The following is a 57671-nucleotide window of genomic DNA, read 5'->3' as shown; positions in this document are numbered from 1 at the left end:
TTACCTATATCTATGCATCAGGAATTCCGTCTCATTCCAAAGCCTTTAACTCCTATCATATCATCAAATGTAAAGATGTCCTAGCCTGTAATCCATAAGTATATTTTAACATATCCGTACCCACTAATCTGCCTATTACCCAATAAACCTCACGCACCGATCCTGAATCTTCTCCACTACCTTTTATGTAAAATAGTCTCATTAATCAACCATTCTGCCCGCTTGGACAGGAATTAGTCTTCGATTTCGATGATCTTTATATGATTATGACATAGATATGCTACAAATTTACAAATCTTAAGATGAAAAGATAAATAACATAAACCTTTTTCCAATATAGTTTTAGTGAACCCTCAACTTAGCACCACATCATACCCTTGAAGGAGAAGTGTAAATGAAAAAAATCGTGTTAATGCTCCTGGTCTTTCTTATGGCATGTATTCCTTGGGTCACCGTTGTTGAAGCGGCAGAAATCAATCATGATCAGGTTGTCGGATTCCAGGAAGTCTCACCAGTCACCGTAATGCAACAAGCAGCCAAGCGTTTTCAGCCATTTTTGAAGGTCTATCATGGTTGTGTGCCTTTTCCCGCAGTGGATCAACAGGGCAATACCAGCGCTGGCTTGAATACGTCCGGGTCATCGAATGGGAACTGTAGCTCAAATACAGGGCAGATCTACTCCCGCTCCGCATGGCACAATGGGGTGTGGGCTATCATGTATTCGTGGTATTTCCCCAAAGACTCCCCTTCCTCTGGACTCGGCCATCGTCATGATTGGGAAGGAATCGTCGTGTGGGTCGATAATCCGGCAGCTGCCAATTCCAAAATCCTCTCTATCGCATATTCCGGTCACGGCCAGTTTACAAAAGTTACACCGAGCAATAACAATACACAAGGTAACCATCCGTTGATTTCCTATAATAGTACCTGGCCGCTGAACCATGAGCTCGGGGTCACCAACGCTGTTGGGGGAACACAACCATTAATCGGATGGGACGATCTGACTTCTGCCGCACGAAATGCACTCAACACGACAAACTTCGGTAGCGCCAACGTGCCTTTCAACGATAACAATTTTACCAACAATTTAAATAAGGCCTGGTTCAGATAAAAAAAATCCCCTTCAAGTGGCAGCTCACTTGAGGGGGATTTCGTTATGAAGTTATCGTAGTATCCCGGATACCTGTATCACTTTTTCAACCAACCTCAAAATCCGATTTTTCTGCCTGCACGCAGCTGTTTATACCAGAAATAGACGGTGCAGCCTACACAATAACCCAGCAGTGCCGCGCTTGCAGCCGCGAGAAGCATGACGGAGAATACATAACCTGCGCCTACCCAACCAAGCGAGAACGAGATGAGTGCCAAAGACAGGAAGAGCACGGCCAGAATATTGTTGAATCGCTGTAGCTCCACCGCCTGCGCCTCTGTACCTTTACCAGTCAGCACGACTTTGCCAATCTGTACGAACAGATTAAATTTGCCACCGGAAGCCAGCCCCACCACCTGAATGATCCACAGCAAGCCCAGAACTACAATTGGATTGAACACAAACGAGAGCAAAACAAACAATACAATACCAACCTGATTTGCTTTCACATAGCGCATAGGTACTTCCCGCATCTGTATATCTCCTTATCCCCATTTTATTAGTTGGTTTTATTGTAGTCGGTATTGGGTTAATGAGCAACACTTCATTTAAGGGGAGTAAAATCTCTTTTCAGCACATCCCAATGGGGAGTCGGGGTGCCTGTTGTCTTTTTCCAATCCGTGAATGCGTCACTTAACGCTTCGATTTCACCAAAAGCACCAGCTAAGAGTTTATGCATCGGAAGAAGACTATAGATTTTTAATAATAGATACAACGTGCGTTTATGTTTACGAATCAATCTGCCCTGAATCTCGGGTGTAACCGATATGCCCATTGCCTCCAGTACGCTAATACCCTCATCCATCGCCTCAATCATATGTTGGATTTGCTTTCTATTCCCGTCCAACTTGATCAACTCACGCTCCTCATTAAAGCTCACCGCATTAAGCATCAGAATGGGGATGATATGGCTTTTCAGCCAGGCATCAATATCGCTCAGAACATTTAACTTGTATTTCACATGTTGGAAAGCTTGATCCAGCAAAGGTTTAAAGCCTATTTCACCGTCCAGACTTCCAATTACCATTTGTCCGCTGCCTCCACCGACCGATAACATGCGGTCCTTTTCCCGCTTCCCTGCACTCACATGGAATCCAAACGCGACCTGTTTTGCTACCCTGCTGTTTTCCTCCAAAAAGTTTTGCATGCTTCGTGCATCTGCGTTGTTTCCCACAATCACAATATTGCTGCTCTGATTGTCTGCCAGGATAGGTAACACTGAAGGAAAATCGTTATATTTCATGACAACAAAAATCAGATCATATTGGTCATCCACTTCCAACGTTCTGGCTACCCGAACCTGATCAACTGTCGTTTTGAATTGAAAAATATGCCGGATGACGATTCCATCCTTCTCCAGCTCCTCTGCCCGCTTCCCTCTAGCCAGAATAGTAACATCATTCCCGCCACGTACCAGAACTTGTGCCAGTTGACTGCCCAAAACACCTGCACCATACACTAATATTTTCATTGGTTATCCCTCTATTTCATATTTTATCAATATTCGTTGCTTTATGAACATTTGTTGATAAAATAAGATTAACAAAGCACCTACTGTGCTTCAATCGTTAAAATATCTGTTTTTGTTGAATAATCAACGAATGATTCCTTATTGTTGAAAACCATCATAGGAGGGGCCATGGACAGACGAGTACTCAAGACACGAAAGGCGATAATTGAAGCTTTTGTGGGGTTACTGGAGGAACAGGAATTCGAGCAAATTACGATAAACGATATTGCAGATCGGGCTAATGTAAACCGAGGAACCATCTATTTGCATTACGCTGACAAGTTCGACCTGTTGGATCAATGCATTGAGACCTATTTGCAGCGGTTGTTGGATGCCTGTATGATCGAAAGCCCTACTACAACACCCGTTACGGCCAAGGATGCGCTGCTCCGAACCTTCAGTTATCTGGAACAGCATGCCTCTACCTATACCACACTTCTAACTAAAAAAGGTATTCCAGCGTTCCGTAGTAAGTTGATGACATTGTTGGTCCAGGGAGTGGAGGAACAGATGGATGCCTGTGGCATCCAGGAAGGTATGAAAAAAGAGATCACCATACAGTTTCTTGCTTCCGCTGCTGTGGGCCTCCTGGAGTGGTGGATTATGAACTCCATGCCTTATCCGGCCGAGGAGATCGTTGACCAATTAATAAATTTACTGGAGCTACATCTGCAATTGCACGCACCCATTAATGGATAGCCCAATCTCTTTCAAGTGATCTACAACAAACAAAAACCACGTCCTTCGACGTGGTTTGATTGTTTATGAAGCTATGGAGTTCAAATCAATTGATGCGACATTACTGCGAGCGATGCAATCACACACCTATGCCAAAGCAATCACTTCAAGAAGAAGCTTTAACTTCATTACATCTCTCCAGCAAAATCTGGATCTGACGCTCCAGCCACTGTCCAAGCAATGGATGTGGTAATAGTGTCTCACCGCTGTACACATAGTTCAGTTCTTGCAACCGACCCGGGATAACGTTCCTCGTGAAATAACCGGCACTCAAAAACAGCGGCGCCACAATGACTCGGTTCCCCCGCTCTTCGCTCCAGTACTTCACTTTGTCGTACACACTCTCCGGATTCAGCAATGCATAATCCGTATGGGCTACATCACTAACTTCCTGCACACGCTCTGCAAGGGAAGAAATTCCGGCTTCCCAACGCTCGCGAAAACCATCATGAATACTCCCATGGCCAACCAGCAGAATCGTTTCTTCCTCCGGTTGCTGCGACAGTAATCGGACTTTGTCCCACACCATCACGGCAATATCTGGATCGTTATCCACCGGATAACCGAAGTGAACCCGAGCCTTCACATCGAACGGTTCCAGATCCGTTTCGCGATCAGGTGTTTCCTTTGCACCAATGGCATATTCAATTTCATCCACATGTGTACTCCCGGACGAAACAAATAGAGGTACAACCAGAATATCGGTTACGCCTTGGGCTTCCAGTCGGTCGATACCGTCCTGGATCAGGCGTCCTTCCACAAGTTCAAGAAAACCGGCTTCAACCGGTAATGGAACAGGCAGATTCAACCGGGAGATCGCGTCATCGACGGATTCCACCCAGGTCTGCTCCTGTGAACCGTGACTGATGATGAGTACACCCGGCTTCTTCATGTTAGCGTCCCAGGCGTTCCAGCGTCATTTTATAACCATCATTACCGTAATTCAGGCAGCGTTTCACACGTGAAATTGTAGCTGTACTCGCACCTGTCTCTGCTTCAATCTGGTTATACGTATTGCCTTTACCCAACATACGAGCCACTTCCAGCCGCTGGGACATGGATTGGATCTCGTTAACTGTGCAGAGGTCATCAAAGAACACATAACACTCTTCAATATCTTTTAGCGTCAAAATAGCCTCGAATAGTTGTTCAATGCTTTTATCATTTAGCTTTTTCAGCTGCATTTCATCATCATCCCCTAGCGGTTACTGTGTACCTACATTGTACTCACCCTGAGTTGGTATTTCAAGCGTTACCGATTTCACGCACTACAGAATAAAAATACATGTTACCGCTTACAAAAGGTACTATTGTCCTCCCCTCGCGTACATCGGGCGAAATTTCCGCGCTTTTTCCCAGTTTTCACCTGTATATATCCGATTACTTATGTAGGATTTCAATCCTTCTAAATGTGACAATTTTGTGTCTAAACTGCATTTTACTCTTCGTGAACCTGCCATCTTACATGCGCCCAAATCCGCAAATATCCCGTTTTCCGGGATACCCGCCTACGCCGTCTCTCCGCGAATGACATACAGTATAACAAAAGGGAGTTCCACAAGGGTCTATGATGTACATCTGTCATGCAACTCATGGAACGCAATTCCGAAATCCAATAGAAGGAACGTGATTGTTCATGCCACAGCATTATTATCACCGCCAGCCAGCACCAGGGCAGCGTCCGTCTTCTCATGCTCATCGGCAGGCACATACTTCTGCCTATATGCCGCCCGGTGTGGTTCCGCGGTCTTTGAATGAAACCCAGATCCAACCGATGTATCCTGGAGTAGAGCCCCATTACCCGAGCTTCGGTGAAGTCGAAGCTTCTGCAGTCGTACCGTATGGGCAAGGTGCTCCAGGAGGGAACTTTTATGGAGGTGCAGCTCAGGTTCTTCCCCCAGCTCCGGTACCGGCGCCTGCTACTGGCAGTTCCGGCTTTTCATTAGCCAACATCGGTGAGTTAAAAGGAATGATCGACCGCTTCGGGGGTATTGATGGAATCATGACTGGAATAGGAAAAATGCAAAAGGTCGTCGGTGGGATCCAGCAGATGGCTCCGATGATGAAACTTGTTATGGGCATTCTGCCTTTTGGAAAAGGAAAAACGGATAGCAGCGCGGCCGATGCAGACTATGAAGAATATAAGCCGTCCCGCAAACGCAAAAACAAACGTCGGAACAAAGCAACGAATGTTCCACGTCGCCGTAATACGACTCCAACCCGTCGCAAATCCAATTCCACGAAGCGCCGTCCCAAAAGTCACAAAGGTTAAGAAGATTCAGGCACCCCCTTACAGAAGGCGGGTGCCTTAACACCGTCCATCCGTATACAAATAAATTTCAGGAACTTACGTTCTTATTTCTGTAATTTGAGGTATACTGGATAGTAACTAAAGGAGGCGGACCATGGAACTTATCAAAGATAAATACACTCCCGCATTAATCGATCGGACCGGCGAACAGATGCGTCAATTCTACCCGAAGCTGGATACACAGCAATTTCATGAATTGGTTTTCGCTGAAGGCTGGGAACAGTTGGAATTCAAAGCGCGCATTCGCAGAATCACATTGGCTTTGACCCAGGTACTGCCGGACAATTATGAGGAAGCATTACATATTATCGAACAAGCCGCCCCTACGATGAGAGGCGTTGAATATCTATTTGTACCGGATTTTATCGAAGTGAACGGACTTGACCCAGAGGATTACGAGTTATCCATGAAGTATCTGACCCTCTTCACACCTTATTCCAGCTCGGAGTTCGCGGTACGCCCGTTTATTGAACATTATCCAATCCAAACGATGAAACATATGATGGCGTGGGCAGAGAGCAACAACGAGCATATCCGCAGACTTGCCAGTGAGGGCAGCCGGCCACGTTTGCCATGGGGTGCGAAACTCCAGAACTTTATCACTGATCCAACACCTGTACTTCCGATTCTGCATGTATTGAAACAGGACGAGTCCCTCTATGTTCGCAAAAGTGTCGCCAATCATCTGAATGACATCTCCAAGGACCACCCTGAACTGGTTATGGATCTGGCCACGACATGGTACGGACAACATGTACACACAGACTGGATTGTCCGGCATGCCAGCAGGTCATTACTGAAGAAAGGACATAGCAAAGCACTGAGTCTTTTTGGTTATAACCAGCAGGATGCAATTCACATTGAGCAGCTTCAGCTTGCCCAGGATACGATCTCCATTGGCGAGGATCTTCACTTTTCGTTTGATGTCGTTAATGAGAGCGGCGAGTCACAGATGCTGCGAATTGAATATGAGATGGGTTATATGAAGGCCAACGGCAAGCAGGCTCCCAAACGATTCAAATGCTCCGATAAAATGTACCCGACAGGCAGAACCAAGGTAGCTACTAAACAATCGTTCAAAGTCATCACAACGAGAAAATATTATGCCGGTCTGCATACGCTTACCATTCTTGTGAATGGCAAAGAAGCAGCTACAACTTCTTTTGTTCTTGAAATGGAGTAAAAGGAAGTCATCATAAGTTATACACAGCTTGTTGAAGCGGAATAGTTATTCACATGTGGATACATTTTTTTTCAAAACTTCTAATAGAAGAATCAGAAAGGCCACCTGGCAAGCATCATCTCCCGACATTTATTACTGCCCGAGATCATGGCCCAGTGGCCTTCTTCATATGTAGTTCAAACTGCAATTCCCCTTACCCACCCTCACCGCTATCCAAAGACCTGCATATGGTCGTAACAATTAGAAAGATACACGATACATCCATGCTGCGCATTCTTGTAACAATATTGGGCTAAATGATGATATGGGTTAGACATGGCCCAGCGTCTACCAGGTTTCCAACTTCCCGTTGGTGGGTTATGCTCGCTTCATTTGGATAGGGTTACCGACGCAGTTTTATTCCTCGATTAAGTCTATGGTCCAGTTCTTCTCCTGAATTTTAAAATCCAGTTCCCGGTAGGATTTCGAAAGGCTATCCACTTTTTGTTGAATATCTGCTATGTTCACGGTTCGCTCATACTTCACTTCAGAACGACTGTACCGATCCTGGCGAATGGACGCATTCTGCAAAACCTCGTTAAACGATGCTCTTTCTTGCATGATTCCATCCCGCTCTGCAAGGGCATCTGCAAGCGTAACTCCAGCTGTGAAGTCAGTCTGTGCATTGGTCTTATTAATTTTCTTAACCAATACCGTCAGACTTCTGATCGTATTCTCTAGGTCGATCATAAGCAACTGCGGGTCCTCTGCTGGCTGTTCACCTTCCTGAACTTTAACTACGCGTTCCAGACGTTGCTTGAGCTGAGCTATCTTCTTCTGCTCATCTGCTCGCAGTACAAGAGCCTCTGCCAATCTCATCGTATCCCATCCTTCCACAATGATATGTATGGATAATTCATCCAGAATCTATTCACATGTCGTTATATTTTACCTGTGGATACACGTTATTACAAGTTTATGTTACTAACATCTGATTACACTGGTTCTCACTTAAACCAGCCCCGTTTTACAAACCAGGCCACCATGCTTCCGCCAAGCACAAACATCAACAGCAGCACCGCACCATACCCAAACTTCCATTGAAGCTCCGGCATATAGGCAAAGTTCATGCCATAAATACCCGCGATCAGTGTGAGCGGCATAAATACAGTCGTAATCACCGTGAGTGTCTTCATGATCTGATTCATCCGGTTGGAGTTCAGGGAAATATAACTGTCGCGCAGGTCAGCGGTCATCTCCCGATCGGCTTCAATCATATCCGTCAGCTTCAATAAATGGTCATAGATATCGGTAAAATAAGCCGTATGTTCGCCTGTTCGCTGCACATGCTGGGAATTGACCACCCGATAGAGCAGATCCCGCATCGGTACTACCGTTCGTCTGAGCTTCAGCAATCGAGTCCGCAGATCAAACACCTGGTTCATCAAGTCTTCAACTGACTCCTGTCCACCCCGGTTCTCCAGTTCGGCCAGTTCATCCTCAATCGCAAATAGAGACGGAAAATAATGATCGACCAGCTTGTCCATCACCGTATAGGCTGCTGCCACCGGACCTCGCGCCCAGATGGTTCGTTCATGTGCATGGTGCAACAAGCGTTCCCACGCTTCATCCACTTCCTCCAATACGCCATGATGAAAAGACACTAGGAAGTTTGATCCGAGAAACAAGTCAACCTCCTCGGCTTCCAGTGTGGACGGGTTCAGTGCATGTAGCACAAGAAACTGCAGATTATCATAATAATCGAGCTTGGGCCGCTGCAACACATGCAGACAGTCCTCAATAGCTAAAGGGTGAAAATGAAAATATGTATCCAGCAAACGGCTTTCCTCTTCCGTTGGCTGGTTAAAATCGGCCCATACCCAGGCGTAATCGTTCAGATCCAGCTGTGTAAGTGGTACGTTAACGGAGACTTGATGTTCTCGTGTAATGGCGAGTGTACGAATCATAAATTAGACCACGTCCTTGTCCTGTATCTTTACGTCATTGTACAACTTTAACCATAGGTACGTCTCCCACGTGTCCAAAATATCCACAGACGCATTCAAACTCGACAACAAAAAAAGCCAACCCTGTTGGCTTCTCTCATTTCCCTATCCACAGTTCCCTGTATCCACAGGAATATCTTCTTTTGGTTTATCATTCCACGGATGGCTATCCACATATCCAGCCTGTCCACACGTTCATGCACAGGCGTCTCTTGATTTTGGTTGTATAATTGTCCACATATCCCGATATTCACACAGTTATGAACAGATTGTCTGGTAACCCCGAATTCGTTCGGGATAACTTCTCTTTTTAGAAAATAATCCAGTAGAGCAATCCTGCCAGTCCCGCAGTAATCGGAATCGTAATGAACCACGTAATAATGATACGTCCAGCAAGTCCCCATTTCACAGCAGAGAAACGTTTCGCGGAACCCACACCCAGAATAGCTGAGGTGATCGCGTGCGTTGTACTAACTGGAAGGTGAAGCAACGTTGCTGTGAAAATAACGGAAGCAGCTGAAATATCCGCGGCAAAACCATTAATCGGTTCAATTTTAAAGATTTTGGTACCCATCGTTTTGATGATTTTCCAACCACCGATGGACGTACCCAGAGCCATCGCTGTTGCCGCTGAGATTTTAACCCACAGCGGAACATCCAGATTATCCTGTACACCTGCTGCAACTAGAGCAAAGGTGATAATCCCCATTGCTTTCTGTGCATCATTCGTACCATGCGTGAATGCTTGCAGTGCTGCCGTGAAAATCTGTACCGTACGGAAACCTTTGTTCACGTTATGCGGACTGCGTTTGGCGAAAATATATTTGAGAATCGTCATGACCACATAACCGATGGCAAATGCGATCAGAGGTGATAACAACAAACCTCCGACGATATCAATGAATCCGCTCCATTTCACTTTATCAGATCCTGCGCCAACGAGTACGGCACCTGCAAGGGCTCCAATAAGTGCATGTGAGGAAGAAGACGGAATACCGAACCACCATGTAACCAGGTTCCAGATAATCGCTGATATCAAGGTGACTATGACGACCTCTATCCCGTTATCCAGCGTGGTGGGGTCGGTCACACTCCCCCCAATCGTCTTCGCAACGCCTGTGAACATCATCGCACCGACAAAGTTCATCACCGCTGCCATAAGAATAGCTCGACGCGGCGTCAATGCTCGGGTTGAGACCGAAGTCGCAATGGCATTGGCCGTGTCGTGAAAACCGTTGATGAAGTCAAACGCCAGTGCAAGGAAGACGACTATACCCAATACCCAAATCGTTGTTTCCATTATTCTCTGGCTCCTTAAGAATTACGCATAATGATGGATTCAAGCACGTTCGCTACGTCTTCACAAGCATCCGTTGTTGTCTCAAGACGTTCGTAAATTTCCTTACGCTTGATCAGTTCAATCGGATCAGACACGGTAGCGAAGAGATGTTTGATACACATGCGCAGCACTTCGTCGCCTTGGTTTTCCAGATCATTCAAACGAATGGTATACTCACGGATCGCGAGCAATTTTTTCTGGGACAGCAGATGGATCGCCTTCTGAATTTCGTAAGCCGATTGGCGCAAAATTTCAGCAAACTGTATGACGAACTCATCATCTGGATCTGTCAGTTGGTACATATAGAAACGGGAAGCCGTTGCTTCGAGTCCGTCCAATACGTCATCAAGTGTTGTTGTCAGCTCCATAATATCATCACGTTCGATCGGCGTGATAAATGTTTTGTTGAGTTCTGTAATGATCGTATGCACGTAATCATCACATTTCGACTCGTACTTCTTCATTTCATTAGCAAAAAGAGTCACATCCTGAAGGTTGGAAACATGCTGGGAGAAATAATCTGCCGCTTGAACAACCGTATCTGCCATATTCTCCAGTGTCTCAAAAAATATATCCTTCTTCTTCTTAAGCTTCATAGCTCTATCCCCTTTACGAGAAAAATTGCCGACAACCGATGAAACATGAAATGACAACCTTTGATATCTTATCATATTTGTTTCATGGTTTGTACAAAAGGTGTGATCCTTTTTTATATTCTTATCACATTAATCTGAAATGAATCTTAATTATTTGGAATAATGGTAAATTCAAGTCAAGATTTTACACTGCGTTTACAATTCGACATCAAAATTCGAAATCGACACGATTCTACTTTTCACGCTAAGGACAAATATAATGCCTTTTCGACAACAAAATGAATATATGTTTCATTGTTTTCTTTCATTACATCCTTTTATTGCTGCGCAGCCAGCTTCACATGACTGGAAAATTCCGGTTGATTGGGAACAATGCTGATAAAGGTTTTACCCGGTACAAGAGCAACTTCACTGCCACCTTGAACAAACCGTATAATATCCCCCTGCTTCTTCACCCACTGCCCACGAATCATCTTGCCCTTCTGAAACAGCATGGCTTCCCCGCCCTGTTCCAAATTAACGGACAACCGACCTACACTATCGAGCACCTTGTGATCTGCACCTGCCACAATGATGTTCGCTGCGCCAAGTTGAGTCCCATTATCCAGATCCTGATCTGCCTTGCCATTCACCATTCTCATATATCGTCCGCTAACTTCATCATAATCATACGTCACCCGGTAACTATCCAATAAATAATGGATATCGAATTGCTTCACTGCCTCTCCGGCGGATGTCGCACCTTCTTCGTTATAGATGTATACGGGAGACTTGAAATCATGGCTGTAACCCTTAATATCTGACCCTTCTCTCAGCTTGTCCGCTGAAGTATACAGATTATGTGGGGCTTTACGATCCGAGGAACGCCAGAAGTAAGGTCCACCATTCGAGATTTCATCCATATGCTGTTTCTGCTGCCTTTGCAAAATGGAATACGCCTCCGGACTGCCTCCGGCGTGAACAAGTACCCCATCATAACTCTCGCCGAGCTCAATTAGATATGGACGTATACTGCGAACGGGTCCAACCGTCTCCGCACCGCCTTCACTCTGGAAGATGGCTATGAAACGGGTAATGCCTCCCTCAGCGAGAACTTCAAGAATGATATCGGCTGAACTTAGACCCGATTGGGGCCGAGCTGCGGGTGCATTATTAATCATTACGGCGAGTGGTCGACGCGTAATCGCTTCATCTACAGGCAGACCCGTCAGAGGTGCTGTATAGAGAGACGTGTTGGACTCCTCGACGTGTTCTTCTTGTACTGGTGCAGGTGTCGGTTCTGGCTGAACTGGCATCTGCGCCACCTCCTGGTTTTGGCAGGCAACAAGACTTAGTGAGAGAATAAACAGAGATGCAGCCGATGCTGCTTTGTTCCATTTAAAAAGCTTCAATAGAGGACCTCCTGAACGATATGGCCTGGTTCTAAGTTGTGATATATGTCTCATGTGGGCAACCATTTCACGTATTTCTTTCCATTTAATCACACCCCATCCGATTTGTCTGCGCCTAGAAGGCCTTGATACAGCTTGAAATTCACATTTGAAACAGCATATAGCTAGAAAAATATGTCCTAAATGTGAACTTCTCAAACCTTACTTAAAATTTGAACTAGATTGTGATTTTAATCACAAACAAAACAACTTTTGAACTATACAATAAAGACATCAAAGGTGATCACTTAGAAAAACAAAAACAACACACACTAGATTCCATGAAGGAGTGGTTCATATGTTCAGCACAAACCAATGGCTTAGAGAAAACAAAGTAGCAATGTGGATTTTGACAGTACTTCGGGTGTATATCGGTTATGATTGGATGACTCACGGATGGAGCAAATTGACTGGCGGATTCCAAGCTGGCGGGTTCTTGGCCGGTGCGGTAGAAAAAGCAACAGGTGATCATCCAGCAGTTCAAGCATGGTGGGCAACGTTCCTTGAGAAATTCGCAGTACCAAACGCAGGACTGTTCGACTTCGTTATCCCATTGGGTGAATTCCTTGTAGGTTTGGGTCTCATCCTCGGTTGCTTCACTACACTAGCAGCACTGATGGCTATGGTCATGAACTTCGCGTTCCTCTTCTCGGGAACAGTAAGCACGAATGCTCAACTGGTTGTAATGGAAATCTTCCTTGTCGTTGCTGGTGCAAATGCAGGTAAAATCGGTCTGGATCACTGGGTACTGCCTTACCTTCGCGGATTGTTCACTCGTAACAACAAAGGAAATCTTCCTAAAGACACACCAACGATTAGCCCTACTCAAAAAACAGCTTAAGCAATCATTCATAGAATTCTCGGCCCTGCTCCCAATCCCCCTGGAGAGCAGGGCTTTTTACTTTTCAAAATCAGCCTGAATGCCTGACTGACTTGCCCATCCACAGAAAATCGTATTATGATGAAATAAAGTTGAACTTCAAAGGAGTACACGATATGCCGACCCAGCGACGTCTCGAGACCGATGCGGACTTCCAGGAAGCCATGAATATGAAGTATAAGGTTCGAGTTTTTAAAGATAATCACCAGATTGACTCCGGTGGCATCATTATCCGTTTTGACAGCAACACCGTAGTGGTACAATCCAGTGTCAGTGAGCTCGCTTATCATTCGCGTACAGACTGTGAATTGTTCGAAATCCGCAAATAAAGATCTATTGCATGAATAAGTCCTCGTATTGAAAAAAGGTTACTGTAGCCCTTCAAGGGTGTACAGTAACCTTCTTTTGTTTATATATTGTAATTGTATGCATTAATACACGTTATGTTATCCGTACGAAACTGGCTTCAAGCACCATAATCAGGCTGTTGTCTGTTCCAAGTTACACGCCGTCTCCAAACTGCCAGCAGTTCAAACTGAGCGTTCCGTAAGGGTAAGACTGGAATAGACGCTTCGCTGATCGGGACATATCCGCTGTACCCATGGCGTAGAACAAAGGTGCAATGTGTTCTGTACCATACGACGGAACCGCCGTACGTGCATGAGGGGCTTTTTTCTCATATTGAAACAGTTCTCTTGTGTTCCACTGCTGCAAGCGCTCCCCAATCCAGTTATCAAATTCAACCGCCCACTCTTGCGGTTCATCCGTATTGCCCAGCAATCGCAAATTGTGAACCGTTCCACCGCTGCCAATGATTAACACATCATCATGACGTAGCTGTTCCAGCATTCGGCCAATATCATACTGTTCCTGCGGCGTACGCAGCGAGTCTACAGATACAGCAATCACAGGTATGTTAGCCTCGGGATACATATGGAGCAACGGTACCCATACGCCATGATCCAGCCCTCGGCCTCGAATCGGCTGATGTGCCAGATTGCTGCGGGTGAACAAAGCACATATCTCGTTCGCTAAATCTGGCTGCCCAGATGCAGGGTATTCCATCGTATACATCGTAGAAGGAAATCCGTAAAAATCATGCAAGGTCTGATGTGTATCATCCATCGTCACGGACGGCTTAGGACAATCCCAATGCGCCGTAAATACGACAATGGCTTTCGGAGCCGGCAGCCTGTCTCCAAGCTGGTTCAAGAAGTGAGTGTAGTCATTGCTCTCCACCGCCAGAGCGGGAGAACCATGCGCAATGAAAAGTGCGGGTAATGTCATTGCTGCCAACCTCCAGACACGGATAGAATGCTTACTCCTCTATTTTACCCTTAAGAAGGCGCTTTTCCAAGCTGACATCCCCAAACAGTTGTAATCCTGCCACTTATATCATCCAGTGCTGCCAATCCTGCTCGATCTTCTGACGTTCGCCCAGCCACTCTCTGGTACGCGTAATTAGCTGTTCCCGCTCTTTACCTGAAGAGAAGGTGTGATCGCCCTGGAAGATGATCTCCTTGTCACAGCGGCCCTCTTGGCGCATCCAGAATACCTTTTGATACAGGAATGCGTAGTCTACAGGAATAATCTCATCTGACGTGCCATGCACGACGAGTACATCTCCGCTAAACTTAACTGCTTCCTGGAATGGCTGTTGTTCAGCAAGAGACTCGAAGAACGTTGGTGTGAATTTGTATCCCAGATAATCAGCCGCACCCAGTTTCACGCCTTCATCGTATACTTCCCGTCCCGTAATCTTCACGATATCATTGAATGGATAACCCACGGAGGACCACATAACCAGGTTTTTGACACGTTTGTCACGTACAGCAGTTAGCAATGCAACGGCACCACCCAGACTATGACCAATCAGCGTAACACGCGTAGGATCTACATCACTGCAATTCACCGCGTAATCCAGCACCGAACGAGTCTGCAGCACCATGGACTCCAGTCCCTCCGCTCCGTACTCCCCACTGCTCTCTCCGCAACCGATATAATCGAAACGCAGGACCAGATAACCGTCTTCAGCCAGCTCCCGTGCAGTCTTTACAAACAAACGATCCACGCCGATCCGGCTACCAACGAAGCCGTGGCAGATGACCGCCAGAGGTACGCGCTGCTGACTCTTCTCCTCCTTGATATCTTTCACAACCGGATAATGAATCGTGGCTGTTAATTCTTCTTGTCCATGACGGATACTGATCTGACGTTCCATACCGATTTCCCCTTTCAACGCTTAGCCTGTTGAGCTTCATTTATTAAATATATATAATCCGATAAGTTTAGTGTGTATTAAGATGTTATTCATATATTATCATCCCGTACCCTGCAAGTCAACGTAAGTAAGAACCCTTTCTACGTCGACTACCAATCTACATTTTATCGGATAATAAGCAAAAAAAAATGAGCCACGCTGATGACAGCTGGCCCGGATATCGTTTGGAATTCAAACCAAGTGTTGCAGGATCGTTATTCGTAGCTTCTACGGAACATCTCGTGGGTCTCCACCCGTCCATTCCACTCATGCTCATGACCCGAATCACTATTGTCCCAGAAACTTCTTCCCTTCAAATTTCCATCTGTCAGTTCTTCTGCATACTCCGTATCCTCCAGGTTCTCTTCAAAGGATACAACTTCGTCCACGACTCCACGGGAGTTGCTGTTCAGTAGCAGCTTCCGCGTCAATTCTGTTTGTTTATCCATAACAAGCACACTCCAATCTTGGATTTCTGTTGGAAATGCTACTATTGTGATGGAATCGGCTGCTCTTTATGCATACTTCACACAATCGTTAGATCTGGGAGGCGTGAGGGTATTTTTTCACATGAACGGGGGAAAATAAACGAACAAACATAGGCAGCATATGCCTCGGAATCCTTCTGCCGAAAGGAATGAATTCATGGAACATCTACTGGAATGGATTCAACATCACGGTAAACTGGTGCTGTTATGCACCTGTGTTATACTGGCCTGTGTATGGATATGGGTCCACCATGAGCAGCTTTTTTATAAGGAATGACTTTGCGAAACGAGAGCCCTTCCCGTATACTAAAATACCGTCAGGGTCTTCAGTCAATTGGAAGATCAGAACGTGTGTAGACAGGGGGAGCAATCATTGGGGATTTCCTATAAGAAGCTTAAAGAAATACAGAATCGGCAAATAACTGAGATGAGTCGAATGACACCTGAACATGTGAAACTGTATGACGAGATCAGCACAATTGCGCGTCATGCGCCAGCGGACGAGAGAACACAAGAAGAGTGGATACTCTCCGCAGGAAAAGCGATCGTACAGGCTCAGCGGGATAACAAATCCGCTCGCGAGTTATACGGACCTGATCTGGAACAAGACATCCATGCACAGCTCGGGATTACAAATACAGCACCGGAGAAGACGGCTGCCGTTGAGGTGGGTAAATCCAGCCCAACCCGTGGTAATAGTTCAACAGCTTCATCGAAAAAGAATGCCAACGCTGTAGAACCACAGCCAACTGAGAATCCAGAGCCTGTGAAACGGACACCAAAGTGGTATGCCATGATCGCTTGGGCGGCTTTGTCTTTTGTCATGTTGATTCAAGGATGTGTGGGATTGTTCGTGGGTTGGACTGGCGGAGATACGGAGCCGTTCCAACACATCAGTCTGTTCTCTCTGATCGTTGCGGCAGTTGGCGGTATCGCATTGGTGGAGATGCTTCGCCGTCTTGCTGAACGACCGGACGATGAAGGAGCGGACAAGAACACCGTACCTAAGGTTAACCTTAAGGGAATCATCATTTACATCGTCATCGTGGTCCTTGTGCTCTTTGTAGGGTATCCACTGCGTGATAAACTTCCGGTATTTGCACTGGCTCCGTGGGTGAGTGCAGTGATCGGAGTTGTGGGACTTGCAACGGTAAGGCCTTTATTTGGACAAAAGAAAACAGCATAACACGTATATAAGCGATTAAGGGGCTTCACGAATTCGTGAGGTCTTTTTCCATTTGGAGCTGGTTCCGATGTTTGATTCCTTTGCCCGGTGTCTCTCCAAACTCCCGCTTGAACATCCGGATAAAATAGTTCACTTCCATCCCTACGGTCTCTGCCGCCTCTCGCACACTTGCTCGTGGATGCTTGTCCATCCAGTCCGAAGCCTTCTGCAAACGTAATCGTTGCATATATTGATGCCCTGTCACGCCATAATGCTGGTGAAATAGTCGGTTGAGATGCTGCACCGAATAACCCACTGCGTCAGCAACATGCTTCAATAACAGATCGTCCTGATAGTGCGTATGCATCAATGCTACTGCTCGGATGAGTGCATCCTTGCTCGGATCGGTCTCCCGATTAGAGTGTTTTACAGCTAAGTCACGGGCCATCGATGATCCAACACCTCCAATACCGACATCAGATGGAATTTTCGATTGTGCTATATCTAAAATAAGCTGGTAGATAAGGGCTGATGTGTTCCACATCTCCGTTGCTCCTCGATCCAGCCCATGCCAGAGATTGGTCATCCGTGACCAGATGATTTCAAAACCAGAGATATGGCACGGCTCGTTCTGAAGCAAACCCGCGGATTGTAGTACCGATCCAGCCGATGTACCGCCAATACCGATATAACCCAGTTCCCCTTTGGATTTGGAATGAGGCACATACTCATGCGGAACCTCGGGTTCCACAATGAATAACTGCCCTGCTCCTATCGTCCATGTCCCTTTTCCCGTTATCTTGAACTGCCCTTCACCACCGCGTGACAAAAACAACTGATACACCGGAAATCCATCCGGTCTATGCAGAACTTTCTCTTCCTGTGTCCCCACACAATACAGGTACAGCGGCAACCGGGAATCCGGCAGGCCTGTCAAACGAAATGCAAGCATTCCATCATTCCTTTCGGCTCATAGGCTCCTACATAAGGTGAACTAAAGATATTTACACTGTCCGTTTCATGTAAATATTTAGTTCAATCTATATAGCCAACTTCCCTTTATTATCCATTATTTGTTCCCGATGTAACAATGGTCTTAGGAACCTTTTTGACAACAAGATTTTCAAAAAGCGAGTCTGAAATTCACGCCAGACGATTGTCGTTCATACATAATGAAAACACCCTTTCCGGATGGAAAGGGTGTTCGAGTTTGTTTCAGTGTAAATTTTTACATTCAGCCCTGTGGAGGTGTTTACCCCTCACTTGAGGCTGGTGGATTGGTAATAGACGTCTGCTCCTGTGTAGGCTGAGCTTTTTCAAGCTTGAATGTATCCGATGGGCCTGAAAGTGTATGTTTATTCGTTGTTGTATTTGCAGCAACTGAAAGAATATACACCTTATACTCGCCTCCTTCCACCAGATTGGCTCCAGTTGAATCTATAGCTGATTTCGTTAAAGTAACTTCAACCGCTGCAGGATTTCCAATTGGGTAGCTAGTGTTAGAGCTTGCTGTAGTAATATCCAAATTATCTGTTCCTTTAACAATAAAGATTCGGTATGCAGAAATCCCCGTTTCAGCAGTTGGTTTAGTAAAGGTAAGCTTATAACTCGCTTCGGTTACAGTACTTGTATTTTGAAGGCCTGTAATAGTAGCAGTTTGAACCACATTTGCTTGTGTAAAGATATTAAACTCATTGGAAGCAAGGGACAGATTGGAAGCACGTGATGTACTGTCCGAAACGGACAAGACAAACACTCTGTATTTCTGTCCAGCTACAAGGGCACTACCATTAATATCTCGATGTCCACCGTTTAGTACTACCGGACTGCCTGCATTGTTTTTGTTAATTTCAATAAAAGAATTAATTCCAAGAGCAGAACTTGTATTGAATCCACTCACTTGGTTAGCAGGCACAATCAGGATACGATAATTGGAGATATTGGTCTCGTTAGTTGCCTTATTGAAGGTTATTGTTACATCCGAAGGCGTTCCAGACTGTCCTTGATCTTTAACGGTTGCATTCACATTACTCGCCACTGCTACAGCGGAATTTGAAGTCAGTGTCACTATACCAGAGGTTGACGATATTGCATTCACTAAAGACGTGTTATTATTAACAGCCATCACGTACACTCGATAGCCTACATCATTACGGATCAAGTCACCATCCACTGATCTCGAACCATTAGACAAAGTAATCGTCTGGTTGCTTCCAGTTCTACTTACATACGTATAATTCGAGCTATTCACTGTATTGGCTACGTTCAGATTGAAGCTGCCTGCATTTGCATTTTTCACTACAAACACCCGATAATGATTCACATTTGTCTCATCTGCGGATTTAGTGAACGTCACACGCAGATCACGTCCATCTCCAGTATCCCCAATATCAGTTGCAACCACATTGCTCGGAGCTGTTACAGCCGCGTTTGCCGACAATGTAATCTGGGAAGAGTAACCAGACAAAGCATTTTGACTGGAGTTTCCGTTGTTGTTCACCGACAGAACGAATACCCGATAAGCAACATTATTGCTAATGGTATAACCATTGGTATCTACCGCATAGTTTGGAAGCGTAACGGACAGGTTACCACCCGTTTTGTTCACCTGCGTATAGTTGTTTGACGCATTAGCTGCGCTTAGTGTGAAGCTGCCCACATTAGCGGAACGAACTACATATACTCGGTAGGCAGAGATTCTGGATTCATCCGCAGCTTTGTTGAAAGAAACCCGCAGATCACGCCCATCACCGTAGTCACTAATATCCGCAACAGACAGGTTGCTAATAACTCCCGCGTTACCGGTCGTTGTCAGTCTCAGAGCTGTGGAGGAAGCTGACAGCGCATTGGTGTATCCATTTTGCTGATTGCCCACCGCCATCACAAAGATGCGATAATCTTGCAGATTCGTTACGTTATAACCACTTGTGTCCTTCATGGATGAAGGCAAAGTCGTTGTAATGTTGTTACCTGTTTTATTCACCGTATAGTACAGACTGGAGGACAGGTTACTCGCCGTTGTCAGATTAAAGCTGCTGGCAACCGAGTTGCGCACCACAAAGACGCGATAATTCGCCACCTTGGACTCATCTGATGAACGGTTGAAGCTCACCTGAATATCACGACCATCTCCATAATCCGAGTTATCCTTCACCTGCGTAATTACTGGAGAGGTTGCTGTGTTCACGGACAGCGTAAGTGAAGATGTTGCTGCGGACAGCTTGCTGTCTGTTGTTGTATCAGTGCTTACCGACAAGATGTAAACTACATATGCTGTACCGCTTTTGATCAATTCGCCGGACGTATCCCGTGTCGAAGAAGTCAGCTGGCTTTTCACTGCGGTACTGTTTCCTTTGTATATGATCGTTGAGTTGGCACTGGACACTTTGTTCGCTGCAGCCAGATTGAACGCAGAAGAATCCTTCGCTTTAACAACAAAAGCACGATAATACGTAATGTTCGATGTTGTGCTCGGCTGCGTGAAGTTAATCTCCAGATCGCGACCATCGCCATAGTCACTAATATCTGCGGCACGCAGACTTGTAACTGCCTGTACCGTGGATTTCACATTATTGAGCTTCAAGGCTTGGGAAGACCAGTTCAATGCATTTTTATAATTATTGCTGCTGTTACCAACAGTCAGTACATACAGGCGATACGTTTCATTGCTGTTAAGCAAATCCCCGTTTACGTCACGTGTCTGTGCATTAAGTGTCAGTTTCGGGTTGCTGCCATTTGGTGTAACAGATGTGTAGTTCGCAGAAGGTACGGCAGTTGCTGAGGACTCCGTGAAGCTATTCACATCGCGAGTTTTTACCAGCATAATCCGGTAAGCAGATACCGCCTTCTCTGAAGTTGGACGTGTGAAGCTCACGGTCAAGTCACGACCATCTCCGTTACTTCCGGATACCGAACCATAGATGTTCCATGCAGCATATTGTGTCTCATCTACTGGAGGTGTTGCTGTTGTCTTGATATCTACACGCTGATTGCGTGAGTTCCAGAATACTTTTTCTCCAAAAGCTTCACTGACAAAACGAATTGGAACCATCGTGTTGCCCTTAATCGTGTTCGCAGGTACATCCAGCGATATCGCTTCCCCGTTGATGTATGCCGTTTTGGAACCAAGTGTCAAAGTAACTTCCTGATCGTCGCGCGTTGCAACAATCGTTTTGGTTCTGTTCGTGTACTGTACCTTCGCATCCAATCCTTCAAAAATCGACCGCAGCGGAACCAGTACGCGTCCACCTTTCATGACAGGTGCCTGAGCAGATGATAACTCTGCATCATTAATATATATACTGATCCTCGCGGCTGCATCCATAACCGACGTTGGAAGTGCGGACATCAGCATGGCTGATACAGCCAGCGCTGACATTACCTTCTTCACTTGTTTTCCTCCCGCTTTCCTCATATCCCATATCCCCATTCTCGCATTTAGTTAACATCGAAATAGATTCGCTGTTCTTTTCATTAATTCCTGTATTTACCTATGCACAACTAAGACGTTCCGATCAGCTCAAAAGTTTCCAGTTGTACAAAAAATATTTTCTCAGAATTCTCCCTCTATCTTCCACCCTCCAAAAGTTAAAAATAACAGAAGAATTTGTCACCATTCCGCAACCACATCCTGCATCAATTAGGTTAATGTATAGTGACTAGTGAACAGCACCTATCATTTTCTCAACTACGGGAGGTTCATATCTATGACATCATCGTTCCAATCTGCCAAACGTAAAGGCATGCGCACCTTCATTACAGCCACCGCCATCCTCATGCTGCTCCAAACGGCTGTCGCTCCCTTATCCGGAGTCGCTGCTGCCGCTTCTTCCAGTACAGATACCAAAGTCACGACTGCCAGTTCAACAACGATATATAAAACATTTCAGTCCATGCTCTACAAAAAGAACGGCTTGCCTGCCGCGGATACTTATCTCGAATCTCATATCAATCAAGTCACCACTTATCATGCAACTCTGATGGTCTTACAGCTGGAGAATGCCCGCAACAAGGCGTTAACAGCCATGACGGACCGTCTACTGGTGCCTAATGTTCAGGACAAGATGATCAAAGCCTACAAGTGGAATGATAGCTTCACCCAACTGATGAGCCGCACCAACGACACCAGTCTGCGTGCGCTGCTCCAGCAGGCACGGGATAGCGGTTATCGCCTGGTTATGCTGGAAGGTTCCCTCTATCCGATCATGAATTATATGGCTTTTCAGAAATATATCTCGTACGTGAAACCAGACATCAAACAATACATTAATATTATGGCAGTTGAAACCAGCAACCTTGCCGCCGATGATGGTGCACTGGTCATTGGCTATCAGGAGATACTCAATCGCGCTTTGAATCAGGAACGATTCCTGAACGAATATCCGAAGTCCAATCGGGTACAACAGGTGAAGAACCTGATGAATAACTATACCTTGTATACCTTTTATGGCCTGAATAATACGCCTTTATTTGACTATGAAACGAACAAAATGACAGCCAATGCCCAGAAAGGTTACAAAGCTGTCTTACAACGTAACTCATCCGAAGACAGTGCCTTCCTGACCAAACTCGAAAAGTTCATGGATATCGTAACCGAAGCCAAATTCGAGAAAACCGCTGCTGTCGAGAAATGGCTAGAGCAGAATGTGCCGGTCAGCGACTACGCGAATTATTGAATTAATCTGCTCCCACGGTTAACACCCGGTTCAAATTCAGGCTAAATCCCAACAGATAACCACAACAAAAACCGCCACAGGATTCGCTCTGTGGCGGTTTTCTTCATGCTTTATCATCAGAACTAACTCAACCGGTCAGCTCCCTGCACTATTGAATCGGTTTGACCATATGATTATACTCATGTCCTGCGATGACAATCACATCGTCTTTGACATATCCCTGCCGTTCGTACAGCATTAGCGCACGGCCGTTGTCTCGTTCTACAATCAAAGATACCTGCGAGTGACCCAGATCTCTGCCCTGCTGCTCAAAAGCAGCCATCAGTGCCCGGCCGATACCCTGCCCCTGATATGCTTCACTTACCGAGAGAGTATCCAGATAATACTCCCCCGGACGGGTCTCTTTGACCAATGCATACTTCTCATCCCGGCTTCGTCCAGGTCGATCCAGAATCAGCTGGTCCAGACGATCTGCTTCTCCGCCATCATAGGCCACCAGAATCCCCGCGATCAGCCCATCCTGCTCCATCACTGTCACATGACGATAGCTAATCCGGTTGTTTTCCTGTACATAGAACTCCTGCAAAATCTGCATCGCCTTCTCATGATCCGCCTCACCCGCAAGCGCGTATGCAATGTCTCCTATCGCCTGATACAGCAAAGGAACAACCTGATCAGCATCTTCTATGCGTGCAGGTCTGATCAGAGGAGATGTTTCGTGGTGATCTGACGGCATACTGAAATGTTTCATCAGATTAACATGTTGAACAGATTTAGATTTTTGTTCAGTTCGGTATAGGCGATACCTTTGCGGTTCATACGTTCAATGAGCGGGTGGTAATCTTCCTTGTACATCAGCTCGATGCCCACCAAGGCAGGGCCATTTTCCTTATCATGCTTTTTCGTATATTCAAACCGGGTGATATCATCATTTTTCCCTAGAACTTCCTCCAGGAATTCACGTAAAGCTCCTGCACGCTGCGGGAAATTAACCATGAAATAATACTTCAGACCTTCATAGATCAGGGAACGTTCCTTGATCTCCTGCATCCGGTCGATATCGTTGTTACCGCCACTAATTACGCAGACCACCGTCTTGCCCACGATTTGCTCACGATACTGCTCCAGCGCCGCAACAGCCAAGGAACCGGCAGGCTCGACAACGATCGCATTTTCATTATATAGTTCCAGAATAGTTGTGCAGGCTTTGCCTTCCGGCACTTTCACAATGTCATCAAGTATACTATTGCAGATATCAAAGGTGAGATCACCAACCCGTTTCACCGCTGCACCATCCACGAATTTATCAATATCATCCAACGTCACAACCTGTTTGCGGAACATCGCCTCACTCATGGAAGCTGCCCCAAGTGGCTCAACTCCAATGATGCGTGTCTCTGGACTCACGGTCTTCATGTAGGTTCCCACGCCGGCTGCCAACCCTCCGCCACCAATCGTCACGAATACATAGTCGGCATTCTCATCGAGACTTTCCATGATTTCCATCGCTACCGTACCATTACCTGCAATAATCTTCGGTTGATCAAAAGGATGGATAAACGTCATGCCCTGTTCGTCACATGCACGCATTGCTTCTGCATAAGCGTCATCATACGTATCCCCGATCAGCACCACTTCAACGTTGCTGCCGCCAAAACGTCTCACTTGCTTCACCTTCTGGTTCGGTGTTGTACTCGGCATGAAGATTTTGCCGTTAATTCCAAGGGCATTACAGCTAAAAGCAACACCCTGAGCATGGTTGCCCGCACTTGCACAGACAATACCCTTCTCCATCTCAGCTGGTGTCAGACTGCGAATCATATTATAGGCACCCCGAATTTTGAACGAACGTACCACTTGAAGGTCTTCCCTTTTCAGATACACATTACAGTTATATTTGGCCGACAATACAGCATCCCGCTGTAACGGCGTTCTTACAATGACCTCACGCAGCACATGATGTGCGCGTACGATATCTTCCATGCCAACACTGGCACGACCGGGACTTGTGGTTCCCGTTGGTTCTTGTTCAACTGGTTTCATGTTGTCTCCACACTCCGCTTTTATGGTCTAGCAATGTCGCGCACTGCTTTTCTTTGTATTGTATCACTTTTGTTCTGTTCTTGCGCCTGAGCTCACATCATTTATCATTCGTATAATTTCATCAATAATAACCTGTGGGTCTGTATACATAACCATATGTCCCGATTGATCGGCCCCAATCCATCTCGCATTGGACAGCTGGCTCACCGTCTGACGATGCGCCGTAATGAGGGCAGGTCTTATTTTCCCCTCTCCCTTGCCCGGTTTCGTACCCGAGATCACGCTAACTTCCAAATTACCCAGAGCCGGAGGATGTTCCAGGAGCCCTGCCATGTCATCCAGAAATGTTTTGCCTTCCGCAAGCATCGTGCTGGCTGCCCGTACAGTGAAATCCTCCTTGAGGTGATCCGCTGCCACATCGTCAGGCTGAACACTTCCAGCTTTGCTGCCAAGCATCTTATATAAGCCAGTCCGCGCCATGATTGGAATAATGAAACCATTGATGGCAAAGCTCTTTTTAGTAAGCTTGGAAAAATACATTTCGCAATGCTCGTCTGATGGATCTACCAGAATAATGCCAAGTAATCGAGATAGATGTGCAGCTGCCGCAGCCCGTACAATTGGACCTCCCCAGCTATGTCCAACCAGAATGAATGGGCCCGAACCAAGAGCCGTCAGCAGATCCCCTAGATCTCCTGCAATGCGTTCAAGACTGCGCGGAGCCGAGTCGACGTCACTTCGTCCTGCGCCTGCCCTATCATACACAACAGCACGTGCATGCTCAGCAATGGCTGGTGCAACCAGTCCCCAGTTTGATCTGGAGGCGCCCATACCGGACTCAAATACAACCGTCAGTTCTCCTGTTCCCCTGGACATATAATGTAGTTTGCGACCATCGCGGGTCTGAACAAACGCACTTGAACCAAATGTATGTGAGCTAGGGTTAGGATTCATATTCCCCTCCTGATTACGTGCATAGTCATCTATCACCGAATCTAATTGAAAATGATTATCAATTACTTCATTATAGAATAATCCATGCTTTACGACAACCATGTTGCTTCAGCAAGTTACAGCAGTCCTGTCACCTCTGTCACGTTGCAAGGATCATCCTCCATACACCGTTCCTTTCCCCCTCCTTTTTCCTTATGCAAAAAGAAAACCCGATCCATGATCGGATCGGGTAACTGTCCTAGCCACTATGCGGCTGGTCCTCATGCACATTCTTATGCTTCGTGCGCAGTTCCTGCACGTATCGCTTAATCCAAGGATGGAAGAATATTCGGTTTAAGGGCGCAGCCCCTTATCCCCGAATACCATGATCCTTGTTGTTCAGCTGCTCCAGAAGTTCATTCATCGCTTCTTCCGTCATGGCCCCACCGCTAAACGCAACCAGTGCCCGCAGCGGCATATATTTCATCATCGCATCCATCATATCTGCATGATCCCCGGCATCATCACCGCCGAACCCACTGGCTTCCTGGAATTGTTGCAAAGCCTGGTCCAGTAGCTGTTTATGGGCCGGATCACGCTGGATATCACCCAATGTACTATTACGCGTATAGGTTGGAAGGAATGTCGCTGTAGACTCTACATTCACACGTGTGTGCACATGAATGTCCCGTGAGGAGCTGCCTACCTGAATCTCGAACTCTCCGGTCTCCACATGCCAGTCCTTCATATCTACGTTGTAATAGGCGAATGAACGTTTGTTTAGTGTGAAGCTCACCACTTTGGACGCTCCAGGTTCAAGGGCCACCTTCGCAAATCCTTTCAATTCTCTTACAGGACGAATAACTGTGCTCTCTACATCGCTGACATACAACTGTACAATCTCTTTGCCCGCTCTGTCACCGGTATTGGTGACCCTTACTTGCACATTCACCTCATCCTGATCGGTCAATTCTGTGCGATCTACCTTCAGGTCAGCATATTCAAATGTCGTATAACTTAGTCCATAACCAAACGGAAACAGTGGCTCCAGCTCTTTTTTATCATAATAGCGGTAACCAACAAAGATGCCTTCCCGGTAATCAACTCGATCCCCTTCACCCGGGAAATTCAGATAAGAGGGATTATGGCTGAGTTTGGCAGGGAATGTCTCTGCCAGTTTACCGGACGGATTCACCTCTCCATACAACAGATCAGCTATCGCTCCACCAACGGCCTGTCCACCAAGATAAGCTTCAAGCACCGCTTGCACCTGCGGCAACCAAGGCATCTCCACTGGAGATCCGTTGCTCAGCACCACAACCACACGTGATTGTACTTTTGCAATCTCTTCAATCAGACGAATATGATTGTCAGGCAGACGCAAATGGGCACGATCATACCCTTCGGATTCATAACGATCCGGCAATCCAACAAACACAACAGCGGTATCCGCTGACTGTGCTGCCTGAACAGCCTCATGCATCAATGTCTCATCCACATCATCCGCTTCAATCCGATAACCTGGGGCATACGAGAAGGTTACACCTTCGCCAGCCACCTGTGTCATCTCTTCCACAATATCATCCACTTTGGTCGGATTAATGTGGGAACTTCCCCCGCCCTGGAAGCGAGGTTTACGCGCAAATGCCCCGATTATCGCCACATCGCCTTCACGCCCAAGCGGCAGGATACCTTCTTCATTTTTCAGTAAAACCATACTCTCGGCTGCCACCTTACGCGCAAGTTGGTGATGCTCATCCTTATTATATGTAGCCCCATCTTGCTTTTGATCAACGGCATTAAAGATCAGCGTAAGCAGACGCTCCACCGCCCGATCCAGCTTGTCCAGCGGCAGTTGTCCGCTTTCTACGGCATCGATCACTTTACGCTCACCGATTCCACCACTTGTTGGCATCTCCAGTTCCAGTCCTGCTGCAAGGGCATCTGCACGTTCATTAACCGCACCCCAGTCTGATACCACAAGACCTTCGTGACCCCATTCGTCTTTCAGGATATCCGTAAGCAACCATTCATTCTCACCTGCATACGTACCGTTCACCTTATTGTAAGAACACATCACCGTCCACGGCTGTCCATCCTTCACCGCACCTTCGAAGCTTGCCAGATAGATCTCATGCAGTGTCCGTTCATCCACCACCGCATCAATCGACATACGCCGTTCTTCCTGATTATTAACTGCAAAGTGTTTGAGAGACGTACCCACACCCTGGCTCTGCACACCTTGAATATGACCGGTAGCCATCTGCGTAGATAACAACGGATCTTCGGAAAAGTATTCAAAATTACGTCCACCCAATGGGGAACGTTTAATATTTACACCCGGTCCAAGTAATACCGCTACATCCTCGGCCTGACATTCCTCTCCCAAAGCCACCCCGACCTGACGCGCCAGCTCCTTGTCCCATGAACTAGCCAATCCTGCCGCAGACGGGAAACAGGTTGCAGGCACACTCGACGTTAGTCCAAGATGATCCGCACTCCCATCCTGCTTGCGTAGTCCGTGAGGTCCGTCCGTCACCATGATGGATGGAATGCCAAGACGCTCCACCCCTTTCAGATGCCAAAAGTCCAGTCCCGAACACATGCCCGCTTTTTCTTCCAGTGTCATCCGCTGTACCAGTTCCTTGATGTTACGTTCCACATTAACCCCTCCAGTTCATGATGTTGATACATAGCTATATCACTAAGCATACAAGGTTATCTACCACACATTCAAATGTTTACCCGGTTAGTAACGGTTACATAACACCAGTCAATCATTTCTTCTTCCTGACGATGATCAAAATAAAAAGGAAAAACAGCCCGATCTTCACGATCAGGCTGTCTCTATATGTTTCATAACCGTCTATCCACCAATTTACGCCTGTGTCTTAAACCAAGCTGCTGCAGCTTCTGCCTCGGTACGAGTTAACTGATGACTCTGACGCTCCCAATGCGTGTTTACATCGGCACCTGCACCGCTGAGCAGCGAAGCAAGTTCCTCGGTTTCACGTCTTGGTACAATCGGATCGTTCTCGCCCGCACCAATGAACACAGGCAGACCTTTCAGATCCGGCAGTTCCAGTCCGCGCAGCGGTACCATTGGGTGATGCAAGATTGCACCTTTGAATACATCCGCTTGATGGAAGATCAAGCTTGCCGCAATGTTGGCACCGTTAGAGTAACCCAGTGCATACACGTTGGACCGATCGAAACCGTATTCCACCGCAGCTGCATCTACAAAAGATCCCAGCTCTGCCGTACGAGCAATCAGATCTTCTTCATCAAAAATACCTTCGGCCAGGCGGCGGAAGAAACGGGGCATCCCGTTCTCCGATACATTCCCCCGCACCCCAAGTATGCCAGCTCCTGGTGCGATCATCTCCGCCAGACCGATCAGATCATTCTCGGTTCCGCCTGTGCCATGAAGCAACAGGATTGTTGGCGCATCCGTCTGAGCACCTGCTTTATAGATATGTTTCATTGTATTGGTTGTGGTCATGATTTGGACTCTCCTTTCCATTCACGTACTTCAATTCGTGGCAACAATTGTTCAATCTGCTCACGCTGTGGTTCATACCATTCAGGCAACATCAGTTTCTCACCCATGCTCTCTGCTGGTTCATCCCGTGCAAATCCCGGAGGATCCGTAGCCAGTTCGAACAGTATACCACCCGGCTCCCGGAAATACACAGCGTTGAAGTATTGACGGTCAATAACTGGCGTTGGATGATATCCGGATTGTTCAAGATCCTGCTGAATTTGTTCATGTTCCACGTAATCTTTGGCACGCCATGCAATATGGTGAACCGTTCCGGCTCCACCAATCCCGCGTTGGATACCTGTGGACTGAATATCGATGATCTGACCAATATCGCCGCTTGCCTGAAGACGAAGAAGTCCGTTCTCTTCACCGACTTGCTCCAGACCCAGTTTGCTCACCAAGACGTCCATGGTTTTCTCAGGAACGTGGCTGAACAATACGGCTCCGCCAAATCCTTTGATGGCATGCTCCGGTGTCACACCGTTGAAACTCCAGTTGCTTGGCTGACCGCCTTCACGCTCAACCAGTTCAAGCAACAGACCGCCTTTGTCGAAGAAACGAATGTACTGCTCACCAAATCTGGTTTTATTTTCATATGGAATATCGAAGGAAGCAAGACGTTCTTTCCAGAAAGGCAGGCTTCCTACAGGAACCGCATATACGGTAACTCCAGTCTGACCTGACCCAATGACACCTCTTCTTGAATTCTGCTGTGGGAAAAAGGTAATGATTGTGCCCGGTGCACCCTGCTCATTCCCGTAATACAAGTGATACACGTCCGGTGCATCAAAGTTTATTGTTTTTTTCACCAGTCTGAGCGCCAACACAGCTGCATAAAAATCAACGTTTTTCTGCGCATCGTCAACAAAAGCTGTAATATGATGAATTCCTGAAGTTCTGAACATAATCTCCACTCCCTTGGTTTATTTACACAGACACTACGATGACAGAATAACCTTCCAATCGCTGTTATCCCCAGATTTTTTTGATTTCTTTTCCTAAGGGAAAATCCGGGGATAGCTTATGCTTTCGATGCAGCTTTCTTACAGAAAGCTTTTAGGCGAACGCTTCGCTTTTTCAGGTTTTTTCTGTCCTCTTCGTTACGTGTAAGTTATTAGTTCGACTTATTTTGCTTCTTTTATTTATTGGTTTCTGTTATTTATCTTTAAGTTAAGATTCTTTAAATTTATATTAATCCATTGGACCTCAATATGCAAGCTTTTATTTTAAAATTAAGATTTAATGCAAAAAGCAGGCCCCGATCACTCCGGGAACCTGCTTAGCGTTATAACGATTGATTAGCTTGTTTCGTATTCCTGTATTACTTTTGTATTAATGCTTCTTAAACCAGTTTCATTCTTTTTGGTGGATTCACCAAATCTTTATGCTCGTATTCATCCTTGATATCTCCGACAATCTCTTCAAGGATATCCTCCATCGTAACCATACCTACCGTAGCACCTGCCTCGTTTTTCACGGTTGCAATGTGTACACGGCTTTGCTGCATCTGGATCAGTACATCCTTGATTGGAGAACGCTCGGAGAAACTCGGTGTATTGTGAACAAATGTCTCCATATTGAAGTCTCTGCCTGCTGCTACACTCGTCAGCATTTCTTTCGTGTTAATGAAGCCAACAAAATGAGCCTGATCCCCATTCGCAATAACAGGGTATCTCGTGTATTCGTGTCGATTCAGCGTCTCAATGATCTGATCAATCGGCATTTCCTTATTCAGAGTAACAATTTTATCTCTTGGAATCATAATCTCCTGAAGCAGACGCTCATCAAAAGCAAAAATGTTTTTGAGATAGTCCAGCTCCGTCTGGTTGATCTCGCCACTCTCGTAGCTCTGTGCCATAATCAGCTTCAGCTCTTCTTCGGAGTGAACGGTATCATGCCCGGCAGGTTTTACACCAAATATGCCAAGCAACAGACGAGCAGCTCCATTTAGCGCGTAGATGAATGGATTCATGATTTTACCGAACCAATACAGTGGTGGTGCCAGCAACAGCGTCATTCTCTCTGCAAACTGAATCGCCAGGGTTTTCGGTGCCAATTCACCAATAACCACGTGCAGGAACGTAATGATCGCCAGAGCAATACCATAGGAAAGCACGGTAGACAATGCCGCTGGTACTTCCATTCGCTCAAAGAGCGGATGCAGCATTTTCTCAACAGTAGGTTCACCCAAGGCTCCCAATACCAGCGCCGTGATGGTGATCCCCAATTGACATGCCGACAGATAATAATCCAGGTTGTGCGCCACTTTTTTGGCCAGTACTGCCTTTTTGTTGCCTTCCGAGATCAATTGATCGATTCGGGACATCCGTACTTTAAGAATTGCAAATTCGGCTCCAACGAAAAAGGCTGTCAGACCTATAAATACGGCTACTAAAAATAAATTCAAGGCTATTATTCCGTCCAATGATTTCCCTCGGGTTGAGGGATTCACCTCCATTAAATTTTAAAATAAGGTTGCACGAGTGACGTTCCGATGACGGCTCGTTCTTCCGATCGCCATTGCCTCCAAATTTTCCTGATTATTGTTTTCAAAGGTTTAAAATTGGTTTGCAAACGCGAACGCTACGCTTCTTCAGGATCGATTCCGTCCCCTACACTGCTACGTTGCCAAAACGTTCTAAATTCTGAGGGCAGTAGCCAAATAGGCAGTCAAACCCTAGATTACAGTCAGATCGAACCAACCAAGATCACGCCAGATCGCTAGTAGCTTCCTCAACCTGTGCGCCGCTCACTCGTTCCAGAAGAACTTGTTTGATGTGATAGTTTTCGGTATCCACAACGGTCCAGACATAATCGCCGTGTTCTACCGTGTCTCCTTTTTCCACACCTACACCCTTCTGGTATTGAATCCATCCAGCAACGGTATCCATCTCTTCATTACCTTCAAAGCTAAGTCCGAACTGCCGCTCCACTTCATCCAAAAGTACCCGGCCATTAATGAGATATTGATTCTCTCCGGTTTCCTGGATATCAGCCACCTCATCGGCATCGAATTCATCGCGAATCTCACCGACAAGTTCCTCCAGAATATCCTCCATCGTAATGATACCCGAGGTACCCCCATATTCATCCACGACCACGGCCATGTGTACACGTTCCTGCTGCATTTTAATCATTGCATCCTGGATACTTGTAACTTCGGAAACAAATGGGATCTCACGAACGAACTCGCTTAGTTGATATGTTCTTGCGGCTACCATGTCAGGCAAAATCTTTTTCACATTCACAACGCCGATAATGCGGTCCTTGTCCCCATCCTCGATGACAGGGTAACGTGAGTAGTTATGTTCATCCAATATAGGAATAATATCGTCATAGGTCATATCCTGATCTAATGTCACCAGTTCTGTACGAGGTACCATGATGTCTTTGGCATCACGTTCATCGAACACAAATACATTTTCCAGATATGAAAGCTTGGTCTTGTTGTTCTCGTCACCTTCATAACTCTGGTTCATGATGATTTTGATCTCATCCTCCGAGTAGGCTTGATCATGTTTGGCAGGCTTCACACCGAATCCTCGCAGAAGAACACGTGATGTTCCATTAAGCGCCCAGATGAACGGATACATGATTTTACCAAACCAGTATAGCGATGGGGCGAGCATTAATGTCAGTTTTTCTGAGAATTGAATCGCCAACGTTTTCGGTGCCATCTCACCAACAACCACGTGCAAAAACGTGACGAGGATAAAGGCGATCGCATAGGAAGCAATCGACGAGATTGAAGCAGGTACATCTAAATAATTGAATACCGGATATAACAATCTCTCAACCGTCGGTTTTCCGAGCGCTCCCAGTCCCAGTGCAGTGACCGTAATACCGAGCTGACAGGCTGACAGATAATAATCCAGGTCCGAGACAACTTTTTTAGCCAATACGGCCTTTTTATTGCCCTCCGCGACCAGTTGATCCACTCTTGATGTACGAATTTTGACTACAGCAAATTCCGATGCTACGAAAAATGCAGTCAATGCAATCAAGATAATAAGTAATACGATATTCAATATGGTAATTATGTCCAATGATTTCCCCGGTTCTCAGGGATTCACCTCCAGAGATAGTTACAGCGTGATCCGTTAACTGTGTTAACCATTCATCAACTGTTAGTCTTTCAACACGACGTCTGCCTTATATAAAATTGATTTCAATGATATCTTTTGTATAAGTCTTACGTTTGACCTTGTAAAATTACAAAACAGGAATTCAAGATGAAGTCAATGACTTGCAGAAACTTCTTCATTCAAATCGGGTTACCCCTCATGCTGTCAATTGTTCCTCGCTTAACTCCACCTAGATTCGCCATTTGGACAATTTACAATATCGCCTACCCAATAGATATCCACCTCCCCTCGTACTCATTCCTGTTTCCGAAAAGTATACCATGTTTCCCGCTCAACCATCCAGTTGCACGTTATGGTTTGCCACAAGCTTACAGTATAATGTTCACAAATTAGTCTCTATGTATGTTACGTACTTTATATAATATGATTGATATTACCTCGTAATGTGATAATCTTCACATGTTTAGTATAGTCCAATTTATAAAAATACTACCCCTTACTTTAGGGCATTAAACATGCCTGATTTAATCCTGTTTCGTATCTTTCCCATGTTCTTTCCCGTACGGACAAGTCCGGCAGTTTGCACAAGATACATCTATATACGTAGCAGAGAGCCCGCAAGATGCAAATACCTTTCCGGTATACATCTTTACGGGCTCTTATATTCATTCTATACGAGTGCTTTGGCAGCAATATCCGTTCGCTGATGTTTACCATCAAAATGGATACGCTCCGCCTGTTGATAAGCTTTGTTTCTGGCTTCGGCAATATCCGCACCAAGGCCAACTACACCCAGGATCCGTCCACCATTCGTAACCCAGTCTCCTGCTTCACTATGTGCTGTACCTGCGTGGAAAACCACGGCGTCATCTACTTGGTTCAGTCCTTTAATGACTACACCTTTGGCATAAGGACCCGGATAACCTCCTGAAGCAAGCACCACACATACTGCGGCTTCATCACTCCATTCAATCTCAATATCAGCCAGCTTGCCATGAACGGTTGCCCAGAAGATATCAAACAAGTCACTCTTTAGGCGTGGCAATACAACCTGTGTTTCCGGATCACCAAAACGTGCGTTGAACTCAATCGTTTTGGGCTTACCATCTGGTGAAATCATCAGCCCGGCAAACAATACACCCTGGAATGGGCGTCCCTCGGAAACCATCGCTTTGGCCGTTGGTTTGATGATCGTCTCCACGGCTTCCTCAATAATAGAAGCAGGGATATGTGGCAAAGGTGAGTATGTACCCATACCGCCTGTGTTTGGCCCCTGATCATTATCGAATACAGGTTTGTGATCCTGTGCTGCGGCCATTGGGCGAACCGTCTCCCCATCGACAAAAGCCAGAATCGACATTTCCTGTCCTGCGAGGAATTCCTCGATAATCACTTTGGCTCCCGCTTCACCAAATACCTTCTCCACCATGATGCTACGCAGAGCCTGATCAGCCTCATCACGGGAATAAGCTACTGTCACACCTTTGCCCGCTGCAAGTCCATCTGCCTTGATGACAACCGGAATTGCTTGCTCATTCAGGTATGCTTGAGCTTGTTCGTAATTGTCGAATTTCTCATAGGCTGCAGTTGGAATGTTGTATTTGTGCAGCAGGTCCTTCATGAACGTTTTACTTCCTTCGATCTCTGCTGCATTACGACGAGGTCCGAATACCGGAATACCTGTCGAATCAAATGCATCCACGATTCCATCCGCCAACGGATCATCCGGACCAATAACCACTAATCCCACTTTAAGCTCTACAGCAAGAGCCATTAGTTTATCGAATTCATTTACCGCAATCGCATGACACTCAGCGAGCTGAGCAATACCTGCATTTCCCGGTGCACAGTGAATCTTGTCTACCTTTGGACTCTTTGCCAGCGCCCAGATGATTGCATGCTCCCGGCCACCGCCGCCTACTACCAGAATATCCATTCGTTCTGTTCCCCCTCCGTGCATAACTGGATTTGTTACGCTATCGCGTATTAAAAAACCTAAAAAAGAGGGGGTGTACCATAAGTCATAAGTATGACTGGCGACACCCCTATTTAAACCTTTTTCGTTCTAGTGTTTGAAGTGACGAACGCCTGTGAAGACCATGGCAATTCCGTATTCATTGGCTACTTTGATGGATTCTTCGTCTTTGATCGAACCACCAGGTTGGATCACTGCTGTAATTCCGGCTTTTGCTGCCAGTTCCAGCGTATCACCCATTGGGAAGAACGCATCGGATGCCAAAATAGCACCTTTTGCTTGCTCGCCAGCTTGCTCAATCGCAATTTTGGCCGCACCCACACGATTCATTTGTCCAGCGCCCACACCTACCGTCATATCATTCGCTGCAAGTACAATCGCGTTGGATTTCACATGTTTAACTACTTTCCAGCCAAACAACAGCTGTTTCAGTTCATCTTCCGATGGTGCACGATCAGTTACCACGTTCAGCTCGCTCGCTTCGATGGAGTGTACATCGGACTGTTGCACGATCATACCACCGTCGATGGACGTTACCACGAATTGGCTCTCCCGTTTACGAGCAGCATTCAGTTCACCCGTTTTCAGCAAACGAATGTTTTTCTTCTTCGTCAGGATATCGAGAGCCTCTTGTGTAAAGTCAGGGGCAAGTACGATTTCCAGGAAAATCTCGCTCAATTTGCCTGCTGTATCGCTGTCGATAATACGGTTCGCTGCCACAATGCCACCAAAGATAGACGTTGGATCCGCAGCATATGCCTTGCTGTAAGCTTCATAGATACTTGCGCCAATGCCCACGCCGCATGGGTTCATATGTTTAACCGCGACAACGGCTGGTTCTTCAAACTCTTTGACGATCTGCAATGCTGCGTTCGCATCGTTGATGTTATTATAAGACAACTCTTTGCCGTGCAATTGCTCGGCTGTTGTCAACGTATCTTGAGCAGCCAGCGGTTTGCGGTAGAATGCCGCCTGCTGGTGTGGATTTTCGCCGTAACGCAAATCCTGGAGTTTTTCGTAAGTAACCGTTAGACGCTCTGGCAGTGGATCGCCATTTACGTTGGACAGGTAGTCGGAGATGAGTGCATCGTAAGCCGCCGTATGACGGAACACTTTTGCCGCAAGCCGTTTGCGAGTTTCGAGAGTGGTATCTCCATCGTTGCGCACTTCCTCCAACACTTGGCTGTAATCAGATGCGTCTACAATGACACTGACAAAGGCATGGTTTTTGGCTGCCGAGCGAAGCATCGTTGGACCGCCAATATCGATGTTCTCGATGGCATCTTCGTATGCTACGTCCGGTTTCGCAATAGTCTCTTGGAATGGATACAGGTTCACGACAACCAGATCGATATAGCCGAGACCGAGTTCTTCCATCTGGCGTGTGTGCTCTTCGTTATCACGCACAGCCAACAACCCACTATGAACTGCCGGATGCAATGTTTTGACACGTCCGTCCATGATTTCCGGGAATCCGGTCACATCCGAAATTCCGATGACAGGTACGCCTTCCTTCGACAACAGGCTGCTTGTACCTCCTGTCGAAATAATCTCCACACCCATTTGCGACAGCTCGCGGCAAAAGTCCACGATGCCCGTTTTATCCGATACGCTAACCAGCGCTCTTTTGATACTCACAATATGCTCCTCCTTTAATGTCCCATGGCTTCGCGTTTCCTGACGAAACACAGCCGATTTATTTCCCGAGAAATATCACAAAATGCGTACCAATATTCGACTTCTGTTATAGAAGTTGAACCAAGATGTTTACACGGGACACTCCGATGACAGAACAACCTTCCAATCGCTGTTATCCCCAGATTTTTTGATTCCCTTTTCTTAAAGGGAAAATCCGGTGATAAAGGCGAACGCTTCGCTTTTTCAGGTTTTTTCTGTCCTCTCCGTTAATGTGTAAAAAAATTTAACTTATATCAAACCGGTTTGTTAACAGTCACGTGACGTCCGTCTAACTGAACCAGACCTTGCGCGAACCAGGAAACAACTTCAGGGTATAACTGCTGTTCAGCCGCATGAATGGAACGGCTGATTGACTCAGGCGTATCCTCTGGCAAAATGGGAACCGGATGCTGGGCAATAATCGGCCCTGTATCCATGCCTCCGTCCACAAAGTGCACGGTCACACCCGTAACTTTCACACCGTATTCCAATGCCTGTCCAATCGCATCCTTACCTGCAAATGCCGGTAGCAAGGACGGATGAATGTTAATCAACCGCCCTGCGTAACGATCCACCACAACGGAAGTCAGCAATCTCATATATCCGGCAAGAACGACCAGGTCGATCTTTTTGGATTCAAGCACTTCCACGATCTCTGACTCATAGGCTTCACGGGAAGCATAATTTTTCGGAGTAAACAGATGACATTCCACGCCTGCGTCCTGTGCCCGCTGCACAACACGTGCAGATGGTTTATCACACACGAGCAGATCAACGGATGCATTCAGCCCACCATTCCGTACTGCATCGACCAATGACTGAAAGTTAGTCCCTTCACCCGAGGCAAATACAGCTATGCGGTAGTTCGCCATTAAACATCCGCTCCCGTGAAGGTTACTCGCGCATCTCCTTCAGTAACACGGCCAATGATGTACGCTTCTTCACCAGATGTTTTCAGTTGTTGCAGCGCTTCCGATGCATCTGCTTCATTAACGACCAGTACAAGCCCGACACCCATGTTAAATGTGGTGAACATGTCCCGGTTCGAGACAGCCCCCTTTTCCTGTAACAGGTTGAAGATTGGCAGGATCGGCCAAGAGCCGTAGTCAATATCCACATTCACGTTGCTCGGCAACATACGTGGGATATTCTCGATGAAACCACCACCTGTAATGTGAGCCATACCTTTTACTTTTACCTTTTCCAGCAAGGACAACAGGGGTTTAACATAGATCTTTGTAGGTTCCAGCAGTGAATCTCCCAGCTTACCACCCAGTTCCGCTACTTCATCATGCAGATCAAGTCCCGCATCTTCCAACAAAAGTCTGCGTACCAGCGAGAATCCGTTACTATGCACACCGCTGGAAGCAAGTCCAATCACTGTGTCGCCAGGGGCGATGGTTGTACCATTGATGATCTTCGCTTTGTCCACGATCCCCACCGTGAATCCGGCAATATCGTATTCGCCTTCACTGTACATGCCCGGCATCTCCGCCGTCTCGCCACCGATCAACGCACAACCAGATTGATGACAGCCTTCAGCGATTCCCGCAACAATAGCTTCAATCTTCTCAGGAATGACTTTGTCACATGCCAGATAGTCAAGGAAGAAGAGTGGTTCTGCACCCTGTACCACAATGTCGTTCACACACATCGCTACCGCGTCGATTCCGATGGTATCGTGACGGTCCATGGCAAATGCAATTTTCAGTTTGGTGCCTACGCCGTCTGTACCGGATACAAGCACCGGCTCATCGTATTTATCTTTGTTCAAACCGAACAGGGCACCGAATCCACCCAGATCCGTCATCACTTCCGGACGGAAGGTACGCTTCACGTGTTTTTTCATCCGTTCAACCGCTTCATTACCTGCCGCGATATCAACGCCGGCCTTTTTATATGCTTCGGACAAGTGGAATCATCTCCTTTTTTTTCGCCCCACCTAAATCCTCCCGCCCGGGAGGACCCCATAGGACCTTGGCAGGCCCTCTGGACACCCGCCAAAAAAGCGGTGCAGAGGTGGCTGGTGTGATCTTGCTATGGTTGGTTCGTGCGTTATCTCGCGGGATTGTTCGCCGATTCCGTTGGCTGCAAGCCATCGGTCGGCGAACCCCGCTCAGCTACGCTGCGGGGCAAGCCCGCTGGGCAGCTGCTTCGCTCGGCTGCCTGGCCCCTATTGCTTCGCAAGGCGGGGCTTAAGGGCGCGGGCAAGCCCGCTGGGCAGCTGCTTCGCCTGGCTGCCTAGCCCCTGTTGCTCCGCAAGGCGGGGCTTAAGGGCTCGGGCTAGGCCCGGGGGCAGCTGCTTCGCTCGGCTGCCTGGCCCCTATTGCTCCGCAAGGCGGGGCTTAAGGGCTCGGGCTAGGCCCGGGGGGGCAGCTGCTTCGCTCGGCTGCCTAGCCCCTGTTGCTCCGCAAAGCGGGGCTTGAGGGCTAACAGCTGCAACCGAATTTTTCCTCGCCGCCAAAATCGAGGCGGGTTGGGTAATCATGATCAAAACATGCGAGACATAGTCCGCCCTTCGGATCATCCTGATTATCTCCCTGAATCGATGCAATCAGTCCATCGGGACTGAGGAACTCCAGGGAGTCCGCATTAATTTCACGGCAAATTTCTTCCACCGACAACTGTGAAGCAATTAATTCACGGCTGTCAGGCGTATCAATACCGTAGAAACACGGGTTTTTGAAAGGTGGTGATGTAATGCGCACATGAACCTCGGTAGCTCCTGCATCACGTAGCATGTTCACGATCCGTCGGGAAGTTGTTCCCCGTACGATGGAGTCGTCAATCATGACCACACGTTTGCCTTCCACAACGCGACGCACAGCGCTGAGCTTCATCTTCACGCCCTGCTCCCGCAATTCCTGGCTTGGCTGGATAAACGTACGTCCGGTGTATTTATTCTTGATCATACCCATTTCATACGGAATACCTGTCTGTTCAGCATATCCAATGGCCGCCGAGATGCTGGAATCTGGTACCCCCGTAACCAAGTCCGCATCCACAAACGACTCAATCGCCATCCGGCTTCCCATCCGTTTACGGGCCGCATGCTGGTTCGTACCATTCATATCACTATCCGGACGAGCAAAATAAATATATTCCATCGCGCATAATGCCTTGCGGTGTTTGTGATGATCAAAGCGATCCTCATGTAGACCATCTGCATCCAACACAAGTAGTTCACCCGGTTCAATGTCACGGATTAACTCTGCGCCAATTGTTTCCAGTGCACACGTCTCAGATGCAAACAGATATGCATCTCCCAGCTTACCCATCGTCAGCGGACGAAGTCCGTGCGGATCGGAAGCCACGAGCAGTTTGTCGTTGGTCATGATCAGAAATGCATAACCACCCACAATGCGCTGGAACGCCTCTTTTGCCGCTTCCACAAGCCCTTTGGAGGATCGTGCAATTAGATGCGCAATGACCTCGGTATCACTTGTTGTTTGGAAAATGGACCCGCTCTGCTCCAGCTCGCGCCGGATCGTTGGTGCATTCACAATGTTCCCGTTGGTCGCTACCGCCAAATCGCCATCACGGTATTTAAATACCAATGGCTGTGCGTTTGTCAGTTTACTGTCACCACTCGTTGAATAACGGACATGTCCAATGGAAATATCCCCGGTCAGCGTCTGCATCAGGTCTTTGGTGAATACTTCCTTCACCAGACCCATGCCGCGATGATAGTTAAACTGGCTGCCATCACTCACACACATGCCTGCACTTTCTTCGCCCCGATGTTGCAGCGCATGCAGTCCATAATAGGAGAGCGAAGCCGCGTCAGGGTGTCTGAACACCCCGAACACACCGCATTCTTCTTTCAATTTGTCGAGTCCTTCCTTGCCGGACCCTTCATTATAATAATCGCCTGTCCACAACGGTCCTGTCGTCAGTTCATGAGACATGGAATCGCATCCTCCCAGACCTGAGCCAAACCTCCTACAGGTTCGCTCACGGCTGATGTTCCGTTCAATTCAATCGTCAGGTTACTTCCTTCTACACGTCCAATCACAGCTACAGGTACACCACGCTCACGTACAAATGCTTCAAGTTTACCCGCTTGCTCTGGCGTAGCCGACAACAAGATACGGGATTGGCTCTCACTGAATAGGGCGTGATCTGCACGCAATGCAGTCTCCACATTCACCTGTGCTCCTACGTTACCACTGATGCAAGACTCTGCGAGTGCAACAGCCAAGCCGCCTTCAGACAAGTCATGTGCCGAGCGAACGAGACCGGATTGAATAGCTTCCAGCACCGTGCTGAGCAACGCTTTTTCTGTTTGCAAGTTCAGTTCTGGTGGACGACCTTCCGTCTGACCATGAACCGCGTATTGCAGCTCGCTGCCACCCAGTTCAGCTTTTGTTTCACCCAGGAGGATGATAACATCACCTTCGGACTTGAATGCTTGTGTCGTGATATGATCCGTATCATGAACGAGACCTACCATACCGACAACTGGCGTTGGATAGATGGAGCCTTTGGCGTTTTCATTATACAAACTTACGTTACCACCGATGACCGGCGTATCCAGCACACGGCAAGCTTCCGCCATACCGTCTACCGCTTTCTCCATTTGCCAGAAAATATCCGGTTTCTCCGGATTACCGAAGTTCAGGTTGTCAGTAATCGCCAGTGGCTCAGCACCGGAACATACAATGTTACGCGCTGCTTCACTTACGGCAATCCGTCCGCCAACTTCAGGATCAAGGTACACATAACGTCCATTACAGTCCGTTGTCATTGCGAGACCTTTGCGTGTGCCACGAATCGTAACTACAGCCGCATCCGAACCCGGACGAACGGCAGTGCTTGTACGCACCATGTAGTCATATTGATCATACACCCATTTTTTACTAGCTACTGTTGGTGAAGCCAATACTTGTTTCAACGCTCCGCCGAGATCCGACACTTCGTCGTAACGAAGCGTGTCGATGGAAGCACTTTGCTCGTAGTATGCAGGTACAGAAGAAGGTTTGTCATACACTGGACATTCGTCAACCAGTGCCGTTACTGGCATATCTCCGACAACTTCGCCGTGGTGGATCAATTTCAGACGACCGTCATCCGTTACTTTACCAACTTTGGCACAGATTACGCCCCAACGTTCAAAGATTTCCATCGCCTGCGCCTCGTCCTTCGGCTCAACAACGAACAACATCCGTTCTTGGGACTCAGACAACATCATCTCGTAAGGTGTCATGCCTTCTTCACGCTGTGGTACCTGATCCAGATACAGTTCCAGACCGTTACCCGCTTTACTTGCCATCTCTGCACTCGAACATGTCAGACCAGCGGCACCCATATCTTGAATTCCCAGCACGATTCCCGTGTCGATCAATTCCAGACAAGATTCCATCACCAGTTTCTCCATAAACGGGTCACCGACCTGAACGGCTGTCCGTTGGGACTCGGATTCTTCCGTCAATTCAACCGATGCAAAGGTTGCTCCATGAATTCCATCACGGCCTGTTGGCGGACCAACATAATACACAGGGTTACCTACACCTTTAGCTACGCCGCGCTGAATCTTGTCATGATCAATCAGACCCACACACATGGCGTTAACCAGCGGATTGCCTTCATAACTCTCATCAAACATCACTTCGCCACCAACGGTAGGAATACCGATACAGTTACCGTATCCAGCAATACCTGCTACCACATGTTCGAACAAATATTTAACTCGATCGCTCTCCAGCTTGCCAAAACGAAGGGAGTTCAGTATTGCTACCGGTCTTGCACCCATGGAGAAAATATCACGGATAATGCCGCCCACACCTGTTGCCGCACCTTGATAAGGCTCAACTGCGGAAGGATGGTTATGGCTTTCAATTTTGAATACAACGGCCTGGTTATCACCGATATCCACGATACCGGCACCTTCACCAGGTCCCATCAGGACACGTGGTCCAGTGGTTGGGAAACGGCGCAGCAATGGCTTGGAGTTTTTATAAGCACAATGCTCGGACCACATTACACTGAACACACCAATTTCCGTGTAGTTTGGCTTACGCCCCATGAACTCACAGATCAGCTCATACTCGCTGTCAGATACGCCCATTTGTGCGTAAAGTTTATGTTCTGCGACCTGTTCTGCTGTTGGTTCCTTAGCGGATAGCTGCTGCGTCATGCCGATCCCTCCATGCTTTCAAAATAGATGTAAACATACGTTTGCCGTCTTCCGAACCAAACAGTGAATCCACTGCACGCTCTGGATGCGGCATCATGCCGACCACGTTTCCAGCCTCGTTACAGACTCCTGCAATATCACCCAGAGAGCCGTTCGGGTTGGTACCATACGTAAATACGATCTGGTTGTTCGCTTGCAGACTCGCCAGCGTCTCCTCGTCGCAATAATAGTTGCCTTCACCGTGAGCAATCGGGATGATAATCTCTTCGCCGGGTGCATAGTCACGTGTAAATGGTGTATCTGCGTTCGCCACTTTCAATACCGTATCGTGACAACGGAATTTCAGGGAAGTGTTACGGATCAATGCACCTGGAAGCAATCCCGCTTCCGTCAGGATCTGGAATCCGTTGCAAATACCCAAAATATATTTACCTTGTTCAGCAGCTTTCGCTACCTCGTTCATTACCGGTGCAAAGCGGGAAATCGCTCCGCAACGCAAGTAGTCACCATAAGAGAAACCACCCGGAACTAAAATACAATCATAAGCCGAAAGATCTGTAGCCGTGTGCCATACATAATCAACCTCTTGTCCAATCGCATCTTCCACTGCCTTGTAACAGTCGATGTCGCAGTTGGAGCCAGGGAACACAAGAACTGCAAATTTCATGAGATTAACCCTCCAATTCGTAGCGGTAATCTTCAACAACGGTGTTGGCCAGCAGCTTTTCACACATGACTTTCAAACGTTTCTCCGCTTCCGCACGATCTGTTGTATCCAGGTTCAATTCCATGACTTTACCGATCCGTACACTTTCCACTTCATTGAATCCCATGGAATGCAGGGCTCCTTGAACAGCTACGCCTTGCGGGTCGAGTACGCTTTGCTTAATAGTGACATATACGGTTGCTTTGATCATGATCCTTATGTTCCTCCTCAGTAATGAACGGGATAAATGCTTTATGCTGTTAAAAATGGGGTGTGGAGCTTGCTCCGGGGCGGATTGTTCTTTCCGGTCGCTTGTTGTCCCCAGGTTTTTTGATTGTTTTTGGCCCGCTGTGCGGTCAAAACCCGGTGACAAAGGCGAACGCTATCGCTCCTTTAAGAACAATTCCGCCCCTCCGCTAGTCCATGCGACGTTTTTTAAAGGCCTAAACCTTTTACGTTGCAAGGTGTGTAATGGTCTAGCCTGACCATTCCTTCAAAACAGTGAATGGCGAATGGTCTTTAAGTTACTTTAGTAATTAGTGAATTTAATTCTCTTAATTTTTCAGGCTTCCCCTACCTGTGGGAAGCCACCGCACTTAATTGCCTCCCACCAGTTTGAACACTGGCGGAGGGAAAGATTTGAGCTAGAGAAACGAAGTGCTCGCCTTTGCAACCGGAATGTTTCCTTTTGAAAAAAGGATTCCAATCAAAACATTCCGGGGGCAACAGCGATCGAAAGCCAAACTTTCCCATAGCCTCTCACTCAAACGTTAAACTTTATTATTTCGTTAAACGGTTATAAATATCGACGTATCTTGCGGTTGTTGCTTCAACTACCTCTTGTGGAAGTGGATCAGGTTTGCTGTTCTTGTCCCAATCGGTTCCGGCGAGATAGGTGCGCACTGGCTCTTTATCCATACTGTCGATCTCGATGTCGAGTTCATAATTCTCTTTGGCCCAGAAGCGTGAAGCATCTGGGGTGAAGATTTCGTCAATCAGGATGACCTTGCCATCCACGATGCCGAACTCGAATTTGCAATCTGCCAGAATGATGCCACGCTGATCACAGTAATCACGGGCGAATTCGTACAGGTGCAGGCTTTTTTCCTGAAGCTCAACTGCGAGTGCGTCTCCCACCAGTTCTTTCATGCGATCCATTGGGATGTCCTCATCGTGACCAACATCGTTTTTGGCTGCCGGTGTGAAAATGGGAACTTCGAGCTTGGCGTTTTTGCGAAGTCCATCAGGCAGTTTAATGCCATTCACTTCACCACTCGTCTCGTATTGTCTCCATCCCCCACCCGTGATGTATCCACGTACGACACACTCAATATCAATGCGTTCCGCTTTGCGAGTTACCATGATGCGGTCTTTGAGCGATTCAGGGTCTGTGATGAGATCACCCAGTTGATTCACATCGGTATGCACCACGTGGTTCTCCATCATGTCACCCGTCAGTTCAAACCAGAAGCTGCTGAGTTTATTCAGTACGTTTCCTTTCTCAGGAACTGCCGGGTCCAACACGTAATCAAATGCCGAGATACGGTCAGTAACCACGATCAGAAAATGTTCACCCAGATCGTACAATTCACGTACTTTTCCTTTATATAACAGAGGTGCTTTAACGAGATCTGCCGCAGTGGACAGTGCCATGGGCTCACCTTCTTTCAGGAGATGTAAAGTATACGTCCAATTCCCCTCATCACGCGGGGCCACTACGAATGCAGAACAACCTTCCGATCGCTGTTATCCCCAGATTTTTTGATTCCACTTTTGCAAAGTGAAAATCCGGGGATAAAGGCGAACGCTTTGCTTCTTCAGGTTTTTTCTGCCTTCTCCGTTCCAGCGTGAACACATAATCAACCTATACTTTTAGGGAGTAAAACTTGTTCTAAATTTGATAAAGGCGCAGCGTATGCTTCCGAAGTAGCTTTCTTTCATAATGTTTTTAGCTTTGCTTCTTCAGCTTATTTCTGTCCTCTGCGTTCCCTGCTGAACCATCATTCTGCGCTATAGCCTTATGGGAGTTATATATTAGTCGTTCAAGCCGAGCTTTTTGAAGATGGTGTCTACGTGCTTCAGGTGCCATGACGGGTTGAATGCATCTGCGATTTCTTCTTCGTTCAGCACTTCCGTAATTTCCGGTGTGGATTTCACGATATCCTGGAACTGGCGTTGTTCTTCCCATGCTTGCATCGCACGTGGTTGAACGGTATCGTATGCTTGCTCGCGGCTGAAACCTTTGTCGATCAGCTTTGTCATGATGCGACCGGAGAATGGTACCCCGTAGGTGCGCTCCATGTTGCGTTTCATGTTTTCAGGGAATACTGTCAGGTTCTTCACGATGTTACCAAAACGGTTCAGCATGTAGTTCAGCAGCATCGTTGCATCCGGCAGAATGATACGTTCTACGGAAGAATGTGAGATGTCGCGTTCATGCCAAAGTGTTACGTTCTCGTATGCCGATACCATATGTCCGCGAATGACGCGGGACAGACCGGAGATGTTTTCACTACCGATCGGGTTACGCTTGTGCGGCATCGCGGAAGATCCTTTTTGACCTTTTGCAAAAGCTTCTTCCACTTCACGGAATTCACTCTTCTGCAGTGCACGTACCTCTGTAGCAAACTTGTCCAGGGACGTTGCGATCAACGCCAGTGTAGCCATATATTCCGCATGACGGTCACGTTGCAATGTTTGAGTCGAGATCGGCGCAGGTTTCGTGCCCAGCTTCTCGCAGACAAACTCTTCGACAAACGGATCGATGTTCGCATATGTTCCAACTGCGCCTGAGATTTTGCCGTATTGTACATTGTCTGCTGCATGGCGGAAACGCTCCAGGTTCCGTTTCATCTCTTCATGCCACAACGCCATTTTCAGTCCAAATGTTGTTGGCTCCGCATGCACGCCGTGCGTACGTCCCATCATAGGTGTATGCTGATAAGCCAGTGCTTTTTCACGCAGAATTTCAATGAAATTCACGATATCCTTTTCCAAAATCTCATTCGCTTGACGCAGTACATAACCCAGAGCCGTATCCACGACATCTGTGGAAGTCAGTCCGTAGTGCACCCATTTCCGCTCTGCACCCAGACTTTCAGATACCGTACGTGTAAATGCGATAACGTCATGACGTGTTTCCTTTTCAATCTCATAGATGCGATCGATATCAAAAGATGCGTTCTGACGAAGCAATGCTGCTTCTTCCTTAGGGATTACACCCAGTTCGGCCCACGCCTCACATGCACAAATTTCAACTTCCAGCCACGATTGGAATTTGTTTTCTTCGGTCCAGATGGCTCTCATTTCGGGTCTGCTATAACGTTCAATCATGAATTTGTATTCCTCCAGAGGTTAGTTTGTTCAATCCATTGCAATCCTTCTTCAACATCCTGACAGAGCAGATTCACATGCCCCATCTTCCGTCCTGTTTTTGCTTCGGTTTTACCATATATATGAAGCTTGGGAATCACACCGAGCTCTATCGCTTCTGCATCAGGTTGCCCTGTTCTGGCGATAATGCCTTCCAGATGTTCTCCAAGCACATTGACCATAACAACTGGACTCAATAACGAGGTGTCCCCGAGTGGTAATCCGCAGATCGCACGGATATGTTGTTCGAACTGAGAAGTCGCACAAGCTTCCATCGTATAGTGACCAGAATTATGCGGTCTTGGTGCCAGTTCGTTAACGTACAGTCTTCCATCCGCCGCTACAAACAGTTCCACAGCCAGTAGCCCAACAGCCTTCATCGATTCTGCCACCGCTGCTGCCAGTTTCTGTGCTTCAATCTGGATGTCTGCAGCAACTCTAGCCGGCACAATTGAAGCATGCAAAATGTTATTCACATGAATGTTCTCCGCTGGCGGGAACGTTTTGATCTCCCCATTTGTACTACGCGCTACAACGACCGAAATCTCGCATTCAAACTTGATGAATTGTTCCAGCACCAGTTCCGCACCAGTAGCTGCAAGTTCTTCATATGCGGCAACAGCCTGACTTGCTTCCCGGATGACCCGTTGACCTTTGCCATCGTAGCCTCCAGTCACCGTCTTCAGTACACACGGCACTCCAAGTTCGCTAACAGCAGCAAGCATCGTATCCACACTTGTGATCTCACGATAAGGCGCGACTCTTACTCCAGCAGCTTCGATCGCACGTTTTTCACGCAACCGATGTTGTGTGGTGTACAGTAACGCACTTCCTTGTGGAACGTAAGACTCACGCTCGAGCAGCCCAGCGACTTCTGCATCCACATTTTCGAATTCATACGTAATGACATCGCATTGCCGAGCCAGTTCAAGTGCAGCTTTGGCATCGTCATAACCAGCTTCAATCTGACGAGCAACTTGACCACAAGGCGCATCCGCAGCGGGATCAAGAGTAACGAATCGATACCCCATTGCCGTTCCTGCGAGCGTCATCATACGTCCGAGCTGTCCGCCCCCTAGAATGCCGATGGTTGTCTTCCCCGGCAGCAGGACATTTTTCAGCTCTCCTGCTATACCGGATTGGTTCCCTGTACTACTCATAGTTCTTCACTGCTTTCGAGTACTTCTTGTTTGATGCGCTCTCGGCGAGCTTCAGAGCGACGTTGGACATCCGAGTCAAAAGCACCGATCATTTGAGCTGCCAGCAATCCTGCATTCGTTGCCCCCGCCTTGCCAATCGCCACAGTTGCGACAGGAATACCACCAGGCATCTGAACAATGGACAACAAGGAATCGAGACCGTTCAATGCTTTGGATTGAACCGGTACGCCAATGACTGGAAGCATCGTTTTGGCGGCAACCATACCGGGTAGATGTGCTGCCCCGCCTGCCCCTGCAATGATCACCTTAAATCCTCGATCAATCGCCTGCTCTGCGTATTCAAACATCAGATCCGGTGTACGATGGGCGGAGACCACCTTTTTCTCATACCCAATCTCCAGCTCGTCCAGCACCTCGCACGCATGTTTCATCGTTTCCCAATCCGACTTGCTGCCCATAATTACAGCGACTTGCAGTGACATGAATACATCCAACTCCCGTCTGCGCTTTTTTGATTACATCTGACTATTAAGGGACTCTTATTACGTGTGAAATGAAAAAATCCGCTACCCGCGAAAACATCACATTTTCTCCGGACACCGGACTCCAAGAAATACGTATCCCTCATTTGGGCATGCCAAAAGGGGGCTTGCTGTCCGCATCTGGTTGCATGCGACTCTCAGCCGTATCTCCTCGTAGTCCGGAAATTTACGGTTCCCGGGTAGATACTTCCGGGCCCTATTCCCGGCGTTATACGAGCAAATATCTATCAAACTATCTTCGTTCATTTTTGAAATCTCTTATTACATATTTCGTTCCTACTCGACCTTATTCTTACCTGATCGACACATCTAACATTCTAACAATCCCCTACAGCTAATGTCAACTTAAAGACGAACATTTAACATATTGACAAATATAATGTTCGGAAATTGCTTCTTTAAATTCGCTTAACCATCCATTTCATCCCATAAAAGAAAGCCGGCTCCTCTTCAATCTCTCGAAGACAACCGGCTTCCTGCTTTTCAGTGCGTACACACTTCATCCATTATTTTACGATCAGTACTGGAACCTGCGCATGCTGAACCACATTGTGACTGACACTACCCAGGACAAATTCCCGAATACCACCCAGTCCGCGGCTACCAATAATAATGATATCAGAATCATTTTCTTTGGCAAAATCAAGCAACACTTCCGCAGCTGCTCCTTGAATCAGGTCCACATTGGCCGTTACACCCGCAGCCTGAATTCGTTCTTTCGCTTCATCCGTCGTCTGCACGGCCAGATTGTAATAGTCATTATTAAGTGAAGGTGGCAATGGAGCCAGTCCCTCACCGATGAATACACGCGGGAAATCAAAAGCATGAATGACATCCAGTACTGCATTTGGGGACACTTTCGCTAGCTCAATCGCACGATCAAGTGCTTTATTTGAAGCTTTGGAACCATCATAAGCCACTAATATTTTGGAAAATAACATGTGAATCCCGTCCCTTCCTTTATATGTAGAGCACGCGAAGCAAGCTTCGGTCTGACATGTAATAAACTAACAGTTAAATAACAGAACCATGTAACTCCTTAAACGTTCCGGAACCACAATGAACCATTTATACGAATGAATTTACATATCAGACGAATTAATGATACACCTTTCACTTCAGCGTAAGTCTTGTTTGAATGGTTACGCATTTGTTCCATGTGTTCATTGAATAAAGTAACCATAGATTACCGCATTCAAGAATAACAACAATGGAATGCCAATGGTGAAGCTTGGATGTTTAGTCTTATGCCTTTTCCGATACATCGCGATCCAGACTCCCAAAGCACCGCCTATAAATGCTAATAAGAATAACGTCCGTTCGGGTGTACGGTCACGACGCTGTTGTGCACGCCTCTTATCATCCGACATCACCAGATAACCAACTACATTAATAAATAAAAACCACAATATAAGTCCGGTTTGCATATAATTCTAGCGATCCCCCTGTCCCGGGACATCTCCCTGTCTCCATTATAGTCCTCATCAGAGACATGTTCAACGCACCGAGTAGGGAACCACAATTTTGTGTAATAACGCTAACCTCGCTCTAACCTAGGACTCCTGCTTTGGAATACCGTTCAGGCTTGGTGCTCTTTTGGCTGCTTTGTCCGGGCGCACAGCGATACTCTCTTCCCGAATACTGTCTTTGTTTTGCTGGTTATGGATCTTCTCTGGTTTGTTATGCGGCATGTAGGTATCACCTCCTTGGCTTACGTTGCCTGAAAACGGAGGATCTTATACGACTTCAACTACCCTCAAGCGTGTTACTCTCCCTTTTTCTCCATAGCCGCTTTCAGCAGATCACCGAGATTGGAACCGATGGACTCCTGCTTAGCATACTGTTTCACCAGCTTTTGCTGATCGCGTTTGTTCACATGCTGTTTGTCCTTATCCAACGTTTCTGTAATACCACAAGGTAGACATTGTACGTATAACCCCGCCTTACCTTCTTTGATTTCCATCTTTTTGTGGCACTGCGCACAACGACGATTGGAGAGTCTCTTTTCTGCCGAACGACGATACCCGCAGTCCTCGGTAGGACATACAAGAAACTTGCCGCGCTTGCCCTTCTTCTCCAGCAAACGTGCATTACAGTCCGGACAATGGCTATTGGACACATTATGCGGCTTGTACTCTGCTTTGCTGCCTTTTACCGTAGACACCAGCTCTTTTGCCATGGATCGGATACTATCCAGAAACGGCCCCGGTTTCCCTTGCCCACGAGCGATGCGTTCCAGTTCAGCTTCCCAGCGGGCAGTCAGATCCGATGAACGAAGCTGCGGGGCAGCCAGTTCAATCAACTGTTTTCCTTTACCGGTTGGATGCATGCTGTTGCCTTGACGATCTATTGTATCGGAACTGACCAGCTTCTCGATAATATCCGCACGTGTAGCTGGAGTGCCGAGTCCATGCTTTTCCATCTGGGAAAGCAAAGCAGCTTCGGTATACCGTTTGGGCGGCATCGTCCGTCCACTTTTAATATGGCAACGCTGAACCGTCACGGACTGCCCTTGCTGCACATCTGGCAAAAGCGCACGCTCATGGTCTGCTGCATCATCAGTACGGTCATCGTCATCATCGCTGTAATCGCCGCCGTATACTTCACGCCATCCACTTTCTTTCACCGTTGTACCTTTAACATGGAAGGAGTCATTCCCCACCTGAACCGTGATCGCAACCGAATCGTACTTCGCTGCCGGATAGAATAGGCTGATAAAACGACGTACGATCAGATCGTACAGTTTGCGTTCCTCTGGATTCAATTGATTCAAAAGCACCGTCTGCTCCGTTGGGATAATCGCATGGTGATCCGTAACTTTGCTGTCATCCACAATACGTTTGGTGATATTCAGATTTTTGCGCAGCAAAGGACGTGCCAAAGACGCATAAGGTCCAATGGCTACACTGTCCAAACGTTCTTTCAATGTAGCTGTCATATCGGAAGTCAGGTACCGGCTGTCCGTACGTGGGTACGTTACGAGCTTGTGCTGTTCGTACAGACGTTGCAGGACATTTGATGTTTGCTTTGCAGAGAAACCATATTTCCGGTTGGCATCCCGTTGCAGTTCCGTCAGATCATATGCCAGTGGATGCGGCTCAACCTTCTCGCTTTTCTTCACTTGGGCAATCGTGCCCTTGCGCCCATCTACCCGTTTCTTCAATTCTTGTGTTTCTTGAGGGTCGAAAATTCGTGAATCTCCTCCAGCTGCCCGCCACACAGCCTGAAAACCTCCCATGTCTGCCGTTAACGTCTCATACTCCTGCGAGCGGAAACCGTTAATTTCATTTTCCCTGTCCATAATCATGCCCAAGGTCGGAGTTTGTACACGTCCAGCAGACAACTGGGCATTGAAACGAACGGTTAATGCACGGGTCACGTTAAGTCCGATCATCCAGTCAGCCTCCGCCCGGCAACGTGCAGATTCATAGAGGCGGTCGAACTGACTGCCTGGCTTCAGCGAAGCAAATCCGTCTTTGATCGCCTTATCTGTCTGGGATGAAATCCACAGGCGTTTAAAAGGTTTTTTCCACCCCGCCATCTGCATGATCCAACGGGCCAGCAATTCTCCTTCACGGGCCGCATCCGTCGCAATGACAAGCTCACCCACATCCTGACGCTTCATCAGCTGCTGCACGGCTTTATATTGATGATTGGTCTCTTTAAGTACTTTCAGTTTCGTACGTTCTGGCAGAATGGGCAGGTCCTCCAGATTCCATGTTGCATACTTTTTGTCGTAATCCTCGGGTTCAGCTAATCCAACCAGATGTCCAAGCGCCCAGGTAACGATATATTTCGGGCCTTCCATATAACTTTTATGTTTATCACGCGCACCCATAACTCTGGCTATTTCGCGTGCTACAGATGGTTTTTCTGCGAGTACCAATGTCTTCACTTCATATCTCTTCCTCTCTGTAATACCTTATGTCTCTTCTATTCCTATCTTTTCATTATATCATTTCACACTAAAGGTATGCTCTGTCATCTCTACTTCCTAACTACTCGCATCCCATAACCTCATGTTTAATCAACATATCGAGTTCGTGTTATATTTCTTTACATTATAATATGTAATAGTTTTTCTGAGTACATGTAAACAGAAGCATGAATAAGTATTAACACTGTAAAGTATTGATGTATACGTTTTTTTGGATAAATATAAACCTTGTAAGATTACCTGACACAACTATACAATGTGTCAAAAGCATAGAAACAGAATCGCTGCTACACACATCAATGAGACACAGGAAGGGAGCGTGGATGCATGACTTATCATGGATCTGTATTGAAAAAAAGTGGGGCTTTGTTACTGGCAGGTGCTGTTGTTGCCACAACATGGGGAGGAACGGTACCTTCGGCATCAGCCGCAACGGCAACGCCTACGAGTAAAACAACAGTAGCAGCTGTATCCAAAGGAAAAGCGCCTGCTACTCCGGCAGCATTTGTTCAGGCTATGGAAGAAGCGGCTACACTTGCAGGTGTTCCTTTTACCATGGACAAGCTCTCCGGCACAACCGTACAACGTAAAGATGCTGCGGTCGCCTTGCAACAATGGCTCAAGCTGGATTCGACTACCGAATCATTCAAGGATGTCCCGGATGAAGCCACTTTCGCAGGTGCTGTTGGTGCATTGAATACGGCAGGGCTAATGAAAGGTTATACCGATTCCCTCTTCCTTCCAAACGCTGTACTTACCGAGAATGACCTCTCCATACTGAAAGACCGCATTTATAACTACATAAAACCGTTTGTCCTGGAGGAAGCAACCATCATGGATCTCCAGACTGCAATGACGAAAGGAAAACTGACATCAAAAGAGCTGGTTCAGAAATATCTGGACCGCATTGAAAAATACGATGATCAAGGTGTAAGCATCAACGCCGTATTAACCCTGAACCCGGATGCACTCCAAATTGCAGAGCAACTGGATGAAGAACGTGCAGCTCAAGGTGCTCGCGGGCCTCTGCATGGCGTTCCGGTTTTGGTAAAAGACAATTTCGATACCAATGACATGCCGACAACCGCAGGCTGTATCTGTCTGAAAGATTCCATTCCTGCTCACGATGCTGAACAAGTGAAGAAACTCAAAGCAGCTGGCGCCATTATTTTGGGCAAAACAAACCTGCATGAATTCGCATTTGGCATCACGACATCCAGCTCATTGGGTGGACAAACACTGAACCCTTACGCCCTGGAACACTATCCAGGTGGATCAAGCGGTGGAACAGGTGCAGCCATTGCATCAAACTTTGCTGCAGCCGGTATGGGTACAGACACTGGTGGTTCGATCCGTATCCCATCCAGCTTTAACAGCCTTGTAGGTATCCGTCCAACCATCGGACTGTCTAGCCGCGAAGGCATTATCCCATTGGCTTTGACACAGGATGTAGGTGGGCCTATGGCTCGTACGGTTAGTGACGCTGCAATCATGTTGGATGCTACAGCCGGCTATGATAAAAAGGATGTCGCTACAGCCTACGCGGTTGGCAAAATTCCATCCAGCTATACAGACTTCTTGGATGTAAACGGACTGAAAGGTGCACGCATCGGTGTGGCCACAGAACTCATCCCAAGTACCAAAGCTGAAGAAAAAGCCGTTGCTGACGTGATCAACACCGCTGTGGAAGAACTGAAGACACTGGGCGCTACCGCAGTTCCCATTTCCATCCCGAACTTGACTGAGATCAACAAATACCCAAGTCTCAGCGGATATGAATTCAAGTTCCAACTGAATGACTATCTGGACTCATTGGGTGCAAACGCTCCATATCACAGTCTGTCCGAGATCATCGCTTCCGGAGAGTTCGACAAATCTCAGGAGCAATCCATGAAGACTCGGGATGCACGCCAAACGTTGGAGACTACCGAATACAAGGACATCGTCCTGAAACGTACACAAGTTACACGTGAGTCCCTGCTGAAAGTTATGGCAGACAACAACCTGGATGCCATCATCTATCCTACGTCCACACAAGCCGCTGGTGTTATTGGCGAAGGACAAAACTCTGGTGGTAACAACCGATTGAGTCCTTTCTCCGGCTTCCCGGCGATTACGGTCCCTGCTGGTTTCACAACTGATGGTTTGCCAGTAGGCATGGAATTCCTTGGTCGTGCCTTTGATGAAGGAACCTTGATCAAGCTGGCTTACAGCTACGAACAAGGTACACATCACCGCCAAGCGCCTAAGCTTACGCCGTAAAATATTTATGGGATTAAGCAATTCCGGTTAACACAAAAAATAGATGCAATCATATCACTTTTTTGAAACGAGTTAACCCACTAAAGAGACCACCTTCTTCATGACAGCATGAAGTTTGGGTGGTCTCTTTTATGTTCTCTATTTATTTTTGTGTTGCATACCGTCGGATGTTACTCATTCCTGAACGTTGCCTGGCACGCCCCATTTCAGCACCAGACCTGCGTACGTCAGACCACCGCCAAAGCCAAAGAGAGCTACGTTCTGTCCTTCTTTCAATTTCCCTTCATCCACTGCAAGCTGTAAAGCAAGCGGAATGGAAGCAGCAGATGTGTTCCCCCGATACTCGACACTGGTTAAAGTACGTTCCAAAGGAACCGGACCACGTTCGCAAACAGCTTCAATCATTCTCATATTGGCACTATGCGGGACAAACCAGTCAATCTGGTCAGGGCTTAATTCAGCTTTCGTTATAAGTTTACCCAATTGCTCTGGAATCGTCCGTACAGCCCACTTATAAATCTCTCGCCCATTCTGAACTAAACAACCTTCGCCCTGTAAAGGCACACCATTCATCTCCGAAGACAGACCACTCTTATAGAGATGTACACCGCCTTCTCCATGTGTACCTGATATGGCTGCCATAAAGTCACCTTCAGCACCCGATGATCTCTCCACCAAGAAGGCCCCCGCTCCATCACCAAACAGTACACAAGTCGTGCGGTCTGTGTAATCCGTAATTTTGGATAATGTCTCTGCTCCAATAACCAGTACTTTGCGGTACATTCCACTGGTCACCAGACTGTCGGCTAGCTGTAGTCCGTAGGTAAAACCTGCGCATGCAGCATTTAAATCCAGTACACCCGTGTGTGGGATTTTAAGATTAGCCTGTACTCTGGATGCCGTACTTGGGAAAGCATATTCAGGTGTACTTGTAGCCACAAGGATCATATCCACCTCTTCTACACTTACATCATAACGACGTATCATATCTTCTACAGCCTTCGTAGCCAGGTCAGATACAAATTGATCTTCAGCTGCAATTCGCCGTTCTCTCATACCAGTACGCTGTACAATCCATTCGTCACTTGTCTCGACCAATTTCTCCAGATCAGCATTCGTTAATATTCGATCCGGTACATACGTCCCCATTGCCGTGATGGTTGCCTTTGATTGATGATTCATACCGGTAGTCACCTCACTTGTTTTTTATCATTATAGCACTAAGTCTTAGTACTTGGTACTAATTTTATAAAATATTTATTATGATTCTTTCGTTAGTTGTTTATTTTAAAGTGATCTCTTCATTCTATTACCCAGAGTAATACAAACTATGGCATGCATTTTTGATGAAGAATTGTGGATATTCCCTGACTAACATGAAGAATACCTTAATTATATGCGTTTTTTATAGACAGCTCATTCAAACAGGAGGAAAATAAACAAATTGCCCTACATTACTAATGAATAGAGTTGATCTATATCCATGAAAAAAGAATTAAATATCCTTGCCATTTCCGGAAGTCTGCGCAATCAGTCCTCCAATACGTTACTAATGCACGCCATGATTAAACTGGCTCACACTAACCTTAAGTTTGAAGTATATGATGGATTAAATGATCTGCCGCATTTTAACCCTGACCTCGATGTCGAGGAGGGTCCAGTGTCCGTACAGAACTTGAGAGCCCAACTTAAGCATTCGGACGGTGTCCTTATCTGCACGCCAGAGTATGGAAACGGCGTTCCTGGGGTCTTAAAAAACGCACTAGATTGGGTTGTATCTTCTGGAGAATGGCTCAATAAACCCACCATTGTCATTGCTGCTTCCCCAAGCCCCATGGGAGGTGACAAAGCCCATGCTTCCTTATTGCTCACACTAAACATGATCAATGCACAAGTTCTACAGGAGGGCTGTTTAACCATTCCTCATATTACATTGAAAATGAACAAACAAGGCGTCATCATTGATTCGGAAACCCAGCATGCATTGCAGAACTCCCTTACAATCCTTGGGGAGGCTTGCAACCAAATGAAAGTATAGACAGATGTTGTACTTAAATCGATGATAGAGAAGAAATGATCCTTTTAAAGTTATTTAACATTCTCATAAATATTGAAATAGTAAACAGCCTTGGTTATTTACCAGGGCTGTTTAGGTTTATATAAGTATTTAGGATTAAAATAAAAAAGACACACTCGATATCATCAAGTGTGTTTTCCTATTGCTTGGCGGCGTCCTACTCTCCCAGGACCCTGCGGTCCAAGTACCATCGGCGCTAGAGGGCTTAACGGTCGTGTTCGGGATGGGTACGTGTGGAACCCCTCCGCCATCGCCACCAAACGCATAGCTTAGCTTACATTCAGAGATCATTCTCTGAAAACTAGATTCGAAACGAAACATGCGAATTATCACTTGCTATTGGATAAGCCCTCGACCGATTAGTACTGGTCAGCTCCATGCATTGCTGCACTTCCACCCCCAGCCTATCTACCTCGTCGTCTTCAAGGGGTCTTACATACTGGGAAATCTCATCTTGAGGGGGGCTTCACGCTTAGATGCTTTCAGCGTTTATCCCGTCCGTACATAGCTAC

General features: G+C 46.9%; 50 protein-coding genes, 2 rRNA genes and 1 riboswitch. Of the genes, 11 read left to right on the top strand and 41 right to left on the bottom strand.

The window, feature by feature from the left end; all coding sequences use genetic code 11:
* Nucleotides 1-394: 394 nt before the first annotated feature.
* The gene (locus PAEAM_RS01205) at nt 395-1111 is read left to right on the top strand and encodes an NPP1 family protein (protein WP_036606046.1); all 717 of its coding nucleotides are present in this window, start codon (nt 395-397) and stop codon (nt 1109-1111) included.
* A gap of 95 nt (nt 1112-1206) precedes the next feature.
* Here the strand turns inward: PAEAM_RS01205 and PAEAM_RS01200 are convergent, their stop codons facing one another.
* Together PAEAM_RS01200 and PAEAM_RS01195 are read right to left on the bottom strand one after the other, a co-directional pair.
* Nucleotides 1207-1623 (bottom strand): DUF4395 domain-containing protein, encoded by a 417-nt coding sequence (locus PAEAM_RS01200; protein WP_036606047.1) that lies wholly within the window; start codon nt 1621-1623, stop codon nt 1207-1209.
* 71 nt (nt 1624-1694) lie between these two features.
* Entirely contained in the window at nt 1695-2621 is a 927-nt protein-coding gene (locus PAEAM_RS01195; protein ID WP_100526329.1) for a ketopantoate reductase family protein, read from the bottom strand.
* Between the two features lie 168 nt (nt 2622-2789).
* On the opposite strand from PAEAM_RS01195, the gene PAEAM_RS01190 reads away from it, so the two are divergent.
* Nucleotides 2790-3359 (top strand): TetR/AcrR family transcriptional regulator, encoded by a 570-nt coding sequence (locus tag PAEAM_RS01190; protein ID WP_100526328.1) that lies wholly within the window; start codon nt 2790-2792, stop codon nt 3357-3359.
* Nucleotides 3360-3504: 145 nt separating this feature from the next.
* Here the strand turns inward: PAEAM_RS01190 and PAEAM_RS01185 are convergent, their stop codons facing one another.
* Nucleotides 3505-4290 carry a sirohydrochlorin chelatase gene (locus PAEAM_RS01185; RefSeq protein WP_100526327.1) on the bottom strand — a complete coding sequence of 262 codons (786 nt, stop codon included), beginning with the start codon at nt 4288-4290 and terminating at the stop codon, nt 3505-3507.
* A gap of 1 nt (nt 4291) precedes the next feature.
* Nucleotides 4292-4582: a YerC/YecD family TrpR-related protein gene (locus tag PAEAM_RS01180; RefSeq protein ID WP_017690665.1), complete on the bottom strand. Its 291-nt coding sequence runs from the start codon at nt 4580-4582 to the stop codon at nt 4292-4294.
* Between the two features lie 452 nt (nt 4583-5034).
* Here PAEAM_RS01180 and PAEAM_RS01175 point away from each other — a divergent pair, with 452 nt between their 5' ends.
* Together PAEAM_RS01175 and PAEAM_RS01170 are read left to right on the top strand one after the other, a co-directional pair.
* Nucleotides 5035-5670 carry a tyrosine protein kinase gene (locus PAEAM_RS01175; RefSeq protein ID WP_133120398.1) on the top strand — a complete coding sequence of 212 codons (636 nt, stop codon included), beginning with the start codon at nt 5035-5037 and terminating at the stop codon, nt 5668-5670.
* A 133-nt stretch (nt 5671-5803) separates the two neighbouring features.
* Nucleotides 5804-6892 (top strand): DNA alkylation repair protein, encoded by a 1089-nt coding sequence (locus PAEAM_RS01170; protein WP_100526325.1) that lies wholly within the window; start codon nt 5804-5806, stop codon nt 6890-6892.
* 396 nt (nt 6893-7288) lie between these two features.
* On the opposite strand, the gene PAEAM_RS01165 is transcribed toward PAEAM_RS01170, so the two are convergent.
* From PAEAM_RS01165 to PAEAM_RS01145, 5 genes are all read right to left on the bottom strand, one after another.
* Nucleotides 7289-7750, bottom strand: coding sequence for a DIP1984 family protein (locus tag PAEAM_RS01165; RefSeq protein WP_036668384.1), 462 nt, complete (start codon nt 7748-7750; stop codon nt 7289-7291).
* A gap of 128 nt (nt 7751-7878) precedes the next feature.
* Nucleotides 7879-8838 (bottom strand): magnesium/cobalt transporter CorA, encoded by a 960-nt coding sequence (corA, locus tag PAEAM_RS01160; protein WP_036668386.1) that lies wholly within the window; start codon nt 8836-8838, stop codon nt 7879-7881.
* Nucleotides 8839-9187: 349 nt separating this feature from the next.
* Nucleotides 9188-10177: an inorganic phosphate transporter gene (locus PAEAM_RS01155; RefSeq protein WP_036606054.1), complete on the bottom strand. Its 990-nt coding sequence runs from the start codon at nt 10175-10177 to the stop codon at nt 9188-9190.
* A 14-nt stretch (nt 10178-10191) separates the two neighbouring features.
* A complete protein-coding gene (locus PAEAM_RS01150) occupies nt 10192-10812 on the bottom strand; it encodes a DUF47 domain-containing protein (protein ID WP_017690670.1) in 621 nt (206 codons plus the stop codon).
* A gap of 317 nt (nt 10813-11129) precedes the next feature.
* Nucleotides 11130-12203: a DUF3048 domain-containing protein gene (locus tag PAEAM_RS01145; protein ID WP_100526324.1), complete on the bottom strand. Its 1074-nt coding sequence runs from the start codon at nt 12201-12203 to the stop codon at nt 11130-11132.
* Nucleotides 12204-12540: 337 nt separating this feature from the next.
* Between PAEAM_RS01145 and PAEAM_RS01140 the strand changes: the two genes are divergently transcribed.
* Both PAEAM_RS01140 and PAEAM_RS01135 read left to right on the top strand, forming a co-directional pair.
* Complete coding sequence (locus PAEAM_RS01140; protein ID WP_036606056.1) at nt 12541-13083, top strand: DoxX family protein; 543 nt, start codon at nt 12541-12543, stop codon at nt 13081-13083.
* 155 nt (nt 13084-13238) lie between these two features.
* Nucleotides 13239-13451 (top strand): hypothetical protein, encoded by a 213-nt coding sequence (locus PAEAM_RS01135; RefSeq protein ID WP_017690673.1) that lies wholly within the window; start codon nt 13239-13241, stop codon nt 13449-13451.
* Between the two features lie 172 nt (nt 13452-13623).
* Here PAEAM_RS01135 and PAEAM_RS01130 read toward each other — a convergent pair whose 3' ends face one another.
* From PAEAM_RS01130 to PAEAM_RS01120, 3 genes are all read right to left on the bottom strand, one after another.
* Nucleotides 13624-14409, bottom strand: a complete 786-nt coding sequence (locus tag PAEAM_RS01130) for a DODA-type extradiol aromatic ring-opening family dioxygenase (protein ID WP_100526323.1) — start codon at nt 14407-14409, stop codon at nt 13624-13626.
* 103 nt (nt 14410-14512) lie between these two features.
* Nucleotides 14513-15343 carry an alpha/beta hydrolase gene (locus tag PAEAM_RS01125; protein ID WP_036606057.1) on the bottom strand — a complete coding sequence of 277 codons (831 nt, stop codon included), beginning with the start codon at nt 15341-15343 and terminating at the stop codon, nt 14513-14515.
* Between the two features lie 254 nt (nt 15344-15597).
* Nucleotides 15598-15831, bottom strand: coding sequence for a hypothetical protein (locus PAEAM_RS01120; protein ID WP_047840502.1), 234 nt, complete (start codon nt 15829-15831; stop codon nt 15598-15600).
* 412 nt (nt 15832-16243) lie between these two features.
* Between PAEAM_RS01120 and PAEAM_RS01115 the strand changes: the two genes are divergently transcribed.
* Nucleotides 16244-17056 carry a DUF1129 family protein gene (locus PAEAM_RS01115; RefSeq protein WP_100526322.1) on the top strand — a complete coding sequence of 271 codons (813 nt, stop codon included), beginning with the start codon at nt 16244-16246 and terminating at the stop codon, nt 17054-17056.
* 25 nt (nt 17057-17081) lie between these two features.
* Here PAEAM_RS01115 and PAEAM_RS01110 read toward each other — a convergent pair whose 3' ends face one another.
* Together PAEAM_RS01110 and PAEAM_RS01105 are read right to left on the bottom strand one after the other, a co-directional pair.
* A complete protein-coding gene (locus tag PAEAM_RS01110; protein WP_100526321.1) occupies nt 17082-17987 on the bottom strand; it encodes an AraC family transcriptional regulator in 906 nt (301 codons plus the stop codon).
* 300 nt (nt 17988-18287) lie between these two features.
* Entirely contained in the window at nt 18288-21425 is a 3138-nt protein-coding gene (locus PAEAM_RS01105) for a copper amine oxidase N-terminal domain-containing protein (protein WP_165789796.1), read from the bottom strand.
* Nucleotides 21426-21741: 316 nt separating this feature from the next.
* On the opposite strand from PAEAM_RS01105, the gene PAEAM_RS01100 reads away from it, so the two are divergent.
* Nucleotides 21742-22710 carry a hypothetical protein gene (locus PAEAM_RS01100; protein WP_100526319.1) on the top strand — a complete coding sequence of 323 codons (969 nt, stop codon included), beginning with the start codon at nt 21742-21744 and terminating at the stop codon, nt 22708-22710.
* Between the two features lie 148 nt (nt 22711-22858).
* On the opposite strand, the gene PAEAM_RS01095 is transcribed toward PAEAM_RS01100, so the two are convergent.
* From PAEAM_RS01095 to purM, 12 genes are all read right to left on the bottom strand, one after another.
* On the bottom strand, nt 22859-23461 hold the full coding sequence (locus tag PAEAM_RS01095; RefSeq protein WP_243391227.1) for a GNAT family N-acetyltransferase: 603 nt from the start codon (nt 23459-23461) through the stop codon (nt 22859-22861).
* Nucleotides 23461-24753 (bottom strand): threonine ammonia-lyase IlvA, encoded by a 1293-nt coding sequence (ilvA, locus tag PAEAM_RS01090; RefSeq protein WP_017690682.1) that lies wholly within the window; start codon nt 24751-24753, stop codon nt 23461-23463. The genes PAEAM_RS01095 and ilvA overlap by 1 nt, the downstream gene beginning before the upstream one ends.
* A gap of 63 nt (nt 24754-24816) precedes the next feature.
* Nucleotides 24817-25707, bottom strand: a complete 891-nt coding sequence (locus PAEAM_RS01085) for an alpha/beta fold hydrolase (protein WP_100526318.1) — start codon at nt 25705-25707, stop codon at nt 24817-24819.
* Between the two features lie 349 nt (nt 25708-26056).
* Nucleotides 26057-28348: a beta-glucosidase family protein gene (locus PAEAM_RS01080; protein WP_100526317.1), complete on the bottom strand. Its 2292-nt coding sequence runs from the start codon at nt 28346-28348 to the stop codon at nt 26057-26059.
* Between the two features lie 216 nt (nt 28349-28564).
* Nucleotides 28565-29170 (bottom strand): alpha/beta hydrolase, encoded by a 606-nt coding sequence (locus PAEAM_RS01075; RefSeq protein ID WP_100526418.1) that lies wholly within the window; start codon nt 29168-29170, stop codon nt 28565-28567.
* Nucleotides 29171-29184: 14 nt separating this feature from the next.
* Nucleotides 29185-30135, bottom strand: coding sequence for a ring-cleaving dioxygenase (locus PAEAM_RS01070; protein ID WP_036668391.1), 951 nt, complete (start codon nt 30133-30135; stop codon nt 29185-29187).
* Between the two features lie 437 nt (nt 30136-30572).
* The gene (locus PAEAM_RS01065; RefSeq protein WP_036606063.1) at nt 30573-31655 is read right to left on the bottom strand and encodes a hemolysin family protein; all 1083 of its coding nucleotides are present in this window, start codon (nt 31653-31655) and stop codon (nt 30573-30575) included.
* Between the two features lie 283 nt (nt 31656-31938).
* Nucleotides 31939-33276: a hemolysin family protein gene (locus PAEAM_RS01060; RefSeq protein ID WP_100526316.1), complete on the bottom strand. Its 1338-nt coding sequence runs from the start codon at nt 33274-33276 to the stop codon at nt 31939-31941.
* Nucleotides 33277-33985: 709 nt separating this feature from the next.
* Complete coding sequence (purD, locus tag PAEAM_RS01055; protein ID WP_100526315.1) at nt 33986-35251, bottom strand: phosphoribosylamine--glycine ligase; 1266 nt, start codon at nt 35249-35251, stop codon at nt 33986-33988.
* Nucleotides 35252-35380: 129 nt separating this feature from the next.
* Nucleotides 35381-36928 carry a bifunctional phosphoribosylaminoimidazolecarboxamide formyltransferase/IMP cyclohydrolase gene (purH, locus tag PAEAM_RS01050; RefSeq protein WP_100526314.1) on the bottom strand — a complete coding sequence of 516 codons (1548 nt, stop codon included), beginning with the start codon at nt 36926-36928 and terminating at the stop codon, nt 35381-35383.
* A 293-nt stretch (nt 36929-37221) separates the two neighbouring features.
* Nucleotides 37222-37839 (bottom strand): phosphoribosylglycinamide formyltransferase, encoded by a 618-nt coding sequence (gene purN, locus PAEAM_RS01045; protein ID WP_036606067.1) that lies wholly within the window; start codon nt 37837-37839, stop codon nt 37222-37224.
* Nucleotides 37839-38879 carry a phosphoribosylformylglycinamidine cyclo-ligase gene (gene purM / locus PAEAM_RS01040; RefSeq protein ID WP_100526313.1) on the bottom strand — a complete coding sequence of 347 codons (1041 nt, stop codon included), beginning with the start codon at nt 38877-38879 and terminating at the stop codon, nt 37839-37841. The genes purN and purM overlap by 1 nt, the downstream gene beginning before the upstream one ends.
* 65 nt (nt 38880-38944) lie before the next feature.
* On the opposite strand from purM, the gene PAEAM_RS01035 reads away from it, so the two are divergent.
* Nucleotides 38945-39166 carry a hypothetical protein gene (locus PAEAM_RS01035; protein WP_100526312.1) on the top strand — a complete coding sequence of 74 codons (222 nt, stop codon included), beginning with the start codon at nt 38945-38947 and terminating at the stop codon, nt 39164-39166.
* Nucleotides 39167-39396: 230 nt separating this feature from the next.
* Here the strand turns inward: PAEAM_RS01035 and purF are convergent, their stop codons facing one another.
* The 12 genes from purF to PAEAM_RS00980 form a co-directional block, all read right to left on the bottom strand.
* Nucleotides 39397-40875 carry an amidophosphoribosyltransferase gene (purF, locus tag PAEAM_RS01030; RefSeq protein ID WP_036606069.1) on the bottom strand — a complete coding sequence of 493 codons (1479 nt, stop codon included), beginning with the start codon at nt 40873-40875 and terminating at the stop codon, nt 39397-39399.
* Nucleotides 40860-43103 (bottom strand): phosphoribosylformylglycinamidine synthase subunit PurL, encoded by a 2244-nt coding sequence (gene purL / locus PAEAM_RS01025; protein WP_100526311.1) that lies wholly within the window; start codon nt 43101-43103, stop codon nt 40860-40862. Before purL ends, purF begins: the two co-directional genes overlap by 16 nt.
* Complete coding sequence (gene purQ / locus PAEAM_RS01020; protein WP_036606071.1) at nt 43081-43770, bottom strand: phosphoribosylformylglycinamidine synthase subunit PurQ; 690 nt, start codon at nt 43768-43770, stop codon at nt 43081-43083. Before purQ ends, purL begins: the two co-directional genes overlap by 23 nt.
* A gap of 4 nt (nt 43771-43774) precedes the next feature.
* On the bottom strand, nt 43775-44020 hold the full coding sequence (gene purS, locus PAEAM_RS01015) for a phosphoribosylformylglycinamidine synthase subunit PurS (protein WP_017690695.1): 246 nt from the start codon (nt 44018-44020) through the stop codon (nt 43775-43777).
* A gap of 569 nt (nt 44021-44589) precedes the next feature.
* Entirely contained in the window at nt 44590-45462 is an 873-nt protein-coding gene (locus PAEAM_RS01010; RefSeq protein WP_100526310.1) for a phosphoribosylaminoimidazolesuccinocarboxamide synthase, read from the bottom strand.
* A 381-nt stretch (nt 45463-45843) separates the two neighbouring features.
* A complete protein-coding gene (gene purB / locus PAEAM_RS01005) occupies nt 45844-47142 on the bottom strand; it encodes an adenylosuccinate lyase (RefSeq protein WP_036668399.1) in 1299 nt (432 codons plus the stop codon).
* Nucleotides 47139-48341, bottom strand: a complete 1203-nt coding sequence (gene purK, locus PAEAM_RS01000; RefSeq protein ID WP_076320044.1) for a 5-(carboxyamino)imidazole ribonucleotide synthase — start codon at nt 48339-48341, stop codon at nt 47139-47141. Before purK ends, purB begins: the two co-directional genes overlap by 4 nt.
* Nucleotides 48338-48823: a 5-(carboxyamino)imidazole ribonucleotide mutase gene (gene purE, locus PAEAM_RS00995; RefSeq protein WP_076320045.1), complete on the bottom strand. Its 486-nt coding sequence runs from the start codon at nt 48821-48823 to the stop codon at nt 48338-48340. The genes purK and purE overlap by 4 nt, the downstream gene beginning before the upstream one ends.
* A gap of 194 nt (nt 48824-49017) precedes the next feature.
* Nucleotides 49018-49119, bottom strand: a riboswitch (purine riboswitch).
* Between the two features lie 270 nt (nt 49120-49389).
* Nucleotides 49390-49824 carry a universal stress protein gene (locus PAEAM_RS00990; RefSeq protein WP_047840488.1) on the bottom strand — a complete coding sequence of 145 codons (435 nt, stop codon included), beginning with the start codon at nt 49822-49824 and terminating at the stop codon, nt 49390-49392.
* A 222-nt stretch (nt 49825-50046) separates the two neighbouring features.
* Nucleotides 50047-50310, bottom strand: coding sequence for a DUF1294 domain-containing protein (locus PAEAM_RS00985; protein WP_017690702.1), 264 nt, complete (start codon nt 50308-50310; stop codon nt 50047-50049).
* A gap of 126 nt (nt 50311-50436) precedes the next feature.
* Nucleotides 50437-50574, bottom strand: a complete 138-nt coding sequence (locus tag PAEAM_RS31655) for a hypothetical protein (RefSeq protein WP_017690703.1) — start codon at nt 50572-50574, stop codon at nt 50437-50439.
* Between the two features lie 74 nt (nt 50575-50648).
* Entirely contained in the window at nt 50649-52778 is a 2130-nt protein-coding gene (locus PAEAM_RS00980; RefSeq protein ID WP_100526309.1) for a DNA topoisomerase III, read from the bottom strand.
* 369 nt (nt 52779-53147) lie between these two features.
* On the opposite strand from PAEAM_RS00980, the gene PAEAM_RS00975 reads away from it, so the two are divergent.
* Entirely contained in the window at nt 53148-55082 is a 1935-nt protein-coding gene (locus tag PAEAM_RS00975; protein ID WP_100526308.1) for an amidase family protein, read from the top strand.
* Nucleotides 55083-55256: 174 nt separating this feature from the next.
* Here PAEAM_RS00975 and PAEAM_RS00970 read toward each other — a convergent pair whose 3' ends face one another.
* Nucleotides 55257-56264 (bottom strand): ketoacyl-ACP synthase III, encoded by a 1008-nt coding sequence (locus PAEAM_RS00970; RefSeq protein WP_100526307.1) that lies wholly within the window; start codon nt 56262-56264, stop codon nt 55257-55259.
* Nucleotides 56265-56565: 301 nt separating this feature from the next.
* On the opposite strand from PAEAM_RS00970, the gene PAEAM_RS00965 reads away from it, so the two are divergent.
* Nucleotides 56566-57120 carry an NADPH-dependent FMN reductase gene (locus PAEAM_RS00965; protein WP_036668406.1) on the top strand — a complete coding sequence of 185 codons (555 nt, stop codon included), beginning with the start codon at nt 56566-56568 and terminating at the stop codon, nt 57118-57120.
* 183 nt (nt 57121-57303) lie between these two features.
* Here the strand turns inward: PAEAM_RS00965 and rrf are convergent.
* Nucleotides 57304-57420, bottom strand: a 5S ribosomal RNA gene (rrf, locus tag PAEAM_RS00960).
* A 78-nt stretch (nt 57421-57498) separates the two neighbouring features.
* Nucleotides 57499-57671, bottom strand: a 23S ribosomal RNA gene (locus tag PAEAM_RS00955); the annotation flags it as partial.

The organism is Paenibacillus sp. GM1FR, assembly GCF_002803315.1.
GTDB classification, from domain to species: domain Bacteria; phylum Bacillota; class Bacilli; order Paenibacillales; family Paenibacillaceae; genus Paenibacillus; species Paenibacillus amylolyticus.
Note: the sequence above shows the minus strand (reverse complement) of the source record. Positions and strands in the feature narration are given on the sequence as shown.

Coding starts and splice junctions, on each gene's coding strand:
- PAEAM_RS00990 (WP_047840488.1), bottom strand. CDS start 49,824: ATGTTATTTTCCAAAATATTAGTGGCTTATGATGGTTCCAAAGCTTCA.
- PAEAM_RS01095 (WP_243391227.1), bottom strand. CDS start 23,461: ATGAAACATTTCAGTATGCCGTCAGATCACCACGAAACATCTCCTCTG.
- purB (WP_036668399.1), bottom strand. CDS start 47,142: ATGATTGAACGTTATAGCAGACCCGAAATGAGAGCCATCTGGACCGAA.
- PAEAM_RS01100 (WP_100526319.1), top strand. CDS start 21,742: ATGACATCATCGTTCCAATCTGCCAAACGTAAAGGCATGCGCACCTTC.
- PAEAM_RS01155 (WP_036606054.1), bottom strand. CDS start 10,177: ATGGAAACAACGATTTGGGTATTGGGTATAGTCGTCTTCCTTGCACTG.
- purN (WP_036606067.1), bottom strand. CDS start 37,839: ATGGCGAACTACCGCATAGCTGTATTTGCCTCGGGTGAAGGGACTAAC.
- PAEAM_RS01075 (WP_100526418.1), bottom strand. CDS start 29,170: ATGAAACATATCTATAAAGCAGGTGCTCAGACGGATGCGCCAACAATC.
- PAEAM_RS01135 (WP_017690673.1), top strand. CDS start 13,239: ATGCCGACCCAGCGACGTCTCGAGACCGATGCGGACTTCCAGGAAGCC.
- purQ (WP_036606071.1), bottom strand. CDS start 43,770: ATGAAATTTGCAGTTCTTGTGTTCCCTGGCTCCAACTGCGACATCGAC.
- PAEAM_RS01110 (WP_100526321.1), bottom strand. CDS start 17,987: ATGCTTGCATTTCGTTTGACAGGCCTGCCGGATTCCCGGTTGCCGCTG.
- purS (WP_017690695.1), bottom strand. CDS start 44,020: ATGATCAAAGCAACCGTATATGTCACTATTAAGCAAAGCGTACTCGAC.
- PAEAM_RS01185 (WP_100526327.1), bottom strand. CDS start 4,290: ATGAAGAAGCCGGGTGTACTCATCATCAGTCACGGTTCACAGGAGCAG.
- PAEAM_RS01010 (WP_100526310.1), bottom strand. CDS start 45,462: ATGGCACTGTCCACTGCGGCAGATCTCGTTAAAGCACCTCTGTTATAT.
- PAEAM_RS01085 (WP_100526318.1), bottom strand. CDS start 25,707: ATGAATCCTAACCCTAGCTCACATACATTTGGTTCAAGTGCGTTTGTT.
- PAEAM_RS01125 (WP_036606057.1), bottom strand. CDS start 15,343: ATGGAACGTCAGATCAGTATCCGTCATGGACAAGAAGAATTAACAGCC.
- PAEAM_RS01195 (WP_100526329.1), bottom strand. CDS start 2,621: ATGAAAATATTAGTGTATGGTGCAGGTGTTTTGGGCAGTCAACTGGCA.
- PAEAM_RS01200 (WP_036606047.1), bottom strand. CDS start 1,623: ATGCGGGAAGTACCTATGCGCTATGTGAAAGCAAATCAGGTTGGTATT.
- PAEAM_RS00975 (WP_100526308.1), top strand. CDS start 53,148: ATGACTTATCATGGATCTGTATTGAAAAAAAGTGGGGCTTTGTTACTG.
- PAEAM_RS00965 (WP_036668406.1), top strand. CDS start 56,566: ATGAAAAAAGAATTAAATATCCTTGCCATTTCCGGAAGTCTGCGCAAT.
- PAEAM_RS01180 (WP_017690665.1), bottom strand. CDS start 4,582: ATGCAGCTGAAAAAGCTAAATGATAAAAGCATTGAACAACTATTCGAG.
- PAEAM_RS31655 (WP_017690703.1), bottom strand. CDS start 50,574: ATGCCGCATAACAAACCAGAGAAGATCCATAACCAGCAAAACAAAGAC.
- PAEAM_RS01130 (WP_100526323.1), bottom strand. CDS start 14,409: ATGACATTACCCGCACTTTTCATTGCGCATGGTTCTCCCGCTCTGGCG.
- purD (WP_100526315.1), bottom strand. CDS start 35,251: ATGGATATTCTGGTAGTAGGCGGCGGTGGCCGGGAGCATGCAATCATC.
- PAEAM_RS00985 (WP_017690702.1), bottom strand. CDS start 50,310: ATGCAAACCGGACTTATATTGTGGTTTTTATTTATTAATGTAGTTGGT.
- corA (WP_036668386.1), bottom strand. CDS start 8,838: ATGATTCGTACACTCGCCATTACACGAGAACATCAAGTCTCCGTTAAC.
- PAEAM_RS01140 (WP_036606056.1), top strand. CDS start 12,541: ATGTTCAGCACAAACCAATGGCTTAGAGAAAACAAAGTAGCAATGTGG.
- purF (WP_036606069.1), bottom strand. CDS start 40,875: ATGTCTCATGAACTGACGACAGGACCGTTGTGGACAGGCGATTATTAT.
- PAEAM_RS01205 (WP_036606046.1), top strand. CDS start 395: ATGAAAAAAATCGTGTTAATGCTCCTGGTCTTTCTTATGGCATGTATT.
- PAEAM_RS01165 (WP_036668384.1), bottom strand. CDS start 7,750: ATGAGATTGGCAGAGGCTCTTGTACTGCGAGCAGATGAGCAGAAGAAG.
- PAEAM_RS01190 (WP_100526328.1), top strand. CDS start 2,790: ATGGACAGACGAGTACTCAAGACACGAAAGGCGATAATTGAAGCTTTT.
- PAEAM_RS01150 (WP_017690670.1), bottom strand. CDS start 10,812: ATGAAGCTTAAGAAGAAGAAGGATATATTTTTTGAGACACTGGAGAAT.
- PAEAM_RS01120 (WP_047840502.1), bottom strand. CDS start 15,831: ATGGATAAACAAACAGAATTGACGCGGAAGCTGCTACTGAACAGCAAC.
- ilvA (WP_017690682.1), bottom strand. CDS start 24,753: ATGAAACCAGTTGAACAAGAACCAACGGGAACCACAAGTCCCGGTCGT.
- PAEAM_RS01175 (WP_133120398.1), top strand. CDS start 5,035: ATGCCACAGCATTATTATCACCGCCAGCCAGCACCAGGGCAGCGTCCG.
- purL (WP_100526311.1), bottom strand. CDS start 43,103: ATGACGCAGCAGCTATCCGCTAAGGAACCAACAGCAGAACAGGTCGCA.
- purE (WP_076320045.1), bottom strand. CDS start 48,823: ATGTCACTGCAAGTCGCTGTAATTATGGGCAGCAAGTCGGATTGGGAA.
- purK (WP_076320044.1), bottom strand. CDS start 48,341: ATGAGTAGTACAGGGAACCAATCCGGTATAGCAGGAGAGCTGAAAAAT.
- PAEAM_RS01070 (WP_036668391.1), bottom strand. CDS start 30,135: ATGTTCAGAACTTCAGGAATTCATCATATTACAGCTTTTGTTGACGAT.
- PAEAM_RS01170 (WP_100526325.1), top strand. CDS start 5,804: ATGGAACTTATCAAAGATAAATACACTCCCGCATTAATCGATCGGACC.
- PAEAM_RS00970 (WP_100526307.1), bottom strand. CDS start 56,264: ATGAATCATCAATCAAAGGCAACCATCACGGCAATGGGGACGTATGTA.